At 67.2% G+C, this 57,671-nt stretch carries 41 protein-coding genes (1 of these 41 running past the window's edge); 35 read left to right on the forward strand and 6 right to left on the reverse strand.

All coding sequences use genetic code 11. The features are described from left to right. Nucleotides 1-515: 515 nt before the first annotated feature. The 28 genes from purL (at nucleotide 516) to AC07UW_RS00140 (ending at nucleotide 45,211) form a co-directional block, all read left to right on the forward strand. On the forward strand, nucleotides 516-4,400 hold the full coding sequence (gene purL / locus AC07UW_RS00005; protein WP_495211177.1) for a phosphoribosylformylglycinamidine synthase: 3,885 nt from the start codon (nucleotides 516-518) through the stop codon (nucleotides 4,398-4,400). 440 nt (nucleotides 4,401-4,840) lie between these two features. Next, a complete protein-coding gene (locus AC07UW_RS00010; protein ID WP_495211178.1) occupies nucleotides 4,841-12,952 on the forward strand; it encodes an ESPR-type extended signal peptide-containing protein in 8,112 nt (2,703 codons plus the stop codon). A gap of 161 nt (nucleotides 12,953-13,113) precedes the next feature. Then, on the forward strand, nucleotides 13,114-15,000 hold the full coding sequence (locus AC07UW_RS00015; protein ID WP_032977158.1) for a S8 family peptidase: 1,887 nt from the start codon (nucleotides 13,114-13,116) through the stop codon (nucleotides 14,998-15,000). Nucleotides 15,001-15,135: 135 nt separating this feature from the next. Further along, nucleotides 15,136-16,857, forward strand: a complete 1,722-nt coding sequence (gene gspE / locus AC07UW_RS00020) for a type II secretion system ATPase GspE (protein WP_313251553.1) — start codon at nucleotides 15,136-15,138, stop codon at nucleotides 16,855-16,857. Between the two features lie 24 nt (nucleotides 16,858-16,881). After that, the gene (gene xpsF, locus AC07UW_RS00025) at nucleotides 16,882-18,102 is read left to right on the forward strand and encodes a type II secretion system protein XpsF (RefSeq protein WP_223494196.1); all 1,221 of its coding nucleotides are present in this window, start codon (nucleotides 16,882-16,884) and stop codon (nucleotides 18,100-18,102) included. Nucleotides 18,103-18,151: 49 nt separating this feature from the next. After that, the gene (gene gspG / locus AC07UW_RS00030; protein ID WP_032951922.1) at nucleotides 18,152-18,595 is read left to right on the forward strand and encodes a type II secretion system major pseudopilin GspG; all 444 of its coding nucleotides are present in this window, start codon (nucleotides 18,152-18,154) and stop codon (nucleotides 18,593-18,595) included. Nucleotides 18,596-18,601: 6 nt separating this feature from the next. Beyond that, nucleotides 18,602-19,096 (forward strand): type II secretion system protein XpsH, encoded by a 495-nt coding sequence (xpsH, locus tag AC07UW_RS00035; RefSeq protein WP_025876706.1) that lies wholly within the window; start codon nucleotides 18,602-18,604, stop codon nucleotides 19,094-19,096. Continuing rightward, complete coding sequence (gene xpsI / locus AC07UW_RS00040) at nucleotides 19,093-19,512, forward strand: type II secretion system protein XpsI (RefSeq protein WP_336024568.1); 420 nt, start codon at nucleotides 19,093-19,095, stop codon at nucleotides 19,510-19,512. The genes xpsH and xpsI overlap by 4 nt, the downstream gene beginning before the upstream one ends. Beyond that, nucleotides 19,509-20,141, forward strand: a complete 633-nt coding sequence (locus AC07UW_RS00045) for a type II secretion system protein J (RefSeq protein WP_336024572.1) — start codon at nucleotides 19,509-19,511, stop codon at nucleotides 20,139-20,141. Before xpsI ends, AC07UW_RS00045 begins: the two co-directional genes overlap by 4 nt. After that, nucleotides 20,138-21,001, forward strand: a complete 864-nt coding sequence (locus AC07UW_RS00050) for a type II secretion system minor pseudopilin (protein WP_336024574.1) — start codon at nucleotides 20,138-20,140, stop codon at nucleotides 20,999-21,001. The genes AC07UW_RS00045 and AC07UW_RS00050 overlap by 4 nt, the downstream gene beginning before the upstream one ends. Next, complete coding sequence (locus AC07UW_RS00055; RefSeq protein WP_336024578.1) at nucleotides 20,998-22,167, forward strand: PilN domain-containing protein; 1,170 nt, start codon at nucleotides 20,998-21,000, stop codon at nucleotides 22,165-22,167. The genes AC07UW_RS00050 and AC07UW_RS00055 overlap by 4 nt, the downstream gene beginning before the upstream one ends. Beyond that, nucleotides 22,142-22,861, forward strand: coding sequence for a type II secretion system protein GspM (gene gspM, locus AC07UW_RS00060; RefSeq protein ID WP_425518182.1), 720 nt, complete (start codon nucleotides 22,142-22,144; stop codon nucleotides 22,859-22,861). Before AC07UW_RS00055 ends, gspM begins: the two co-directional genes overlap by 26 nt. After that, a complete protein-coding gene (locus AC07UW_RS00065) occupies nucleotides 22,851-23,639 on the forward strand; it encodes a type II secretion system protein, XpsN-like (protein ID WP_223494201.1) in 789 nt (262 codons plus the stop codon). The genes gspM and AC07UW_RS00065 overlap by 11 nt, the downstream gene beginning before the upstream one ends. Nucleotides 23,640-23,648: 9 nt before the next feature. Beyond that, nucleotides 23,649-25,859 (forward strand): type II secretion system secretin GspD, encoded by a 2,211-nt coding sequence (gene gspD, locus AC07UW_RS00070; protein WP_336024583.1) that lies wholly within the window; start codon nucleotides 23,649-23,651, stop codon nucleotides 25,857-25,859. Nucleotides 25,860-26,366: 507 nt separating this feature from the next. Beyond that, nucleotides 26,367-27,221, forward strand: coding sequence for a glycosyltransferase family 2 protein (locus tag AC07UW_RS00075; protein ID WP_223494203.1), 855 nt, complete (start codon nucleotides 26,367-26,369; stop codon nucleotides 27,219-27,221). Then, a complete protein-coding gene (locus tag AC07UW_RS00080; protein ID WP_495211179.1) occupies nucleotides 27,218-28,057 on the forward strand; it encodes a glycosyltransferase family 2 protein in 840 nt (279 codons plus the stop codon). The genes AC07UW_RS00075 and AC07UW_RS00080 overlap by 4 nt, the downstream gene beginning before the upstream one ends. 109 nt (nucleotides 28,058-28,166) lie before the next feature. Then, entirely contained in the window at nucleotides 28,167-29,363 is a 1,197-nt protein-coding gene (gene pncB / locus AC07UW_RS00085; protein ID WP_032978918.1) for a nicotinate phosphoribosyltransferase, read from the forward strand. 135 nt (nucleotides 29,364-29,498) lie between these two features. Then, nucleotides 29,499-30,683 carry a non-hydrolyzing UDP-N-acetylglucosamine 2-epimerase gene (wecB, locus tag AC07UW_RS00090; protein ID WP_495211180.1) on the forward strand — a complete coding sequence of 395 codons (1,185 nt, stop codon included), beginning with the start codon at nucleotides 29,499-29,501 and terminating at the stop codon, nucleotides 30,681-30,683. Beyond that, the gene (locus AC07UW_RS00095; protein WP_495211181.1) at nucleotides 30,680-32,881 is read left to right on the forward strand and encodes a hypothetical protein; all 2,202 of its coding nucleotides are present in this window, start codon (nucleotides 30,680-30,682) and stop codon (nucleotides 32,879-32,881) included. The genes wecB and AC07UW_RS00095 overlap by 4 nt, the downstream gene beginning before the upstream one ends. A 6-nt stretch (nucleotides 32,882-32,887) precedes the next feature. Beyond that, nucleotides 32,888-35,035 (forward strand): glycosyl transferase family protein, encoded by a 2,148-nt coding sequence (locus AC07UW_RS00100; RefSeq protein WP_495211182.1) that lies wholly within the window; start codon nucleotides 32,888-32,890, stop codon nucleotides 35,033-35,035. Continuing rightward, nucleotides 35,032-37,851 (forward strand): NfrA family protein, encoded by a 2,820-nt coding sequence (locus tag AC07UW_RS00105; RefSeq protein ID WP_495211183.1) that lies wholly within the window; start codon nucleotides 35,032-35,034, stop codon nucleotides 37,849-37,851. The genes AC07UW_RS00100 and AC07UW_RS00105 overlap by 4 nt, the downstream gene beginning before the upstream one ends. A gap of 21 nt (nucleotides 37,852-37,872) precedes the next feature. Beyond that, nucleotides 37,873-38,913, forward strand: coding sequence for an alginate O-acetyltransferase AlgX-related protein (locus AC07UW_RS00110; protein WP_495211184.1), 1,041 nt, complete (start codon nucleotides 37,873-37,875; stop codon nucleotides 38,911-38,913). Between the two features lie 4 nt (nucleotides 38,914-38,917). Further along, on the forward strand, nucleotides 38,918-40,042 hold the full coding sequence (locus AC07UW_RS00115; RefSeq protein ID WP_495211185.1) for an alginate O-acetyltransferase AlgX-related protein: 1,125 nt from the start codon (nucleotides 38,918-38,920) through the stop codon (nucleotides 40,040-40,042). A 13-nt stretch (nucleotides 40,043-40,055) separates the two neighbouring features. Continuing rightward, on the forward strand, nucleotides 40,056-41,636 hold the full coding sequence (locus AC07UW_RS00120; RefSeq protein WP_495211186.1) for an MBOAT family O-acyltransferase: 1,581 nt from the start codon (nucleotides 40,056-40,058) through the stop codon (nucleotides 41,634-41,636). 17 nt (nucleotides 41,637-41,653) lie between these two features. Continuing rightward, nucleotides 41,654-41,887 carry an acyl carrier protein gene (locus AC07UW_RS00125; RefSeq protein ID WP_032978935.1) on the forward strand — a complete coding sequence of 78 codons (234 nt, stop codon included), beginning with the start codon at nucleotides 41,654-41,656 and terminating at the stop codon, nucleotides 41,885-41,887. Nucleotides 41,888-41,914: 27 nt separating this feature from the next. Then, complete coding sequence (locus AC07UW_RS00130) at nucleotides 41,915-43,393, forward strand: AMP-binding protein (RefSeq protein ID WP_495211187.1); 1,479 nt, start codon at nucleotides 41,915-41,917, stop codon at nucleotides 43,391-43,393. Further along, nucleotides 43,390-44,073 (forward strand): alginate O-acetyltransferase AlgF, encoded by a 684-nt coding sequence (locus AC07UW_RS00135; protein ID WP_495211188.1) that lies wholly within the window; start codon nucleotides 43,390-43,392, stop codon nucleotides 44,071-44,073. Before AC07UW_RS00130 ends, AC07UW_RS00135 begins: the two co-directional genes overlap by 4 nt. 4 nt (nucleotides 44,074-44,077) lie before the next feature. Continuing rightward, a complete protein-coding gene (locus AC07UW_RS00140) occupies nucleotides 44,078-45,211 on the forward strand; it encodes an acyl-CoA dehydrogenase family protein (RefSeq protein WP_336024612.1) in 1,134 nt (377 codons plus the stop codon). A 25-nt stretch (nucleotides 45,212-45,236) separates the two neighbouring features. Here the strand turns inward: AC07UW_RS00140 and AC07UW_RS00145 are convergent, their stop codons facing one another. The 4 genes from AC07UW_RS00145 to ettA all read right to left on the reverse strand — a co-directional run bounded on the left by AC07UW_RS00145 (nucleotide 45,237) and on the right by ettA (nucleotide 50,287). Then, nucleotides 45,237-46,235 carry a DUF4434 domain-containing protein gene (locus tag AC07UW_RS00145; protein WP_200867516.1) on the reverse strand — a complete coding sequence of 333 codons (999 nt, stop codon included), beginning with the start codon at nucleotides 46,233-46,235 and terminating at the stop codon, nucleotides 45,237-45,239. 72 nt (nucleotides 46,236-46,307) lie between these two features. Further along, complete coding sequence (locus AC07UW_RS00150; RefSeq protein WP_025876668.1) at nucleotides 46,308-47,624, reverse strand: NCS2 family permease; 1,317 nt, start codon at nucleotides 47,622-47,624, stop codon at nucleotides 46,308-46,310. 63 nt (nucleotides 47,625-47,687) lie between these two features. Further along, nucleotides 47,688-48,377, reverse strand: coding sequence for an outer membrane protein (locus tag AC07UW_RS00155; RefSeq protein ID WP_495211189.1), 690 nt, complete (start codon nucleotides 48,375-48,377; stop codon nucleotides 47,688-47,690). 245 nt (nucleotides 48,378-48,622) lie between these two features. Further along, nucleotides 48,623-50,287, reverse strand: coding sequence for an energy-dependent translational throttle protein EttA (gene ettA, locus AC07UW_RS00160; RefSeq protein WP_025876664.1), 1,665 nt, complete (start codon nucleotides 50,285-50,287; stop codon nucleotides 48,623-48,625). Between the two features lie 252 nt (nucleotides 50,288-50,539). On the opposite strand from ettA, the gene AC07UW_RS00165 reads away from it, so the two are divergent. From AC07UW_RS00165 to ribD, 6 genes are all read left to right on the forward strand, one after another. Beyond that, nucleotides 50,540-51,016 (forward strand): RcnB family protein, encoded by a 477-nt coding sequence (locus AC07UW_RS00165; RefSeq protein ID WP_025876662.1) that lies wholly within the window; start codon nucleotides 50,540-50,542, stop codon nucleotides 51,014-51,016. 184 nt (nucleotides 51,017-51,200) lie between these two features. After that, nucleotides 51,201-52,454: a serine hydroxymethyltransferase gene (glyA, locus tag AC07UW_RS00170; RefSeq protein ID WP_313250006.1), complete on the forward strand. Its 1,254-nt coding sequence runs from the start codon at nucleotides 51,201-51,203 to the stop codon at nucleotides 52,452-52,454. Nucleotides 52,455-52,521: 67 nt separating this feature from the next. After that, the gene (locus AC07UW_RS00175; RefSeq protein WP_336024625.1) at nucleotides 52,522-52,950 is read left to right on the forward strand and encodes a hypothetical protein; all 429 of its coding nucleotides are present in this window, start codon (nucleotides 52,522-52,524) and stop codon (nucleotides 52,948-52,950) included. A 30-nt stretch (nucleotides 52,951-52,980) separates the two neighbouring features. Continuing rightward, on the forward strand, nucleotides 52,981-53,424 hold the full coding sequence (locus AC07UW_RS00180) for a hypothetical protein (protein WP_495211190.1): 444 nt from the start codon (nucleotides 52,981-52,983) through the stop codon (nucleotides 53,422-53,424). 94 nt (nucleotides 53,425-53,518) lie between these two features. Beyond that, complete coding sequence (gene nrdR, locus AC07UW_RS00185) at nucleotides 53,519-54,040, forward strand: transcriptional regulator NrdR (RefSeq protein WP_025876654.1); 522 nt, start codon at nucleotides 53,519-53,521, stop codon at nucleotides 54,038-54,040. A gap of 114 nt (nucleotides 54,041-54,154) precedes the next feature. Beyond that, on the forward strand, nucleotides 54,155-55,240 hold the full coding sequence (gene ribD, locus AC07UW_RS00190) for a bifunctional diaminohydroxyphosphoribosylaminopyrimidine deaminase/5-amino-6-(5-phosphoribosylamino)uracil reductase RibD (protein WP_495211191.1): 1,086 nt from the start codon (nucleotides 54,155-54,157) through the stop codon (nucleotides 55,238-55,240). 128 nt (nucleotides 55,241-55,368) lie between these two features. On the opposite strand, the gene AC07UW_RS00195 is transcribed toward ribD, so the two are convergent. Both AC07UW_RS00195 and AC07UW_RS00200 read right to left on the reverse strand, forming a co-directional pair. Then, nucleotides 55,369-55,908: an energy transducer TonB gene (locus AC07UW_RS00195; RefSeq protein WP_495211192.1), complete on the reverse strand. Its 540-nt coding sequence runs from the start codon at nucleotides 55,906-55,908 to the stop codon at nucleotides 55,369-55,371. Then, complete coding sequence (locus AC07UW_RS00200) at nucleotides 55,905-56,771, reverse strand: hypothetical protein (RefSeq protein WP_495211193.1); 867 nt, start codon at nucleotides 56,769-56,771, stop codon at nucleotides 55,905-55,907. The genes AC07UW_RS00195 and AC07UW_RS00200 overlap by 4 nt, the downstream gene beginning before the upstream one ends. Before the next feature lie 259 nt (nucleotides 56,772-57,030). Here AC07UW_RS00200 and AC07UW_RS00205 point away from each other — a divergent pair, with 259 nt between their 5' ends. Then, nucleotides 57,031-57,671 carry the 5' portion of a hypothetical protein gene (locus AC07UW_RS00205; RefSeq protein WP_495211194.1) on the forward strand. The gene runs 388 nt beyond the window's last position, so only the first 641 of its 1,029 coding nucleotides appear in the window; the start codon lies at nucleotides 57,031-57,033; the stop codon falls past the right edge of the window.

The following is a 57,671-nucleotide window of genomic DNA, read 5'->3' on the forward strand; positions in this document are numbered from 1 at the left end:
GGGACGCCGTGAATACGTCCCTGTAGGCTCGGGCGCGCCATCCATGGCGCTTACGCCCCTGCGCAACCCACCCGCCCGGCCCCCGACAGGTTCCTGTGGCGCCAGCCACGAAAGACAGAACAGAAAATCAAGATCAAACGCCGATCGCTTCGCTCTTCAATGCCTGATTTCTGATGTTCCCTGGTTGCCGGCCAGCGGCCGGCATTACCGCAGAGCATCCACGCATGGCGTGGATCTACCGCAGATCGCGGAAATCTGTCGAAGGCGGGGTGGGTCCGGTTGCGGGGGCGTGAGCCGCATGGATGCGGCGACCGAGCCTCCATGGACGGATTCACGGCGTCCCCCGCAACCGGACCCACCCCGCCATCCCACGGGAACCCCGCTTTTGCTTTGGCAGTTGCTGTTGCTGTTGCTGTTGCCCTGGCCTCGGCGGGTGCCGGGCGCCGCCCGGCCAAAGCCCTTCCCCCGCTTCCGGTACAATGTCGGGCCCGTTTCCCAACTACGGTTCCCCGGACATGATGGTCCTCGAGGGCGCGCCCGCCCTGTCGCCGTTCCGCCGCGAACGTCTTGAATCCCGCCTGCAGTCCATCGCTCCCTCCCTGCGCATCAGCGGTGCCTGGCACGTCTACTTCGTGCAGGCCGAGGGCACTGCCGCCCCCGACGTCGATACCCTGTGCCGCATCCTGGAAGCCCGCCCGCAGTCCGAGGCGGTCGCTGACGGTGCGGTCAGCCGCATCGTGGTGCCGCGCCTGGGCACGCTGTCGCCGTGGTCGAGCAAGGCCAGCGAACTGGTCCGCGGTGCTGGCCAGCCGGTGAGCCGGGTCGAGCGTGGCCTGCGCATCGACGTGCAGGGCTGGCCGACCGAGGCTGCCGCCCAGCAGGCGCTGGTCAAGGTGCTGCACGACCCGATGACGCAGTCGGTGCTGGAGCGCGTCGATCAGGGCCAGTCCCTGTTCTCGACCCCGGCCCGTGGCGAACTGGAGCGCGTGCCGGTGGACCAGTTGGAGGCCGCCAACCAGCGCCTCGGCCTGGCCATGGCGCAGGACGAGATCGACTACCTGCGCGAGCGCTTCACCGCGCTGGGCCGGTCGCCGTCGGACGTGGAACTGATGATGTTCGCGCAGGCCAATTCCGAGCACTGCCGGCACAAGATCTTCAATGCCAGCTGGACCATCGACGGCCAGGAGCAGGACCGCTCGCTGTTCCGGATGATCAAGAACACCCACCAGCAGACCCCGCAGCACACGCTCAGTGCGTACAGCGACAACGCGGCGGTGATCGAGGGCCATCCGGCCTCGCGCTATCGCCCGGACCCGGCCAGCGGCGAGTACCGCCGCGAACCGCAGGTGCCCAGCGCGTTCCAGATCAAGGTGGAAACGCATAACCACCCGACCGCGATCGCGCCGTTCCCGGGCGCGTCGACCGGCGCGGGTGGTGAAATCCGCGACGAAGGCGCGACCGGTCGTGGCGGCAAGCCGAAGGCCGGCCTGAGCGGATTCTCGGTCTCGCACCTGCGCATTCCCGAGCTGCCGCAGCCGTGGGAAGCGCCGCGTGCGCTGAACCCGCGCATGGCGCCGGCGCTGGAGATCATGACCGACGGCCCGCTCGGCGGCGCCGCGTTCAACAACGAGTTCGGCCGCCCGGCACTGCTCGGCTACTTCCGCAGTTTCGAACTGCCGGAAGGCGCCGACCTGGTGCGTGCCTACGACAAGCCGATCATGCTGGCCGGTGGCCTCGGCGCCATTGATCGCGTGCAGGTCGACAAGATCCTGCTGCAGGACGGCGATGCCGTGATCGTGCTCGGCGGCCCGGCGATGCTGATCGGCCTCGGCGGCGGTGCCGCCAGTTCGGTCGCCTCCGGTGAAAGCGCCGAGGACCTGGACTTCGCCAGCGTGCAGCGCGACAACCCGGAGATGGAGCGTCGCTGCCAGGAGGTCATCGACCGCTGCGTGGCGATGGGTGCCAACAACCCGATCAAGTTCTTCCATGACGTCGGTGCAGGTGGCCTGTCCAACGCCATTCCCGAACTGCTGCACGATTCCGGCGTGGGCGGCATCATCGACCTGGGCAAGGTGCCCACCGACGATCCGTCGCTGTCGCCGATGCAGCTGTGGTGCAATGAGTCGCAGGAGCGCTACGTACTCGGTGTGGCGCAGGAGCGCCTGGCTGAATTCGCCGCGCTGTGCGCGCGCGAGCGCTGCCCGTTCGCTGCGGTCGGTGTCGCCACCGCAGCCGAACACCTGGTGGTGGCCTATGGTGCCGTGCCGGGCAACATCCCGGCCGATGCGCCCATCGATTTGCCGATGGACGTGCTGTTCGGCAAGCCGCCGAAGATGCACCGTGATACCGCGCACCCGCCGGCACCACGCTGGCCGGCGCTGAAGACCGGTGGCCTGGATCTGCAGGAGGCCGGTCTGCGCGTGCTCGCGCATCCGACGGTAGCCTCCAAGAACTTCCTGGTCACCATCGGCGATCGTAGCGTGGGCGGCCTGACCGCGCGCGAGCAGATGGTTGGCCCGTGGCAGCTGCCGGTGGCCGACGTGGCGATCACCCTGGCCGATTTCGACGGCGTGGCTGGCGAGGCGATGGCACTGGGTGAACGCACGCCGCTGGCGCTGCTGGACGCTGCCGCTTCGGCCCGCATGGCCGTTGGCGAAGCATTGACCAACCTGTGCGCAGCCCCGGTCGACGCGCTCGATGAAATCAAGTTGTCGGCGAACTGGATGGCCGCTGCCGGCCATCCGGGCGAAGACGCGCTGCTGTACGACGCGGTGAAGGCGGTCGGCATGGAACTGTGCCCGCAGCTGGACATCAGCATCCCGGTGGGCAAGGACTCGCTGTCGATGCAGGCGCAGTGGCACGACCAGGGCGCGGCGCACAAGAGCGTGTCGCCGGTGTCGCTGGTCATCACCGCGTTCGCGCCTGTGGCCGATGCACGCCAGCAGCTGACCCCGCTGCTGGACCGCGATATCGACAGTGAGCTGTGGTTGATCGGCCTCGGTGCCGGCAAGCAGCGCCTGGGCGGTTCGATCCTGGCCCAGGTGCACGCCGACCACGGCGACCTGCCGGCCTTCGCCGGTGCCGCCCCGGACCTGGACGATCCGCAGCGCCTGCGTGGCTTCTTCGAGCTGATCCGCGATGCACGCCAGGCCGGCCTGCTGCGCGCGTACCACGACCGCAGCGACGGTGGTGCGTTCGCCGCGCTGTGCGAAATGGCCTTCACCTCGCGCCTGGGCCTGGACATCACCCTCGATGCCTGGGGCGATGACCCGTTCCGCAGCCTGTTCAATGAAGAGCTGGGCGCCGTTGTGCAGATCGCACGCGAAGACCGCGCCGCGTTCGCCGACCTGGTCGAGCGCCATGCGCTGACCGAGTGCGCACAGCGCATCGCCAAGCCGACCACTGCGCCGGTGGTGCGGGTGTCGCTGGGTGGTGATTCGCTGGCCGAATGGCGCTGGGAAGCGCTGTTCGATGCCTGGTGGTCGGTCACCCACGCGATGCAGAAGCGCCGCGACAATCCGGCCAACGCCGACGCCGAGCGCGAGATCGCCCGCGCCTTTACCGCGCCGGGCCTGAAGCCGAAGTTGAGCTTCGATCCCAATGAGGATGTCGCCGCACCGTTCGTGCAGACCGGGGCGCGTCCGCGCGTTGCGATCCTGCGCGAACAGGGCGTCAACGGCCAGATCGAAATGGCCAACGCCTTCGAACGTGCCGGCTTCCGCGCATTCGACGTGCACATGAGCGACCTCATCGAAGGCCGCGTGGCGCTGCAGGACTTCACCGGCCTGGTTGCCTGCGGCGGCTTCAGCTACGGCGATGTGCTCGGTGCCGGCCGCGGCTGGGCGACCTCGATCCTCGAGCGTACCGCGCTGCGCGATGCCTTCGCCGCGTTCTTCGCGCGCGAGGACAGCTTCGCCCTGGGCGTGTGCAACGGCTGCCAGATGATGAGCCAGCTGAAGGACATCATCCCCGGTGCCGAACACTGGCCGCAGTTCCGCCGCAACGCCAGCGAGCAGTTCGAAGCCCGCACCGCGCTGCTGGAAGTGGTGGAGTCGCCGTCGATCCTGCTGCGTGGCATGGCCGGGTCGCGCCTGCCGGTGGCGGTGGCGCATGGCGAAGGCCAGGCGGTGTTCGACAACGCCGTCGACCAGGCCACCGCCCGCGTCGCACTGCGCTACATCGATGGCAACGGCAACGTCGCCAGCCAGTACCCGCTGAACCCGAACGGCTCGCCCGACGGCATCACCGGCCTGACCAGCACCGACGGCCGGGTGACCATCATGATGCCGCACCCGGAGCGCACCCCGCGCGCGCTCAACCTGAGCTGGGCCCCGTCCGAGTGGCAGGGCGATTCACCGTGGATGCGCATGTTCCGCAACGCACGGGTGTGGTGCGGTTGATCGCACGCGCATTGCGCAGCTGACGATGCCATCGCGTATGGAGAACCCGCCGGGAAACCGGCGGGTTTTTCTTTGTCCATACGGAAACTCCTGAACTGGCCATCAGTTACATGCGTTTTCATAAGTGAGGATTTCCTCACGTGCGCCTAACAAAATGCGTACATAAACAAGTGAAACAGTGAACTGCTTCACGGCAATGGCTTTTGCTGCGTCAAAGTCTTGACGATTCGCAAAGATGACGTTAACACTTGACCCCCGTTTCAAATCTGTTCATCCCGCAGTAACCGCACGGCGCATGCGCTCGGTTTTCTGTCCCTGCGCGCCGTTCGGCAATACCCCGCAGTAAATCACGCGAATAACGCCCCCAGGGGACGTTGAACCACGAAGGTTCGGCGGTGGCGTTGCTTTGCCCAAAACCAGTCCAATCAGGAGCCGTACCGATGAATCGGATTTATCGCAAGGTCTGGAACAAAGCATTGGGTCAGTTGGTGGTGGCCTCGGAACTGGCCTCTTCCGGCTCATCAGGCGGGGTCGTCGACCAGCGCCGCAGTGCGACGGATGCCGCGCCGGCACGACTGGCCGCAGCGTTGGCCTTGGCAATGGGACTGGGCATGACCGGCATCGCTGCGGCGCAGTCGGTTGAGATTGGCGGTAGCGCGAACTGCGTGGTGCTCAACAGCAAGGTGCTGGACAAGTGCGTGGTCGATGGCAGTGCCAGCGCCAAGGGCAGCAACGCGGTGGCGATTGGCGCGGGTACCAGCGCCACCGGCGCCAACAGCGTGGCGCTGGGTGCCGGTTCCAAGGCAACGCGCGCCAACACCGTTTCTGTCGGTGATGCCGGCAAGGAGCGGCAGGTGACCAATGTCGCCGCCGGTACCGCCGCCACCGATGCGGTGAACAAGGCACAGCTGGATGCACAGGCGCGCGCCACGCAGGCCGCGCTTACGCAGGCGGCGGCCGAGGGCAGCCGCTATTTCAAGGCCGATGGCGCTGGTGATGACAGCGACGCGGCAAAGATCGAAGGCGAGGGCGCCATCGCGGTCGGTAGTGGCAGCCAGTCGCTGGCCAACGCCACCACCGCGGTCGGCACCCAGGCGATTGCCGCAGGACTTGGTGCCAGTGCTTTCGGCCAGAACGCGCTCGCCTTGGGTGATGCCAGCGTAGTGGTCGGGCAGAGTGCGGCCGCCTTCGGTCTTGGCGATACGGCGGTAGGCGCAAGTGCCGTGGCCGCCAGCGAGAACGGTGCAGCCACCGCGTTGGGTGCACTGTCCGAAGCCAGCGCCGATGGCGCTACCGCGGTCGGCGCGGGTGCCGTGGCGATGGGCCCCGGCAGCACCTCGCTGGGCCGTGGTGCGACTGCCGCCAACGAAGCCTCCATTGCCGTCGGTGCGTTCAGCACGGCGGTGGGCGAATACAGCACCGCGCTGGGTTCCAATTCGGCGGCCGTGGCTACCGGCAGCGTGGCGCTGGGCGCCGGCTCGCTGGCCGACCGCGTCGATACCGTGTCGGTGGGTGCGGTCGACTACGGCCTGACCCGGCAGATCACCAGCGTTGCCGCCGGTACCGAAGATACCGATGCGGTCAACGTCGCTCAGTTGAAGGACGTGGCAGCGGTAGCCGATACGACCGCCAAGCGCTTCCAGGCCACCGGCAGCAGCAACAGCGATGCCGGTGCGTTGGCCGAGGGAGATGACGCGCTCGCCGCTGGCGAGGCCGCCAATGCGATCGGCAACGGTACGACCGCGATTGGTGCAGGTTCTACCGCCGTCGCGCAGAACGCTACTGCGGTCGGCAACAATGCGCAGGCGTCGGGCCAGAACAGCGCGGCCTTCGGCAACAACGCGCAGGCAGTCGGCCCGGGCAGCGTCGCCGTCGGCGGTGCTGCGGTGGATGCCGATGGCAATCCGCTGATCACCAGTGGTGGCGTGCCGGTAGAGACCGGCGCCACCAGTGCCGGGGTCGGTGGTACCGCCGTCGGCGCCAGCGCCGATGCCGGTGGTTTCGCAGCGTCAGCGTATGGTGTCGGAGCTTACGCGGCAGGCGCACAGTCGTCGGCGTTCGGTGCTGTCTCCAATGCCATCGGCGACTACTCCACGGCCGTCGGTACGCAGAGCAACGCTACCGGCACCAGCAGCGTGGCCATCGGTGGCCCGGCCGATCTGATCCCGGGCCTGGGCTTCTTCGTGCAGACCCAGGCCAGTGGCGAAGCGGCCACCGCCGTCGGCGCCGGTGCCATCGCCAGCGGCGACCAGGCCGTGGCCAATGGCAGCCTGACCGAGGCCTCCGGTGCCGAGTCGGTCGCAGTGGGCTACTTCGCCTATGCACCGGGCGAGAACGCCAGCGCGCTGGGCGCGCAGACCTGGGCCAGTGGCACGCAGAGCACCGCCGTCGGCTACTACGCCACTGCGCGTGGTGCCAACAGCGTTGCACTGGGCGCCAATTCCGAAGCGGTGCGCGCCAACAGCGTGGCCGTTGGCAGTGCCGGCAACGAGCGGCAGATCACCAGCGTGGCTGCCGGCAGCGAAGCCACCGATGCAGTGAACAAGGCCCAGCTGGACGCCGTGGCCAGCACTGCTGACACCACCGCGCGCTTCTTCCAGGCGCAACCGGAAAGCGGCAGCGATGCTGGTGCCTACGCAGAAGGCGAGGGTGCGGTGGCGGCGGGTTCGGCCAGCAACGCCATCGGTGCCGGTGCGTTGGCACAGGGTGCAGGCGCGGCTGCAATCGGCGCCGACAGCGTGGCACTGGGTCGCAATACTTTCGCCGATGGTGATGGTGCGGTAGCTGTGGGTGGCCTCGGCCAGGCCTACGACGAATACAACCAGCCGCTGCTGGATGACCAAGGCAACCCGGTGCAGATCGGCACCACCGCCTCGACCGGTTCCACTGCCGTCGGCAATGCCGCGCAGGCCACCGGTACCAGCAGCAGCGCCTTCGGCAATGCGGCACAGGCCACCGGCGACAACAGCTTCGCGGCCGGCGGCAAGTCGCGTGCTACCGGCAGCTATGCCGTCGCCGTCGGCGACAGCGCCTTCGCCAAGGCCGATGACAGTACCGCTGTGGGTGGCTACAGCACCGCCAGCGAGGAAGGCGCCACCGCCTTCGGTGCCGGCGCGTGGGCCACTGGCCGCAATGCCTCGGCGTTTGGTCCGGCGGCATGGGCCAGCGCCAACGGCGCAACCTCCATCGGCTACAACAGCTGGGCCAACGGCACCAGTTCCACCGCCGTCGGCCGCGGCGCCTTCAGCTACGGCGACAACAGTGTTGCGCTGGGCTTCCAGGCACTGGGCAACAGCATCAACAGCATTGCCATCGGCACCAACACGGTGGCCGGCGGTGAAAGTGCGATCGCCCTGGGCGCGGGCAGCACGGCCAGTGGCAACAACGCGGTTGCACTGGGGGCCGGTTCGGTGGCCAGCCGTGACCGCAGCGTATCGGTGGGCAGTGCCGGCAACGAGCGTCAGATCACCAGTGTGGCGGCCGGTACCCAGGCCACCGACGCGGTGAACAAGTCGCAGCTCGATGCGGTTGCAGCCAGTGCGGCGACCACCAGCAAGTACTTCCAGGCCAGCGGCAGCGACGACAGCGACGCCGGTGCCTACGTGGAAGGTGACAACGCGCTGGCCGCCGGTGAATCGGCCAATGCCGTCGGCAACGGCGCCACCGCCCTTGGCAGTGGCGCCAATGCACTGGCCGGCAATGCACAGGCGATCGGCTTCAATGCGCTGGCCACTGCAGCCAATGCCAGCGCCATCGGTGCCAACGCGCAGGCGACCGGCGAATACGCCACCGCGCACGGCGCAGAAAGCGAAGCCAGCGGCGAGCAGAGCGCGGCGTTCGGTGCGGCCTCGGTGGCCAGCGGCGCCGGCAGCACCGCCACCGGCGTGCTGTCCGAAGCCAGCGGCGAAGAAGCCGTGGCGGTGGGTTACTTCAGCAACGCCAGCGGTGAGGCCGCCACGGCGGTTGGCAGTGAAAGCGTGGCCAGCGGCACCGCTTCGGCAGCATTCGGCATCGGTGCAGAAGCGACCGGTGGCTACAGCACGGCTATCGGTGGCTACGCCAACGCCTCGGCATTCAACGCCACCGCCTTCGGCAACTTCGCCAACGCCTCTGGTTCCAACAGCGTCGCGCTGGGTGGCGATTCGGAAGCATCCGGTGCCTACAGCACCGCCACCGGCCAGGGCAGCCTGGCTACCGGCACCAATGCCGTGGCTGTCGGTGGCTCGTTGTTCGGGCTGCTGGCGACCGAAGCATCCGGCGACTATTCCACTGCGGTCGGTGGCGGCGCCTATGCGCCGGGCATCAACAGCACCGCGCTGGGCAACGCGGCGGAATCGCGCGGTGCCAACAGCGTGGCGCTGGGCGCCGATTCGATTGCCGACCGTGACAACACCGTGTCGGTCGGTGGCGGCGGCAATACCCGCCAGATCACCAACGTGGCCGCCGGCACCCAGGGTACCGATGCGGTGAACAAGGACCAGCTGGACGCGGTGGCCGCCGAGGGAGCGAAGACCAGCAAGTACTTCCAGGCCAGCGGCAGCGCCGACAGCGATGCCGGTGCCTACGTGGAAGGTGACAGCGCGCTGGCCGCCGGTGAGGCCGCCAATGCGATCGGCACCGGCGCCACCGCACTTGGCAGTGGTGCAACGGCGGTAGCGGCAAACGCTACGGCGGTAGGCTTCAACAGCCTGGCCAGCGGCGGCAATGCAGCTGCGGTGGGCAACAACGCACAGGCGACGGGCGAAGACAGTGCGGCGCTCGGCAACGGCGCGGTGGCCAGCGAAATCAGCACCACCGCGACCGGTGCAGGCGCGCAGGCGACGGCGGTGTACAGCACCGCCAACGGTGCCGAGGCAGTTGCCAGTGGTGCGCAGTCGCTGGCCAGCGGCTTCCGTTCGGCAGCCTCTGCAGACGGCACCACGGCGGTGGGCGGCTACAGCGAAGCCAGCGGTCGCCTCGGCTCGGCGCTGGGCTATGGCACCGTGGCCAGTGGTGCCAACAGCACCGCTGCCGGTGTGTTCGCTGCGGCGTCGGGCGCCAGTTCGGTGGCCATGGGTGATTCCAGCGAAGCCAGCGGCGATGAGAGCGTGGCCATCGGTGGCAGCACCTTCTTCGGCCTGGTGCCGTCGCGTGCCAGTGGCTACGGCGCAGCGGCGTTCGGCGCCGGTGCCTGGGCTACCGACGACTATGCCACCGCCATCGGCTGGAACTCGTGGGCCGATGGCGCCGAGTCCACCGCGCTGGGTGCCAGCGCTACCGCCAACGGCGCCAACAGCGTGGCCCTGGGCGCAGGCTCCAAGGCTGACCGTGACAACACCGTCGCCGTCGGCAGCGCCGGCAGCGAACGCCAGGTGACCCACGTCGCCGCTGGCACCGAAGGCACCGATGCGGTCAACAAGAACCAGCTCGATGCTGTCGCCGCCACGGCGGACAAGACCAGCAAGTACTTCCAGGCCAGCGGCAGCGCCGACAGCGATGCCGGTGCCTACGTGGAAGGAGACAACGCACTGGCTGCCGGTGAAGCGGCCAATGCGATCGGCAACGGCGCCACCGCGCTCGGCAGTGGTGCCACGGCCGTGGCCGCCAACGCGACCGCCGTGGGCTTCAACACGCTGGCCACGGGCAGCAATGCGGCCGCGGTGGGCAGCAACGCACAGGCCACCGGCGCAGACAGTGCCGCACTCGGCAACGGCGCGGTAGCCAGTGGCATCAGCGCCACCGCCACCGGCACGGCTGCACAGGCCAGCGGCGTCTACAGCACCGCCAACGGTGCGGAGGCTGTCGCCAGAGGTGCGCAATCGCTGGCCAGCGGTTTCCGCAGTGCGGCCTCGGCCGATGGCACCACCGCCATCGGTGGCTACAGCGAAGCCAGCGGCCGCCTCGGCACCGCACTGGGCTACGGCTCGGCGGCGACCGGTGCCAACACCACGGCTGTCGGCTTCGGTGCAGCAGCAGCAGGCAGCGGTGCGGTCGCCGTCGGTCAATCCAGCGAAGCCAGTGGCGCGGAGAGTGTCGCCATCGGTGGCAGCACCTTCTTCGGCCTGATCCCGTCGCGTGCCAGCGGTACCGGTGCGGCGGCCTTCGGTGCCGGTGCCTGGGCCACCGACGACTACGCCACCGCGATTGGTTGGAATGCGTGGGCCGATGCGGCTGACAGCACCGCGCTGGGTGCCAGTGCTACGGCCAGCGCTGCCAACAGCGTTGCTCTTGGCGCAGGCTCGAAGGCGGACCGTGCCAACACGGTGGCCGTCGGCAGCGCAGGCAACGAACGCCAGGTCACCCATGTTGCCGCCGGCACCGGGACCACCGATGCGGTGAACAAGGGCCAGCTGGATGCAGTGGCCAGTGTCGCCGACAAGACCAGCAAGCACTTCCAGGCCAGCGGCAGTGCCGACAGCGATGCCGGGGCTTACGTCGAGGGCGACAATGCGCTGGCCGCGGGTGAAGCGGCCAATGCGATCGGCAATGGCGCCAGTGCGCTCGGCAGTGGTGCCACCGCGGTCGCGGCCAACGCCACCGCCGTCGGCTTCAATGCGCTGGCCAGTGGTGCCAATGGCGCGGCGCTGGGCAATGCGGCACAGGCCACCGGCGTGGACAGCGTAGCCCTGGGCAGTGGTGCTGCCGCCAGCGAACTCGGCTCCAGTGCCACCGGCGCCGGTGCGCAGGCCAAGGGTGCCTACAGCACCGCCAGCGGCGCGCAGTCTGCTGCCAGTGGCACGCAGTCGCAGGCCAGTGGCTTCCGTGCCACGGCAACGGCGGACGGCGCTTCGGCGCTCGGTGCCTACGCCGAGGCCAGTGGCCGTCTCGGTACCGCGGTGGGTTATGGCGCCAAGGCCGTGGGCGGTAACGGAACGGCCCTCGGTGTCAGCGCCCAGGCCAACGGGGCCAATAGCGTCGCCTTGGGTGGCGGCTCGGTCGCCGACCGTGCCTACACCGTGTCGGTGGGCAACGTCGGCTTGAACCGGCAGATCACCAACGTCGCCAACGGCACCGAGTGGGACGATGCCGTCAATCGCGGGCAGCTGGATGTGGTCGCCTTTACAGCCAACACCACCAACCGCTACTTCCGTGGTAACGGCAGTGGAACCGCGAGCGCAGTGGGGGCTGATTCGGTGGCGATGGGTTCGACTGCCACCGCCGTCGGCGCACGCAGCATCGCGTTGGGCAGCAACGCCACGGTGCCCGCCAGCGGTGCGATTGCCATGGGTGCCAACGCCGGTGCGACCGGCGTCAACTCGGTGGCTCTGGGTACAGGCGCGGCCGCCCTGGAGGCCAACGTGGTGTCGGTCGGTGGCGGCAACGGCACAAACGGCCCGGCCCGGCGCCGTATCGTCAACGTTGCCGATGGCCGCATCGCCGCCGGCAGCAGCGATGCCGTGACCGGTTCACAGCTCAACGTCACCAACCAGCGCGTGGGCGCGGTGGAAACGCGGGTCGGTGATTTCGACTCGCGCATCGCCACCGTTGAAACCAGCGCGGCCAGTTCGGTCGGCTATGACGATGCCAGCCGTGACCGCCTGACCCTCGCCGGTATCCAGGGCACCACCATCGACAACGTCGGCGCCGGTAGCATTGCGTCCGGTAGCCGCCAGGCGATCAACGGTGGGCAGCTGTTCCAGTCGCTCAGCGATGCCGCCAGCTTCCTCGGCGGCGGTGCCAGCGTCGGCATGCAGGGCGTGTTCGTTGCGCCGAACTATGTGATCCAGGGTTCCACCTACAGCAACGTCGGTGACGCGCTGGGCGCACTGGACCGCAAGGTCAGCGAGATCGATCGTCGTACCGCCAGCGGCACGCGTTCCGGCGCGGCAAGCCTGCGTTCGATGGCCGCTCCGCTGGACGCAGACGCGTCCAACGTGACCACGGCGTCGGCTGCCACCGACGCGAGCCTGGCGGATGGCGGATCGGCAACGGCCCGTGTGCAGGGCACCCCGACCGCAGCCAGCGCAGGCAATGCGCAGCCGGCACTGGTTGCAGGCGGTGGCGTCAACGCCGTCGCGATGGGCGATGGCGCTGTCGCCAGCGGTGCATCGTCCACCGCTGTCGGCCAGGGCGCGAGTGCAACGGCGGCCAATGCGGTGGCGCTGGGCCAGGGCTCGGTTGCCGATCGCGCCAACACCGTCTCGGTCGGCAGTGAGGGCAACGAACGCCAGGTCACCAACGTGGCGGCCGGCACCACCGCAACCGATGCGGTCAACAAGGGCCAGCTGGATCGCGGCATCACCACCGCCAACAGCTACACCGACAGCCGCGTGCAGGCAGTCACCGACAGCTTCGATGTGTTCAAGGGCGAAGTTGATGGACGCCTGCGCCACATGGATCGCCGCATCGACCGCCAGGGCGCGATGAGCGCAGCGATGCTCAACATGGCCACCAGTGCCGCCGGCATCCGCACCCAGAACCGGGTCGGCGTCGGCATCGGTTTCCAGGGAGGCGAGTCGGCCATGTCGCTGGGCTACCAGCGTGCGATCAGCGATCGCGCCACGGTCACCGTCGGTGGTGCCTTCAGCAGTGATGACAGCTCGGTCGGCGTGGGTGCCGGCTTCGGCTGGTAAGTGCGCAACAACGTGCCGGTGGGCAACCCATCGGCACGTCGAGCAGTGAGCGCCAAAGGGGCGTGGCATGGCAACCCTGGTGGGCCAGCCAGGGCAGTCGCAGGGAGTGATGGCCGTAGTGAGCTCCGTCCGTGCAACGGGCGGAGAAGGAAAGCTCAACCATGACCTTGAAGAGGATTTCGAACGTGACCAAGAAGCAGACCCTTCGCATCAATGTGCTGGCTGCCGCCGTGTTGTCGCTGACTGTCGGCGTCGGTGCGGCGCATGCGGCCAAGCCGGGCGTGGCCAAGGAACCGGCGCGCGTGGCCAGCACTGCCCAGCAGAGCGTGGACGGCATCATCGTGAAGTACCGCAACGGCACCGCGGCCGCCAGCGATCGTTCGACCAAGCTCTCGGTCGTGCAGTCGGCACTGTCGCGTGCCATCGTCAGCAGCGGCACCACCAGCCGTGCTGCGGCACTTTCCCCGCTGGTGGAGCGCAAGCTCGGTACCGGTGGCGACCTGATCCGCCTGAAGTCCCGGCTGGGCTCGGCCGACATGCAGAAGGTACTGGCTGAACTGAATGCCGATCCGTCGGTGCAGTACGCGGTGGCCAACGTGCGCCTGCAGCGCTCGGACCTGCGTGCCACCAATGCGCAGCCGGCACTGGTGCCCAACGATCCCAACTATGCGCAGTACCAGTGGAACTTCTTCAACGCCACCGGTGGTGTGAATGCACCGGCCGCGTGGGATCTCTCGCAGGGCGAGGGCATCGTGGTCGCCGTGCTCGATACCGGCATCCTGCCGGGCGTGCCGGATTTCGGCAGCAACCTGCTGGAAGGCTACGATTTCATCAGTGACAAGGAATCCTCGCGCCGCCCGAACGATGGCCGCGCACCGGGTGCCACCGACTACGGCGACTGGGTGGAAACGGCCAACGAGTGCTACACCGGTTCCGAACCGGAAGGCAGTTCCTGGCACGGCACGCACGTGGCCGGCACCATTGCCGAGGTGACCAACAACGGCAGTGCCCTGGCAGGCCTGGCCTACAAGGCCAAGGTGTTGCCGGTGCGCGTGCTGGGCAAGTGCGGCGGCACCCTGGCCGACATCAGCGACGCCATCACCTGGGCGTCGGGCGGCACCGTGCCGGGCATTCCGGCCAACACCAATCCGGCGGAAATCATCAACATGAGCCTGGGTGGTGGTGGCGCCTGCGATGCCGCCTACCAGGACGCGATCAACGGCGCCGTGTCGCGCGGCACCCTGGTGGTGGTCGCGGCCGGCAATGAAACCGACAACGCGTCCAAATACCGTCCGGCCAGCTGCAACAACGTGGTGGCGGTGGGTGCGACCCGTGTCACCGGTGGCATCACCTATTACTCCAACTACGGCACCGCGGTCGACCTGTCGGCCCCGGGCGGTGGCGGCAGTGTCGACGGCAACCCGAACGGCTACATCTGGCAGGTCGGTTCCAGTTCGGAAACCACCCCGGACGCCGGTGAGTGGGTGCTGATGGGCAAGGGCGGTACCTCGATGTCCTCGCCGCACGTTGCCGCGGTGGCCGCCATGGTGCAGAGCGCGCTGATCGCCAAGGGCAAGGAGCCGCTGGCCCCGGCCGCGCTGGAAACCCTGCTCAAGCAGTCGGCGCGCAAGTTCCCGGTGACCATCCCGGCGGCCACCCCGATCGGTACCGGCATCCTCGATGCCAAGGCCGCACTGGATGCCGCGCTGAAGGAGCCGTGCACCGAGAACTGCGAGCCGGAAGGCATTCCGCTGACCAACAAGGTGACCGTGGGCGGGCTGGCCGGTGCGGCCGCCAGCGAAACCGTCTATACCTTCGAAGCGGCCGCCGGCAAGACGCTGAGCGTGCTGACCTACGGCGGCAGCGGCAACGTGTCGGTATACCTGGCGCAGGGCCGCGTGCCCACCGCGACCGACAACGATGCCAAGTCGACCCGCCCGGGCAATACCGAAACCGTGCGCGTGGCCAAGCCGGTGGCCGGTACCTACTACATCAAGGTGGTGGGTGAGGCCGCTTACAGCGGGGTGAGCATTCTGGCGACCCAGTAATTACCGACGGTCGTAAATGAATAAGCGGGGCCCGTCACCTGTGTGACGGGCCTCGTCTTTTTACGAAAGAAGAACCGGAGAGGGTGGAAACCACGGCTTAACTGCTAAAGTCGGGACGATCGACAGGAGAGTCACGTGAACGCGCTCGCTGCCACCGCCATCGACGACACTGAAGGCCGCATCCTCGATGCGCTGCTGGCGCGTGGTCGGCTCAAGGAAGGAGATCTGGCGCGTGCGCGGCCGCTGCATGCCGAGTCCGGTGGCAGCCTGCTTGGCCTGCTGGTACGGCTTGGGCTGGTGTCTGAACGTGACCAGGCACAGGCCAGTGCCGATGTGCTGGGCCTGCCGTTGCTGGAAGGACGGCAGCTGCCTGAATCGCCACCGCAGGCATTGGCCGAAGGCCTGCCGCTGTCGGTGCGCTTCCTCAAGCAGTTCCACGTGTGCCCGCTGGCGCTGGATGAACACGGCGTGCAGCTGTGGCTGGCCGATGCTCACGACCCTTACCCGCAGCAGGCCGTGCAATTGGCACTGGGCGTGCCGGTCACGCCGCTGTTGGGCATGCGTGCAGAGATCGATGATCTGGTCGAGCGCTGGTTCGGCCAGGGCCGCAGTGCGATGGGCGCGATCGTGGAAACCGCCGATGGCGAGGGCGGCGCAGTGGACGATATCGAGCACCTGCGCGATCTCGCTTCCGAAGCGCCGGTGATCCGCCTGGTCAACCTGGTCATCCAGCGCGCGGTCGAACTGCGCGCATCGGACATCCACGTCGAGCCGTTCGAAAACCGGCTGAAAGTGCGCTACCGCGTCGATGGCGTACTGGTCGAAGGCGAGAGCCCGCCGGCCAACCTGACCGCCGCGGTGATCAGCCGCATCAAGATCATGGCCCGGCTCAACATCGCCGAGCGCCGTCTGCCGCAGGACGGCCGCATCATGCTGCGCGTGCAGGGCAAGGAACTGGACCTGCGTGTCAGTACGGTGCCCACCGCGCACGGCGAAAGCGTGGTGATGCGCCTGCTCGACCGCGAGACGGTGGTGTTCGACTTCCATCGGCTGGGCTTCACCGATGCCTTCCTGCCGCAGTTCCGCAAGGTGCTTGAACAGCCGCACGGCATCCTGCTGGTGACCGGTCCCACCGGGTCGGGCAAGACCACCACGCTGTACACCGCGTTGAGCCAGCTCAACACCGCCGACGTCAAGATCATCACCGTTGAAGATCCGGTCGAGTACCAGATCGAAGGCATCAACCAGATCCAGGCCAAGCCGCAGATCGGGCTGGATTTCGCCAATGCGCTGCGCAGCATCGTGCGCCAGGATCCGGACATCATCATGATCGGTGAAATGCGCGATCTGGAAACCGCGCGCATCGCGATCCAGTCAGCGTTGACCGGCCACCTGGTGCTGTCCACGCTGCACACCAACAATGCCGCAGGCGGCATCACCCGCCTGCTCGACATGGGCGTGGAAGATTATCTGCTCACCTCCACCATCAACGGCATCCTGGCCCAGCGCCTGGTGCGCCGGCTGGAACCGACCCACGCCGAGCGCTACGAAGCCTCGCCGGAAGAGATCGAACGCTTCGACCTGCGCCGCCTGCAACCGGACGGAACGATCCACCTGTATCGGCCGAAGCCTTCGGCGTTGGCGCCGACCGGCTACCTGGGGCGCACCACCATCGTGGAATTCCTGGTGATGAACGACGCGCTGCGCCGTGCGGTGATGCGTCGCGATGGCATGGGCGAGATCGAGCGCATCGCCCGCGAAGCCGGCATGCGCACCATGTACGAGGACGGCCTGAGCAAGGCCCTGAGCGGGCAGACGACCCTCGAGGAAGTCCTGCGCGTGACCGAGGAAGGCTGATGCGCGTGCAGGGACGACGCTGACATGCCGAACTACCGTTACAAGGCACTGAACCCACACGGTGAAGTGTTCGACGGACAGATGGAAGCGGCCAGCGAGGCCGAGCTGGTCGCGCGCCTGCAGGACCAGGGCCATCTGCCGATGGAAACGCAGCTGGCCGACGGGGGGGCGGTTGGCGGCAGCAGCCTGCGCGGCCTGTTCCGCCAGCGTCCGCTGCAGGGCGCGGCACTGCTGCAGTTCACCCAGCAGCTGGCCACGCTGCTCGGTGCCGGACAGCCGCTGGACCGCGCGCTGTCGATCCTGCTCAGCCTGCCCGAAGACGAGCGTTCGCGCCGCGCGATCACCGACATCCGCGACGTGGTGCGTGGTGGCGCGCCGCTGTCCACTGCGCTTGAACGCCAGCACGGCCTGTTCTCGCGTCTGTACGTGAACATGGTGCGCGCCGGTGAAGCCGGTGGCAGCCTGCACGACACGCTGCAACGCCTGGCCGATTACCTTGAACGCAGCCGTGCGCTGCAGGGCAAGGTGATCAACGCGCTGGTCTACCCGGCGATCCTGCTGGTGGTGGTGGGTGGTGCGCTGCTGTTCCTGCTGGGTTATGTGGTGCCGCAGTTCGCACAGATGTACGAAAGCCTGGACGTGGCGCTGCCGTGGTTCACCAACCTGGTGCTGCAGCTGGGCTTGTTCGTGCGTGACTGGTGGGTGCTGCTGCTGGTGGTGCCGGGCGTGCTGCTGCTGTTGTTCGAACGCAAGGCGCGGCAGCCCGCGTTCCGTCTGGCGCTGGATGGCTGGCTGCTGCAGCGCCGCGGCATCGGCCGCCTGCTGGGCGAGCTGGAAACCGCGCGGCTGGCGCGCACTCTGGGGACACTGCTGCGCAACGGCGTGCCACTGCTGGGCGCGCTGGGCATCGCCCGCAACGTCCTTGGCAACCGCGCCCTTGCGGCAGACCTGGAGACCGCCGCCGACGAGGTCAAGAACGGCACCGGCTTGTCGCTGGCGTTGTCGCGCGGTAAACGTTTTCCCCGGCTGGCGCTGCAGATGATCCAGGTCGGCGAGGAGTCCGGCGCGCTCGATACCATGCTGCTGAAAGCTGCTGATACCTTCGAACAGGACAGCGCCCGCCGCATCGACCGCCTGCTGGCGGCGATGGTGCCGGCGATCACCCTGGTGCTGGCCTCGGTGGTCGGCGCGGTGATCGTGGCCGTGCTGGTGCCGTTGTACGACCTTACCAACGCCATCGGCTGACGATGGCCTCCTTCGCAACTCCGACATCCCGTACCTGAAAGGACCGACCATGATTGCTTCCCGTCGACCGATCCGCCTTTCCTTCACCGCCGCACGTCACCAGTCGGGCATGAGCCTGCTGGAGATCATCATCGTCATCGTGCTGATCGGCGCAGTGCTGACTCTGGTCGCCAGCCGCGTGCTCGGCGGCGCCGATCGTGGCAAGGCCAACATCGCCAAGGCGCAGGTGCAGACCGTTGCCTCCAAGGTCGACAACTACCAGATCGACACCGGCAAGCTGCCCGCCTCGCTCAACGACCTGGTGACCGCACCGGCCGGCGTCGGTGGCTGGCTGGGCCCGTATGCCAAGCCTGCCGACCTCAACGACCCGTGGGGGCACGCGCTGGAGTACCGCGCACCGGGCGAGGGCCAGGCGTATGAACTGATCAGCCTGGGCAAGGACGGCAAGGCCGGCGGCAGCAGCGTCGACGCTGATATCCGCTACCAGCCGTAAGCGCGCATGCTGCTTTTCCTGCCGCGCCGGGTGTCACGCCCGCGCCTGCACGGTAGGCGCGCGGCGGGCCTGTCGCTGCTGGAAATGCTGCTGGTGATCGCGTTGATCGCGGCCATCGGCCTGATCACCGCCGCTGGCATGTCGCGCGGCTTTGCCGGCATGCAGCTGCGCAGTGCCGGCAAGGACATCGCCAACCAGCTGCGCATGGTGCGCGCGCAGGCCATTGCCCGCGGCGAGCCGCAGCGCTTCGTGATCGAACCGGCGCAGCATCGTTGGCAGGGCGCCAGCCAGCGCCACGGTGAAGTGCCGGCCAAGCTGAAGGTGCAGTTCGAAGGTGCCGCGCAGTTGGCCACCGCGCCCGGCCAGGGCGTGATCGAATTCCATCCCGACGGCGGCTCCAGTGGCGGCCGCATCCGCCTGCAGCTGGAGAGCGCCGAGTGGCGCATCGATGTGGGCTGGTTGACCGGTGAAGTCCGTTCCGGACCGTGGCGGGCGCAATGAGGTCGCGCGCCCGTGGTTTCACCCTGCTGGAAGTGATCGTTGCCTTCGCCTTGCTCGGGTTGGCGTTGACGCTGTTGCTGGGCAGCCTGTCCGGTGGCGCGCGCCAGGTGCGCGATGCCGAGCTGCGCACGCGCGCGGTGCTGCACGCGCAATCGTTGCTGGCCGCTGCCGGCGTGGAAGCGCCGCTGCAGGCCGGCAGCCAGCAGGGCGAGTGGGAGCAGGGGCGTTATCACTGGCAGCTGCAGGTGCAGCCCTGGGCCGAGCCGCGTAGTGCTCCGCTGCCCGCTGCGCAGTCGCCGGGCGCACCCTGGCTGGCGGAACTGCAGCTGCAGGTGCGCTGGGGCGACAGCGAGCGCGAGCAGTTGCGCTGGCGCAGCCTGCGTCTGTTGCCGCCCGCGCTGGAGAATGCGCGATGAGGCGCCGCGCGCGGGGCTTCACCCTGATCGAAGTGATGCTGGCCACGGTGCTGCTGGCAGGCGGCCTGGCGTTGGCGTTCGCCAGCGTGCGCTCGGCGATGGCGATCAGCCAGCGCGGTGAGCAGATTGCCGCGCAGAGCGAACGCATGCGCGCAGTGCAGGCCCTGCTGCGGCGCCAGCTCGCCAGCGCCCTGCGCAGCCCGCTGGAAGTGCCCGATCCTACCCGCGAACCGGTGTTCTTCCAGGGGGACGATCAGGGCATGCAGTTCGTTGCCGACCTGCCGGGCTATCTCGGTCGCGGCGGCCCCTACCTGCATGCGCTGCAGGTGGATGGCGCAGCCGGCCACCGCCGCTTGCTGCTGGAACTGGTGCTGCTGCAGGAAGGCGAGCGCATCGAAGAGAACCCGCCGCGCCCGCCCGAAGTGCTGGCGGAGGAGTTGAAGGACGTAAGGCTGCGCTATCGCGGTGTCGACGCCAGCAACGGGCAGTTGACCGAATGGTTGCCACGCTGGGAGGACACCCGTCGCCTGCCGTTGCTGGTGGAGGTGCAGATCGTGCCAACCCGGGGCACGCCATGGCCGCCGCTGGTGGTGGCACTGCGGGCTGGCGGCAGCGGAGGCGCGCGATGAAGCGTCCACGTGGTGCCGCGCTGGTCCTGGTGCTGTGGCTGATCGCGCTGATGACCGCACTGGTCGGCGCTTTCGCGCTCAGCGCACGGGTCGAACACCTGCAGCAGCGGGTGCTCGGTGACGATGCACGCGGCCAGGAGCGCGCCCGTGCGGGCCTGGAGTACGCGCTGCTGCGGTTGCAGCCAGACCCGCAGCGTCCACCGTGGCAGGCCGACGGCCGGGCCTATCGCTGGCAGTTCGACGACGCCCGCATCGAGATCCGGGTGCTGGACGAGAACGGCAAGATCAACCTCAACCTGGCCGATGCGGCCCTGCTGTCCGCATTCATGCAGGCACTGGGCGAGCCAGCAGAAAGCGCCAGGCAGCTGGCCGGTGCGATCATCGACTGGCGCGACGAAGACAGCCTGCTGCAGCCCGGTGGCGGTGCCGAGGCGCCGGAGTACGCCGCCGCAGGCCTGCCCTATGGCCCGCGCAACAAGCGCTTTGAAACCCTGGGCGAACTGCAGCGGGTGCTGGGGATGCGCGGGCCGCTGTATACCGCGATGCTGCCGCACCTGACGCTCTACAGCCGGCAGGCGCGACCGGATCCACGCTTCGCCAGTGGCCCGGTGTTGACCGCAATGGGCCTGGATGCGGAACAACTGCTGGCGCAACGCGCCCAGCAGGAGCGTGACGGAGATAACGCTGCGGGTGCATCGGAGCTTGCCAGCGGCAGTGGCACCTATAGTATCGAGTCCCGCGCCACTGACGGCGGCGGACGCCTGTCGGTGCTGCAGGCGGTGGTGCGCAACGGATCGGGCGGGGTGCCCGGCCGGACCTACACAGTGCTTCGCTGGGAGCAGGGAATGGCAGCAAGATGACGGCGTGGCAGGACAGTCTGCGGCAGGTGCAGGGCCAGATCGGCCCCGGTGCCGGCCGTTTCCTGCGCTGGTGGCGGCAGTCGTTGCTGGCCTGGGTGCCGATGCGTTGGCAATGGGCGCTGGGCTGGTCGCAGACCCGCCTGCTGCTGCAGTGCGAAGACGGGCAGTTGCAGGTCTGGCGCGAAACCGGTGACGGCCTCGAGCCTGTGGCCCGCCTGCCATGGCCGCTGCAACCGGCGGACCTGGACCGCGTGCTGGAGCCGCGCCTGCGCAGCCTGCCACGGGTGTGGCTGCTGCCGGCCGGGCAGGTCCTGCGGCGGAATCTGCGTCTGCCTGCCGCAGCCGCTGACCGCCTGCGTGCGGTGGTCGGCTACGAGATCGACCGGCAGACACCGTTCGAAGCCAGCCAGGTCAGCTATGACATCCGTGAGCTGGGCAGTGCCGGCGAAGGCCTGCTGCAGGTGGAGCTGGTGGCCTGGCCGCTGCGCCAGCTGGATGACTGGCGCGCGCAGATCGGCGAGTGGGCCGATGCGTTGGCCGGTGTCGATGCGATCGACGCCCAAGGCCGCGCACTGCAGGTCAACCTGCTGCCGCCCGCGCAGCGTCAGCAGCGACCGGACCCGATGCGGCGCTGGAACCTGCTGCTTGCCATGGCTGCGCTGGTGATGCTGGTGCTGGCGGCGATGCAGCTGCTGGACAACCGCCGCGCCGCCGTCGATGCGCTGCGCGAAGACGTCGAGCGCAGCGCCCGCAGTGCACGTGGCGTGGCCAGCGAACGCAGCCAGCTGCAGGCGCTGCTGGATGGAGCGGCGTTCCTGGAAACACAACGCAGCCAGCGCGCCAGTACCGTCGAAGTGTGGAGTGAGCTGACCCGACGCCTGCCCGATGGCACCTACCTGGAAAAACTGGCGATCGAGAACAACAGCCTGCAGTTGATCGGCCTCAGCAGCGAAGCATCTCAGCTGGTCCCGTTGCTGCAGGACGCGCCGCAGTGGCGCAAGGTCAATCTCACCGGCGTGCTGCAGGCTGACGGTGCCGCCAGTGGCCGCGACCGCTTCACCCTGACCGCCGAGCTGCAGCCATTGCCTTCGGCAGCACCGGCGCCGGCACCCGCCCCGACTGCAACCACGGAGGCGGCCAATGCCGATGCCAAGCGCACGCCGTGACCGCTGGCTGGCACTGGCACTGCTGTTGGCAGTGCTGGGCCTGGCCTACCTGCTGCTGGTGCACCCGTGGTTCACCCAGCCGCTGCGCGCGATCGATGCCGATGCCGCTGCCCTGCGCGAGCGCCAGCAGCGCGTGCAGGCGCAGCTGCAGCAGCAGCCGCAGATCGAACAGCGGCTGCGCGCGACCCGCGACGCCCTGCAGCAGCGCCCGGGTTTCCTGCAGGAAGCCACCGCCGAGGCCGCTGCGGCCGCGCTCGGCGCACGCCTGCAGGATGCGGTGGCGATGGCCAGCCCGGGCAACCGCAGCTGCACCATCAGCAACCGCACCCCATTGAGCGACAACCGTCGCGATGCCGCCTTCGTGCGCGTAGCCATGCAGGTGCGCCTGCGCTGTGGCGTGGCCGAACTGGCCACCGTGCTGCACAGTCTGGAGACCGGCAGCCCGCGCCTGTTCGTGGACAACCTCAACCTGATCGCGCAGCGCTTCCAGCAATCGCCGAACGAATCCGGCCTCGGCCTGGATGTGTCCTTCGAGCTGGCCGGCTACCTGTTGCCGGGTGCTGCCGCCGATTCCTCCACAGCGCCCGTGGCCACACCGCCTGCAGCGGCGCCGGTGGTGTCGCCGCCGGCACCTGTACCTGCACCAGCGGAGCAGCCTGCTGCCGATGCGCAGGAGGTGGCCGATGAAGCTTGAGCAGATCAACCTGCGCACCGGGTTGTTGCTGGCGGTGGCCGGATGGGCTGCGGCGACCTGGCTGGCCACCGGCTTCGGGCTTGGCAGCCAGCTGCCCACGGTCAGCACAGAGGGCGACGCCCAGGCCGCGCTGCCGGCGTTGCCGGTGCTGGCGCCCGAACGCATGGCCGGCGCAGACAGCTACAGCGTGATCAGCGAACGGCCCCTGTTCGCCGAAGACCGCAAGCCGCGCCCGTATCTGCTGGGGGGCAGCGAAGCGGCCGCCAGTCCCGCGCTGCGCCTGACCGGCGTGCTGATGACCCGTGATTTCAGCATGGCCACCTTCACCACCGAGCAGGGCCGGTCGCTGCGCCTGCGCCTCAATGGCGATGCAGTCGATGGCTGGCAACTGGTCGCATTGGAACCGCGCCAGGCCACGGTGATCGGCTCCAGTGGCAGCCAGGTGCTGGAACTGGCCGTGTTCAATGGCCAGGGCGGTGAAGCGCCGACCGCGCTGCGCGGGGCCAATGGCACACCGCCTGTGCCTGGCGCGGTGGTTCCGCCGCCACCGCCACAGCCAACGCCCAGCCAGACCCTGCCCAACCCCCGTGCCGCCGATGGCAATGTGGCTCCCGCCTCGCCTGCACCGGCCGCAGCCGCCGCACCCCCTGCAAATACCAACGGTCCCAGCGAAGCGCAGATGCAGGCCATCCGCGAACGCATCCAGGCCCGCCGCCGTCAGCTGCAGCAACAGCAGCAACAACCGTCGCCGCCCCCGGGCGATGGCACCAACCGATAGAGTGAATGCATGAATCTGCGTTTTCTTCCCTGGTCCCTTGCCCTGACACTGCTGGTCGGCTGCAGCACCGTGTCGGCCCCGCATGTGCAACGCAACGGCAACCTGCAGCCATCGGCAAGCGCCGGTCAGGCCGCCACCGATGCGCAGACCGAAGCGGCCGATCAAGCCCAGGGAACGCCGCAGGCGGTGATCCGTCGCGGCACCGGCACCATGATCAACCGCGAGGCCGCGCGCAAGCCGTCGCCCGCGTTGCATGCGGCCAGCTCCGGCGAAGCCACCTTCAACTTCGAGGGCGAGTCGGTGCACGCGGTGGTCAAGGCCATCCTCGGTGACATGCTCGGCCAGAACTACGTGATCGCCCCGGGGGTGCAGGGCACGGTGACGCTGGCCACGCCCAAGCCGGTGTCGCCGGCACAGGCACTGAACCTGCTGGAGATGGTGCTGGGCTGGAACAACGCCCGCATGGTCTACAGCGGTGGCCGCTACAACATCGTCGCCGCCGACCAGGCACTGGCCGGCACCGTGGCGCCGAGCACCGCGCCGGCATCCAGCGCACGCGGTTTCGAAGTGCGCGTGGTGCCGCTGCAGTTCATCTCCGCCACCGAGATGAAGAAGGTACTGGAGCCGTATGCGCGGCCCAATGCCATCGTCAACGTCGACAGCGGCCGCAACGTGATCACCCTTGGCGGCACCCGTGCCGAACTCGAGAACTACCTGCATACCGTCGAAATCTTCGATGTCGACTGGCTCTCGGGCATGTCGGTGGGCGTGTTCCCGATCCAGTCCGGCAAGGCCGAGCAGGTCGCCGCCGATCTGGAGAAGGTCTTCGGCGAAGAGAGCAAGACGCCCAGCGCGGGTATGTTCCGTTTCCTGCCGCTGGAAAACGCCAACGCGGTGCTGGTGATCACCCCGCAGGTGCGCTACCTGGACCAGATCCAGCAGTGGCTGGACCGCATCGATACTGCCGGTGGCAGCGCGCGCCTGTTCTCGCATGAGCTGCGCTACATCAAGGCGCGCGACCTGGCCGAGCGCCTCAGTGAAGCCTTTGCCAGCAGTGGCAACCGTGGCGGTTCCGGCTCGGCAGCGCTGGCGCCAGGCGCCATCCCGTCGCAGCTGGGCAGCGATGGCGACCGTGGCATGGATGCGGGCAACAGCAGCAGTTTCAACAACCAGGTCGGCGGCGGCAGCAGTGGTAGTGGTGGCAGTGCCGGCAGCCTGAACCTGCCGCAGCGCCAGTCGGGCAACGTCAGCATCAGCCTGGAAGTGGAAGGCGATCGTGTTGGCGTGTCGGCGGTGGAGGAAACCAACACGCTGCTGGTGCGTTCGACACCGCAGGCCTGGCGCTCGATCCGCGAGGTGATCGAAAAGCTGGACGTGATGCCGCTGCAGGTACACATCGAAGCGCAGGTGGCCGAAGTCGGGCTGACCGGCGACCTGAAGTACGGCGTCAACTGGTTCTTCGACAATGCCGTGGCGGGGCGCGCGCTGACCGGCGCGCTGTCCGGGTTGACCCTGCCCGCAGCGGCCGGCGGCTCCTGGAACACCTTCGCCGGTGCGGTGACCGGCACCGATGGCGCCAACTGGGCGTTCACCGGGCACAACGGTGCAGCCGTGGTCAGCGCGCTGGACAAGGTCACCGACGTGCGCCTGCTGCAGACGCCCTCGGTGTTCGTGCGCAACAACGCCGAAGCCACCCTCAACGTGGGCGACAAGGTGCCGATCAACACCACCACGGTCAACACCGGCATCGGCACCAGCAGCTACAGCTCGGTGCAGTACATCGACACCGGCGTGATCCTCAAGGTGCGCCCGCGCGTAACCCGTGACGGTACGGTGTTCCTGGATATCGTGCAGGAGATCAGCAGCGCATCGGACGTGCCGGAGAACTGCAATCCGCAGGAGCGCAACTGCAATCCGCGCATCTCCACCAAGAAGCTGGCCACCGAGGCGGCGGTGCAGAGCGGGGACACCATCATGCTGGCCGGCCTGATCACCGATTCGGCCACCGATGGCAGCAGCGGCATTCCCGGCCTCAGCCGGATTCCGGTGCTGGGTGCACTGTTCGGCCAGAAGAGCCGCACCAGCCGTCGTTCGGAAGTGATCGTGCTGCTGACCCCGACCATCGTCCGCAACGGCCAGGAAGCCCGCACCCTGACTGACGAGTACAGCCAACGCTTCCGCGCGATGGAGCCGCTGAACCAGCCGCGCGCAAAGAAGTAAGGGGGGGAGGGCAGGGCTGCGCCCGGGTAACACGCCATCGCATGCGCGCTGTCGCTCCCACGCTTCGCTGCGCGAACCGTGGGCCCCGCTTACCAGCTTCCAGACCCCCGCCGCTTTGCGGCCGCCCCCTGACTCAGGGGGCTCTGCCCCAGACGCGACGTCGTGACCGGTAGATCCACGCCATGCGTGGATGCTCCTCGTCTCAATGTCGAAATACTCGATTTCGATGAAGATTCATCCACGCATGGCGTGGATCTACTGACCACCGGGGAACTGTCGAAGGCGGGGTGGGTCCGGTGGCGGGGGTGTCCGCGGCATGGATGCCGCGGCCAAGCCTCCAGGGATGGATTCACGGCGTCCCCTGCCACCGGACCCACCCCGCCATTCCCAGGAAGCCAGCTTTTGCTGTTGCCGTTGCCGTTGCTGCGGCCTCTGCGGGTGCCGGGTGCAACCCGGCCGACACCCACCCGATGCTACGCTGTGGCCACCGACAACCACGGAGGCGGGATGGGGGCGATCGTGTTGTTGCCGCTGGGCGTGGACGACGCGGTACTTGACCGCTGCCTGGCCGCGCTTGATGCCGGTACCGCAGCGGGAACATCGATCTGGCTGGCCGATGACGCGCAGGCCGGGCCACGCGCACAGGCGGTGGTCGAACACTGGCTGGCGCACACCCCGCTGCAGGCCGAATACACCCGCCGCGCCAGGCCACTCGGCGAGGTTGCCCACCTGGACGAAATGCTGCGTGCCTGCGATGGCCTGGACGTCGCGGTGCTGGCCCCGGACAGCGTGCCTGCACCGGGATGGCTGCAGCAGCTGCAGGCCACGTTTGCACGCGACGCGGCCATTGCCACGGCCACGCCGTGGTGCAACGTGGGCGAAACTGCGGCGTGGCCGCGCTTGGGTGAGCTCAACCCCGAACCGGACGACCCAGCGCTGTTGGCCCATGTCTGCGCCGCGCTGCCGACTCTGCATCCTGAACTCCCTTCGGCGGTCACCCACGCCGTACTGGTGCGCGCCAATGCACGGCGGCGCGCCGGTGGCCTGGATGCAGAAAGCTACCTGGGCTGGAACGCGGCGCTGGTCGATCTGAGCCTGCGCATGGCCGGTCTCGGTTGGCGCAACGTGTTGTGCGAAAACGCCTTCGTCAGCCGTGCCAGTGAAGCGCCCAGCCGCGACGGCGATCTGGAAGCACTGGCCGCGCGCTGGCCAGGCTGGGTACCGCGGCTGGCTGACTTCCTGATGCACGACCCGCTGCACGCGCTGCGCCAGGACCTGCAGCACGGCCTGCAGCAGGCGATAATGCCGCGCGGGCAGGGCGACCTGTTCGTCCCGCCATCACCGTTGGAGCCGCCTGTTTGAATTCCGCCATTGCCGCCATCGTCGTCACCTACCAGAGCGGCAGTACCATCGATGCCTGCCTGTCGCGGCTGCGCCAGGCGCAGGACGTGGCCGAGATCCGGGTGGTCGACAATGGATCGCTGGATGACACCCTGGAAGTCGTGCAGCGCCACGCCAGCCATGATCCGCGTGTACGTTTCATCGCCAACCCGGATAACCCCGGTTTTGCCGCAGCCAACAACCAAGGCGTTGCCGATTCACGCAGCCCGTGGCTGGCCTTCATCAATCCGGACCTGATGGTCGAAGTCGATACGCTGGCAGCCCTGCGTGACCGCGCCAATGCGGTGGGCGACAGTCTGCTGGGCGTGGAGCAGGTGGACGAGCAGGGCCAGGCCGATGACGCGGTACGGCGCCGTGATCCGGACTTCCTTGCCATGCTGCGCTCGCCCGGTCGTGGCGCGCGGTTGGCCATTGCCCGCGACCTGGCGCAGCCGTTGCAGCAGGTGCCTGCGTTGTCCGGTGCGCTGCTGCTGATGCCCCGCGCCCTGTTTGATCGCATCGGCGGCTGGGATGCCGGCTACCGGCTGCACGCCGAAGACCTCGACCTGTGCCGCCGCGTGCGTGAGGCCGGTGGCGTGGTCGCCATCGCCAACGACCTGAAGGTGACCCACGTGCGCGGGGTGTCCAGCCGTTCGCGCCCGTTCTTCGTGGAATGGCACAAGCATCGCGGGCTATGGCGCTATTTCAGCAAGTTCGAAGCGCCGCAGCGGTCGTTGCCGGTGCGGGTGGCGGTGTGGGGGGCGATCTGGGCCCATGCAGTGGTGCAGGTGCCGAGGTTGCTGCGCAGGTCGCTGTAACGCGCTGCCACAGGATCATCCACACATGGCGTGGATCGACTGCAGAGCGCGTGAGGGCGCCACCTCCACCACGGACCCCGGTTCACCCATACGGGCGCATAATTCCCCCATGCCTATCATCCAGTCCCTGCTCGACACCGACCTGTACAAGTTCACCATGATGCAGGCGGTGCTGCACCAGCACCCCGGCGCGCAGGTTCAGTACCGTTTCAAATGCCGCACCCCCGGTATCGAACTGGCCCGCTACATCGACCAGATCGATGAGGAGATCGACCACCTGTGCAGCCTGCGCTTCAGCAATGAAGAGCTGGATTACATGCGTGGCCTGCGCTTCGTGAAGCCCGATTTCGCCGACTTCCTCGGCCTGTTCCACCTGGACCGCAAATACATCCAGCTGCGCGCGTCGAAGACGGTGCCTGGCGAGATCGAACTGGACATCACCGGTCCGTGGCTGCACACCATCCTGTTCGAAGTGCCGCTGCTGGCGATCATCAACGAAGTCTGGTTCCGCAACACCACCACGGCGGATTTCGCCGAAGGCGAACGCCGCCTGCAGGCCAAGGCCGCGCTGCTGCGCGATACCCCTGGCTTCGAACAGTGCCGCATCGCCGACTACGGCAGCCGCCGCCGCTACTCGCGCGACTGGCATGCGCGCCTGCTGCCGCTGCTGCGCGATGCGCTGGGCCCGCAGCTGGTCGGTACCAGCAACGTGCACTTCGCGCGCCTGTACGGCATGACCCCGCACGGCACCATGGCCCATGAATACCTGCAGGCGTTCCAGGCGCTGGGCCCGCGCCTGCGCGATTCGCAGGTAGCGGCGCTGGAATCGTGGGCGCGCGAGTACCGCGGCGACCTTGGCATCGCCCTGTCCGACGTTGTCGGGCTGGATGCGTTCCTGCGCGACTTCGACATGTATTTCTGCAAGCTGTTCGACGGCGTGCGCCATGATTCCGGCGACCCGTTCGACTGGGGCGACCGAATGCTGGCCCACTTCCAGCTGCGCCGGGTCGACCCGCGCAGCAAAGTACTGGTGTTCAGCGATGGGCTCGACATCACCAAGGTGATGCGCCTGTACGACTACTTCCGTGGCCGCTGCCAGGTGGCGTTCGGCGTGGGCACCCACCTGACCAACGATCTGGGGCCGACCCCGCTGAACATCGTCATCAAGATGGTCCGCTGCAACGGCCAGCCGGTGGCCAAGCTCAGCGACTCGCCGGGCAAGAGCATGTGCGACGACCCGGGCTACCTGTCCTACCTGCGGCAGGTGTTCGAATTGCCTCCTGAAACGGGCCCCAGCGTCACATAGTGACGCTTTGCGTCAGTTGCTTCATCCGGCTTGCTGCGCGTCTTTGTGATGCGTATCACATTTACGTGGCCGAACTTCACGAGATCGCTTACGATCCGCGTACAGGATGTTTGCAGGTCTTGAGGGAGTTCTGCGGTGAAGGTTCTTTCTGTTTTCGGTACCCGTCCTGAAGCAATCAAGATGGGGCCGCTGGTAAAGGCGCTGGGTGAGGCGCCGGATATCGAATCCATCGTCTGCACCACAGGCCAGCATCGGGCGATGCTGGACCAGGTGATGTCGCTGTTCGAGATCACCGCCGATCACGATCTTGATGTGATGGTTCCCAACCAGACCCTCAACGGCCTGTGCGCCAAGCTGTTCGAGCGCCTGGATGCGTTGTATGCGCAGGTGCGGCCCGATCGCGTGCTGGTCCACGGTGATACCAGCACGGCGATGACCGCTGCAGTCGCTGCCTTCCATCACCGCATTCCGGTGGGACACGTCGAAGCTGGCCTGCGTACCGGCGACATCACCCGGCCGTGGCCGGAAGAGATGAATCGCCGCGTCATCGATGTCGTCTCTGATTTCCTGTTTGCCCCCACACCAAGTTCCCGCGCCAACCTGGAACGCGAACACCTCGGCGGCAGGATCCTGGTGACCGGAAACACCGTCATCGACGCCCTGCAGCAGACCGTACAGCAGCTCGATCGCGACCCGGCACTGCGCGCCCGCGCCGATGCGCCCTTCCAGATGCTTGATCCCGAGCGTCGCCTGCTGCTGGTCACCGGCCATCGCCGCGAGAGCTTCGGCCAGGGCTTCCTGGACATCTGCCGCGCACTGGCCGAGCTGGCCCAGCGCGAAGACCTGCAGGTGCTCTATCCGGTGCACCTCAACCCCAACGTGCAGGGCCCGGTGAATGCCGAGCTGGGCCATCTGGGCAACGTGCACCTCGTGCCGCCGCAGGATTACCTGAGCTTCGTGCGCCTGATGCAACGCGCCGACGTGATCCTTACCGATTCCGGCGGCGTGCAGGAAGAAGCGCCCGCTCTGGGCAAACCGGTGCTGGTGATGCGCGATGTCACCGAGCGTCCGGAGGCGGTCGATGCCGGGGTGGTGAAGCTGGTCGGCACGACGCCGACGCGGATCGTCGATGCCGTCAACGCCGCGTTGCAACAACCATCACATGCAACCCGTTTCGACCCCGACGCCAGTCCTTACGGTGATGGCCGAGCCAGTGCGCGCATCGTCGCGGCCCTGCGCGGAGATCCACTGCCCGAATTTGCTACCGGCCACCGCAGTGCCGGCCCTGTTCCCACCCCTCTACAAGAAGTGACGCCATGACCCAGACCGGCCGACGTAGCTTCCTCGTTGTTTCCTCCGTGCTGGCCCTGGCGAGCTCCGCTGCCGCTGGCGCTGCCGACAGCGCTGCCGGCCAGTTCACCGAATGGACTGGGGACAGCACGGTAAGCCGGCAGATGACGCTGCGCCAGCTCGGCTTCCGCCAGCCGCTGGTGCTCAGCGGGCAGGAGAGCCAGCGCGAGGTCTACCTGCCCGTACCCGTGGGCGTGCCGACCCGCGATGCGCAGCTGCAGCTGGATGGCCGCTATGTGCGTGGCCATACCGGGCGCACGTCGGGGCTGTGGTCGGTCGATGGCGATCCGATGGCGGCACGTTCGATCACCGACGCGCAGGGCGACGCCAGCCAGCTGCTGGCCATTGACGGCGAGCCCCGCGAGAACGGCTTCGTCCGCGTCGGCGTGGGCTGGTGGTCGATCGTTTCCGACTACCGCTGCGCGGACCAGAGCGCGCCAGCCAACGTGCTGCGGCTGTCGCCGGATTCGCGCTTCAGCTATCGCTTCGATGGACGTGCGGTGGACACCGTGGCCAAGGCCTGGGGCGCACTGCCGCCGCGCGTGCGCCTGCTGGTGGAGGGCAAGGCGCTGCAGGCATCGACCTACGATGCGGCGTGGCGCATCGGTGCAGCATTGCAGACCGGAGGCAAGCAGGTTGATGTGGTCGCACTGCCCAAGGTCGGCGACAGCGTGGACCTGACCGGCATCATCATTCCCGCCAGTCTGCAGGGCGTGCCTGCCTACGCGGCGCTGGCAGCCGGTGAGCGCGCGCACGCAATCAAGGATCTGGCCGAAGTCGGTGCGCTGTTGTCGCTGCGTGACAGCGGCCCACTCGCAGCCGATGTGATGATCGGCAGCGATGCGCTGCGCAACGGCGTGCGAGCGGCACTGGATGCGCTGGCCGTGCAGGTCGGTGCCAGCGGCGCAGATGCCGCCAGTGCATTCAGCACCTGGCGGGCGGCCGACATGGCGGCATTGGAAAAGCCGGTGGCCAATGCCTCGGTGAGCGTGACCACTGTTGCCGGACGGCCGACCCTGGTGGTCGACCCCGCGGCCGGGGGCAAGGTGGCAGGCTTGCTGTCCGAGCAGTGGCGCAACTATGCACTGGGGCGTTCACTGCAGGTCACGCAGGCGGTCGCACCCGCGATGGAAGGGGATCGCGTACTGCTGAGCCGGCTGGGCAACATCGCCGGTACGCAGGACATCGTCACTCGTGGCGATCGCAGCGCCACCTTTGAACTGGGCGCATTGTCGGCCGATGGCCGGTTGCCGGAAGAGGTGGTGCTGGATGTATCGGCTGCACCCAATGCGGCCGGGCAGGGCGCGGTTGCAACGATCTACTTCAACGACTACCTGCTGGGGGCCAAGGTGCTGTCCACCGATGGCAAGCCGCAGCGGCTGGTTGCCAAGGTGCCCACCTACGCGTTGTCGGCCCGCAATGAAGTACGGGTCAGCTTCCTGCGGCAGCCGGCGCGGCCTTACTGCCACGATCCCGCTACCGCGTTCCCGGTGTCGATCCTGCCCAGCAGCCACCTGAAACTGGCCAAGCGCACGCTCGGCGCAGACTTCATCGGCGCGGCCAGCCAGCTGGCGCATGCCAATGAAGTGTTCGTGCCGGCTACCTGGCTGCAGGATGCGCCGACCTCGTTGGCCAAGGTCATTGCCATTGCCAGCGCTGTGGGCGCATCGCCGGAAGCGGCCAGCCTCAAGGTAGTGGATGCGGGCGCCGCGATCAGTCCGACCAGGCCTTACCTGGCCTTCGCGCTGGCACCGTCCGGTGTCTCGCTGGCGGGCCTGAAGGATGGCCAGCTGGTGATTGCCGGCAAGCCGCAGCCGCTCCTGGACCTCCGCGGCCTGCAGCAGGCCGCGGCAGTGCAGGTGGCTTCGGCAGGTGGTCAGATCGGCGTGCTGTACAGCGACCTCGGCACAGAGGGGCCGACACTGGCTGCGCCGTTCCGGCTGCTGCGGGGTGACCTGGCCGTGATCGATGGCAGCGACGTCGTCCGCGATTTCGACAGCCAGGATCCCTACGGTTCGCGTATCGCCCAGGAGGGCAATCCGCAGTCGAAATGGGAACAGCACATGGTATGGCTGCTGTTGCTGGTGGGCATCGTGGTGTTCGCCCTGGCGGCCGCCCGCATCACCCAGATCCGTCGCCGCCGCAAGTCCGCCAGCACCGGGCACTGATCGACCGTGGACGGTCTGTTCTGGAACATCCAGCTGGCCAACTACTACGCTGCTCTGGAAACAGTGGCAGCGGCGGTGGCCGTGCTGATCCTGATTTCCAGCCTCGATGACCTGTTCATCGACGTCTGGTACTGGGTGCGCGAAAGCTGGCGCACGCTGACGGTGAAGAAGCGTCGCGAGTACAAGCCGCTGACCCAGCAGGACCTGCTGCAGCGGCCGGAGCAGCCGCTGGCGATCATGGTGCCGGCGTGGATGGAATACGACGTCATCGCGCAGATGGTCGAGAACATGATCGACGTGCTCGACTACCGCGAGTACGTGGTGTTCGTCGGCACCTATCCGAACGATCAGCAGACCATAGACGAAGTCGAACGCATGCGCCGCCGCTACAAGCGCCTGCGCCGCGTGGAAGTGCCGCATGACGGCCCGACCAGCAAGGCCGATTGCCTGAACTGGCTGATCCTGTCAATCTTCGACTACGAGAAGCGCCACGACATCGAGTTCGCCGGGGTCATCCTGCACGACAGCGAAGACGTGCTGCACCCGATGGAACTGCGCTTCTTCAACTACCTGCTGCCGCGCAAGGACATGATCCAGCTGCCGGTCACCTCGCTGGACCGCGAGTGGTACGAACTGGTGGCCGGCGTGTACATGGACGAGTTCGCCGAATGGCATGCCAAGGACCTGGTGGTGCGCGAAAGCGTGTCCGGCATGGTGCCGTCGGCGGGCGTGGGCACCTGTTTCTCGCGACGTGCGCTGCTGGCGCTGAGCGAGGCCACCGGCAACCAGCCGTTCAATACAGACAGCCTGACCGAAGACTATGACGTCGGCGCACGGTTGGCGGCGATGGGAATGCACTCGATCTTCGCCCGCTTCCCGGTGCAGTTCCTGGTGCGGCGACCGTCCTGGTTCGGCTGGGGGCCGGTGCGTGAGCGCACCCAGCAGATGGCGCTGTGCGTACGCGAGTATTTTCCCGACAACTTCCGTGCGTCCTACCGGCAGAAGGCGCGCTGGGTACTGGGTATCGGCCTGCAGAGCTGGGAAACGCTGGGCTGGCGCGGCTCGCTGGCGACCAAGTATCTGCTGGCGCGCGATCGCAAGGGCATCATCACCTCCTTTGTCAGCATCATCGCCTACCTGATTTTCCTGCAGCTGCTGCTGTTCTGGCTGCTGAAGATGACCGGTGTGTGGAACCTGCAGTACCCCAGCGTGTTCCAGGCGGGCAGCTGGCAGATGAACGTCGCGCTGCTGACCACCGCTGCCTTGGCCACGCGCGTGGTGCAGCGCTTCTACTTCGTCAACCGGCTGTATGGATGGGAACACGCGTTGATGTCGATCCCACGCATGGTGGTCGGCAACATGGTCAACTTCATGGCCACCGCACGCGCGTGGCGGATGTTCCTGGCCTATCTGTTCTTCGGCAAGCGCATGGTCTGGGACAAGACCATGCATGATTTCCCCGACGCCGCGGCATTGGTGCAGACCCGCAAGCGCCTGGGCGAACTGCTGACCACCTGGCAGGCGGTCGAGCCCGAGCGCCTGGAACAGGCGCTGCAGCAACAGCAAGGCGGACGCCAGCAACCGCTTGGCCGCATCCTGCTGTCACAGGGCTGGCTGGATGATGAAACGCTGGCCGAGGCGATTGCCTTCCAGGGCGACCTGCAGCGTGCGGTGATCGACGTCGATTATCTGGGCCGGGGCGGGTTCCCGGTCAGCGTCGACGCCTGCGTGCAGTGGCGCATGCTGCCGTTGCCTCCCTTGCAGGAAGGTACCCTGCGGCTGGCCGTTGCCAATCCGTTGTCGGAGGCCGCGCTGGATCTGTTGAAGCAGGAAACCGGCAACGCCCAGGTCGAGCAGAGCATCGCCCGCGAAAGCGAGATCAACGCCGGCCTGCGCATGATCAGTGGCGCCGAGCTTTGGCGCATCGATACCGTGCCGTTGCTGGGCGACCTGCTGGTGGAAATGCGCCTGATCGACCACGCGCATTTCGAGATCGCACTGGATGAGTACAAGCCCCAGCGTGATGGACGCATCGGCGATTACCTGGTCAAGCGGGGCATCGCCACCGAAGACGCCATCGCCCAGGCGATGGAAGAACAACGCCGCCGCGCGGCGATGCTGCAGTCGCCGCCTCCCGGAGTTGCAACGGTATGAAGACCTCGCTGCTGTCCACCGTCATCGCCGTTGCCCTGGCGGCCGCTGCCCCGGCATACGCGCAGGCCGACGTGCCATTGCCGCTGTCCGGGCCCGCCTACCGCATGGCCGAGCAGGCGTTCGCCGCCTACGAGCGTGGCGATTACAGCACGGCCCTGCGACAGGCCGGCGAAGCATCGCGGCTGCGCCCGGATGTGGTGCGCCTGCGGTTGCTGCAGATCTATTCGCTGCAGAAGCTCGGTCGCAGTGACGAGGCACGCCAGCAGGCGCGGCGTGCGCTGGATGCGGGGCTGAAGGATCCGGCATTGCCGGGGCTGGCCACCGCGCCGGCGGCCGCTGCTGCCATCGGCGGTGGTACCCGCGCCGTGCCGGCGGCACGACAGACGCCGGCTGAGCGCGCTTACCAGCAGGCATTCGCCATCGCGACCGAAGCCTATACCGCCTACAACAACGACCAGATGGCGGTGGCCGCCAGCAAGGCCGAACAGGCCTTCCGCCAGCAGCCGCAGCAGGGTGCATGGGCGATGCTGTGGGTCGCCTCGCTGGAAGCGCAGCAGCAGTTGGAGCAGGCCGACGCTGCGGCGGCTACCGCACTGCAGCTGGGCGCACCGAATGTGGCAGATCTACGCGCCAAGCGCGTGGCATTGGGCCGTCAGCGTGCAGTGAAACCGGCACAGGAAGGCTACCAGGCGCTGATATCGCAGGATTTCCGGGCCGCCGTCGGGTTCGCCCGCGAAGCGGTGGCACGTGCGCCCGACGTCGCCTCGCACCGCCTGCTGCTGATGACCACGCAGTTGCTCGATGGGCAGCTGGCAGAAGCAGAGCGCACCGCAGACCAGGCCTTGGACAACGATGCCGACGATACCGTCGCCCTGGTGATGCGGGCCTATCTGCGCCAGCGCCAGGGCAACACTGCCCAGGCCAACGCCGATTTCGACGCGGCCCTGCAGCAGGACTGGCTCGATGACCAGCAGCGCCGAAACGTGCGCCTGCTGGCGGTGGACGCCGCAGTGGCTGCCGGTGATCGCAACCGTGCCACCGCGCTGCTGGCGCCGCTGCAGGCCGATCCCCTGGACGACGTAGACGCGTCCTCACGGCAGGGCATCCGCGAGGCGGTGACCCAGCGCGAAAAGGCGATCCGTGGCGCACGCGCCGGCCAGACCCTGACGTTGCAGTCCTATCCGGCGCCGTTCCAGCAGTGCCGCGATACGCCTTACGGTACCCAGTGCGAACTGATGCCCGCCGATCTGCAGGGCGAAGGCGGCCCGGCACAGCGCGCCTATGCGGCCTATGGCCGGCAGGATTACCAGCAGGCCATCAGCGAAGCGCGCCAGGCCGTGCAGGAAACTCCGGACAGTGCGACCTTGCAAGGGCTGCTGACCACGGCCCTGGCCGCCGGCAACCGCAGCCAGCAGGGCGAGGCGCGCCAGCGCCTGGACAGCGCGCTGGCCACCCACCCCGATGATGCGGGCCTGCTGATGCAGCGTGGCTACCTCAATCAGGCGGCGCGCGAACCGGCGCTGGCGCTGGCTGACTTCCGAGCCGCCGAGGCCACCGGCAAGGCGCCCAAGACGGTGATGATGGACCAGGCCTATGCCAGTGCCGCCAGCGGCGATCACCGCCAGGCCGTGACCCTGCTGCGCGGCGCGATCGACGCTGCCGACGCCGGCCAGCTGCCACTGGACAAGGCGCAGCGCTACAACACGCGCAGTGCCATCGCCGGCTACTCGCGCGACTGGGGCGTGACCGCCTCGGCCGGCTACCGCGGGTCGCGCCAGGCGGCCACCAACCTGGGCGGGGCATCGATCAGCACGCCCGGCGCTTCGGTGTTCAGCACCCTGGAAGCCTTCTGGCGGCCGCAGGCCACCAACAACCAGCACGGCACGCTGGAAGCCTACGCGCGCATCGCCAATACCTTGTACGACGAAGGCGGTACGTTCGAATCGTTGCTGTTCACCGACCCCTGCACCGGGCAGGCGACGCCGGACAACCGTGAACGCGCCGAGCGCCTCAGCCGTTCGCGTTCGATCGCCGGCTGGCCGTCCACCGTCGGTTCGTTCGGCGTGCGCTATGCCTTCGGCCAGACCGGCCTCAGCGTCGGCCTGGAACGCCGCCAGTTCCTCGGCAGCGCGACCCGGCGCGGCGGCATCTATGCCGACTCCGCCGCCATGCGCTGCCAGATCCAGATCGAATCCGAACGCCCGCTGCAGGCCAACCTGCTGGCCCGTTACCGGCTCAACGACAGCGCCGGTGGCTGGATGACCTACGCCACCTACGGGTTCTACAACGGCACCGGCGTGCGCACCGACGTCACCCAGTGGTGGACGATCAGCGGCTACGCCCAGGCCGGCCTGAGCTGGGATGACAACCGTGCCCACTTCACCGTCGATGCACTCGACGCCAACGGCGCGCCGTCCCAGCGCGTAAGTGAATCCAATGGCCGCCTGCGCCGCCAGCAGGCCTTCGCCGCGGCAGAACTGCGGGCCGGGCGCAATTACCGCTTCGGTGCCGACCAGACCCGCTGGCTGCTGACCCCTTACCTGGTGCTGGGCGCGGACTGGCAGGACCAGCGCTCGCGGGTGCGCGGCATCGACTATCCCGGCATCGGGCCGCAGTCGTTCAACCTGTCCGACACCCAGCGCAGCTGGTCGCTCGGGGCCGGTCCTGGCGTCGGCGTCCGTTACTGGTTCCGCGAAGACCACTACAACGCGGCGCGCTCCTACCTGGACCTGTCGGTGTCCTACCGCTTCGCCATAGGCGGCGGCGATACCCAGCGGGCCAAGGGACTGTTCGCCACTGCCACCCTTTACTACTGATGCTGCATGAAGGATCTGCCGATGAAATCAGTTTTCTCTGCAACGCTCCGCGTACCGTCCGCACGTAGACCGCGCTTGCTGCTGCTGGCCGCCGTGTGCGCGCTGGCCGCCGCCGGTCCCCTGCTGGCGCAGGCACCTGCCGCGCCCGTTGCCGCGGCCAACCAGGACTCGTCCATCGTGCTGACTGGCAAGGATGGCTGGCTGTTCCCGGCCTGGGGCAGCCTGACCGAAGTCGATAGTGCCGCCGTCGCCCGCAACACGGCGCTGATCGCCGAGGCGCAGCGCACGCTGGCCGCCGCCGGGGTCAAGTTGCAGGTGCTGGTGCTGCCGGACAAGGCCCTGTTCTATGAAGACAAGCTGCCCGATGGCAAGCGCCTGGGCGATGCGGTGCGTGGTCGCTATGCGTTGGAACTGGAGGGATTGGTCAATGCCCACGTGCCGGCTGTCGATGCGTTGCAGGCGATGCGGCAGGTCAAGCAGGGCGGCCAGGAGGTGTTCTATCGCAGCGATCAGCACTGGACCCAGCCGGCCGCCGACGCAGTGGCCGCTGCCGTCGCCGCGAAGGTGAAAGAGCAGGTGCCGACCCTGGCCGGGCAGGCCGGCAGCGGCATGCCGCTGGGCAGCGAGATCAAGGAACGCCGCTTCGGCGATCTGGCCGAGCTGTTCCTGACCGATGAACAGCGCAAGGCGATCGGCCGCGATACCTTCACCGTGCGCCGCCAGGCCGAACAGCAGTCGCTGCTGGATGATGCACCGGCGCCGGTGCACGTGACCGGCCACAGCATGGTGCAGCCGTATTTCGGTTTCCCGCAGAAGCTGTCCAACCTGATCGACCGCCCGGTATCGGTGAACTGGAAGCCCGGCAACGTCGGCCACTGGGTGATGCTGCTGGAGTACCTGGAATCACCCGCGTTCAAGCAGAACAAGCCGCAGGTGCTGGTCTGGCAGATGTTCGAACCGTCCTACCCGCAGGGCCCGGATGCACGCGGCCAGTGGGACAACGCCTCGATCATGACCCCCGAACAATGGAAGGCACGCCTGCACAAGGCGCTGGGGCAGTGATCCGATGAATGCCCGTCCCGGGGCGCCCGCGCCCCTGCCACCTGCTGTCCCACCGCGTGCCCATCGGCTGACCGCCGTGGTGGTATCGGCATTGCTGCTGATCGGCGTCTGCGCCGGTGCCTGGATGCTGGCCAACGCCAAGCTGCCGGCCGAGAAACTGCTGCCCTCGCGCTGGGCAGATGGCGAAGCCGGGCAGGCGATCAACCAGGCCCTGCGGCTGCCGATCCAGGCCCAGGGCGACCTGCTGGGGGCCGCCGTGCGCTATCGCCTGCTGGGCGATCTTGGCGAGCAGGTGGCGCTGGGGTGCCCGGACTGGCTGTTCTATCGCGATGGCCTGCGTCCGCAGCCGGGTGCCGGTGCCAAGGTATTCAACGATCGCGTGCGCCTGATGCAGCACTGGTCGCAGCAGTTGCAGGCCACCGGTGCGAAGCTGGTGGTGGTGGTGGTGCCGGACAAGTCGCGCATCGAGCAGGCGCACACCTGTGGCCTGCGCTATTCCGAACCGATGCGTGCGCGCTACGGGCAGTGGCAGCAGGCCTTGTCCGCTGCCAACGTGGCCAGCGTGGACCTGCTGCCGGTGCTGGCCGGGCAGGACGCGCCGGTGTTCTTCCGTACCGACGTGCATATGAACCGCATTGGCGCGCAGCGCGCGGCCGACGCGGTGAGCGCGGTGGCATTGCCGCTGCTGGGCGGGCAGGGCAGCCAGGCCTTCGAGGTTGGGCCACTGGGAACACCGAAGCCGCGCATGGGCGACCTGATCGTGCTGGCGGGCCTGGAACACGCACCGCCATCATGGCGGCCGCCGCTGGACCTGGAGCCGGAGCAGGTCATCGCGCCGCTGCGCAGTGGCGGCCTGCTGGACGAAACCCCGCCGGTGGAGGTGCTGCTGCTGGGCAGCTCCAACGGCCGCCGCAGCCTGTTTGCCGAACGCCTGGGCCATGGCCTGGGGCGCGAAGTGTGGAACCAGAGCATGGACGGCGGCCAGTTTTCCGGCGCACTGCTGGCGGCACTGCCGCAGCAGGCGACGTGGCCGCCCACCGTGAAACTGGTGATCTGGGAATTTTCCGAAATGGCCCTGTCCCTGCCGCTGACCGAAGGCGAGCAGAAGGCATTGGCCGGTATCGACTGAGCGCCGACCGACCATGCTGTTCAACTCTTTCCTGTTCCTGCTGATATTCCTGCCGATCGCGCTGGGCGTGCACTACCTGCTGGGCGCGCTGCGGCCACGGCTGGCCGCGCTGTGGCTGTGCGTGGCCTCGATCGTGTTCTACGGCTGGTGGAATCCGCAGTTCGTGATCCTGCTGGCCGGCTCGATCATCTTCAACTACCTGGTCAGCCTGGTGATCCTGTCGCTGGCCAAGCGTCCCCGGTTGCAGCTGCTGGCCACCGCGCTGGGCGTGGCCGCCGACATCCTGCTGCTGGTGCATTACAAGTACTTCGCGGCAATGGTGAACTTCGTCCACGACATCGGCTTCAACGTCGGCCCGATGGACACGCTGATCCTGCCGCTGGGCATTTCCTTCTTCACCTTCACCCAGATCGGCTACCTGCTGGACTGCCGTGCCGGCGTGGTCAACGACCGCAGCCCGCTCAGCTATGTCCTGTTCGTGACCTTCTTCCCGCACCTGATTGCCGGCCCGATCCTGCACCACAAGGAGATGATGCCGCAGTTCAGCAAGCGCGAGACCTATCGCTTCCAGGCCGAGAACCTGTCCATCGGCGGCATGCTGTTCGTCATCGGCCTGGCCAAGAAGGTACTGCTCGCCGACAGCATCGCGCCGTATGCCGATGCCGGCTTCGCCTCCACCGGCGATGTGCAGTTCTGGGGCGCGTGGGCCACCGCGCTCAGCTATGCGTTGCAGCTGTACTTCGATTTCTCCGGCTATTCGGACATGGCGCTGGGCCTGGCCCGCATGTTCGGAATCCGCTTCCCGCTGAACTTCAATTCGCCGTACAAGGCCACCAGCATCATCGACTTCTGGGCGCGCTGGCACATGACGCTCACCCGTTACATCACCGCCTACCTGTACTACCCGGTCGCGATGGCCGTGACCCGCTGGCGCACCCGCCATGGCCGTGCCACCGGCCCCACCGCAGTGGCATCGGCCGGCGGCTTCTTCTCGATGATCGTGTTGCCCACGGTGTGGGCGATGGGCCTGGCCGGCATCTGGCATGGCGCCGGCATGCAGTTCCTGATCTTCGGCCTGCTGCATGCCACCTACCTGGTCATCAACCATGCGTGGCGGGTCTTTGTCGGCGGTCGCAAGCCGGCCGCGATGCGCAAGCTCAATCCGTTCCAGCACGCGGGCTACCTGCTGCTGACCTTCGGCGCGGTGCTGGTGGCGCAAGCGTTCTTCCGCGCCGATGGCGTGCACGATGCGTGGCAGCTGGTGCAGGGCATGTTCGGCGTGCGCGGCTGGGAAAGCATGGAGAACCTTGGCCATGTCGCAGGCATGGGCCTGGCCGATGGCGTGCGTCTGCTGCTGGGCCATCACCTGCAGCTGCTGTACATCCTGGTGGCACTGGCCATTGTCTGGCTGGCACCGAACGCGCACCAGATCATGGGTGTGTATTCTCCCTCGCTGGCAAAACCCAGCCCGGCACCCCGCGCGTGGATGCGCTGGCAGCCCAACTGGGCCTGGCTGCTGGTGATGCTGGTGCTGCTGTCGCTGTGCCTGCTGAACCTGCACAAAGAAACCCGTTTCCTTTATTTCCAGTTCTGAAAAAGGTGGATTCCAACATGGACAAGCAGACAATCCAGAACCAGCTCATCGATATCGTCGAGGCGGTGATTGGTACCCGCGTGCAGCCGGACGAATACATGGAATCGTTCTTCGATTCGATGTCCAAGGTGCAGCTGATGGTCGAGGTCAAGGACCGTCTTGGCGTCACCCTGCCGGTGGATGAAATCGACGCCCTGGTTGATTCGGTGCAGGTGCTGGCCGACTACGTGGCCGAGCACCGCCCCAGCTGATCGCCCGCGGGTACTGGAGGTAGCGCGATGTACTTCGATTTCGACCAATGCCGTTTCGCCGACCTGGATGTCGCCACGCAGGCACCCGCCCTGCATGCGGCCGATGGCGTACTTGATTGGGCCGGGCTGCATCGCGCCACCCAGCAGTGGATCGATCGTGCGCGTGCTGCTGGCCTGGGGCAGGGCGATGCGTTGGTGATCTCCGGGCACAAGGAATCCGCCTTCGTGGTGGCCATGCTCGGCTGCCTCTGCCTGGGCGTGACCTACGTACCGGTGGACACCATCAACCCGCCAGCCCGCCTGCAGCGCATCACCACGCTGGTGCACGCACGTGGGGTCTACGATGCTGCCGCCGACGCGTTCCTGCCCGGTGCCGACGCGCCGCGAGCGCTGGCGGTGCCGGATCTGGCCTACATCATGTTCACCTCCGGCAGCACCGGCGACCCAAAGGGCGTGCAGATCGGCCGCGACAGCGTTGCGCTGTTCACCGGCTGGATCCGCGACTGCCTGACGCTGGGCCCGGCGCCGGCGTTCATGAACCAGATGCTCTTCAGTTTCGACTTCTCGCTGTTCGACCTGTGTGGCGCGCTGGGCCTGGGTGGCTGCTGCGTGCTGTGCCCACGCGAGGTGATCGCCAGCAGCGAACAGTTCGTCGACCATCTGCGCGATTCGCACGTGGCCGTATGGGCATCCACGCCCTCGTTCGTGCGCCAGCAGATGCTCAATCCGCGTTTCGATGCCACGCACCTGCCCGACCTGCAGGTGTTCGTGTTCGGTGCCGAATCACTCACGCCGCGCGTGGCTGAAGAGTTGTGGGCGCGCTTCCCGCAGGTGCGCATCATCAATTCCTATGGGCCGACCGAAGCCACCTGTTCCACCACGTGGGTGGAAATCGATCCGGCATTGCGTGCGGCTGCACCCAACCCGTTCCCGATCGGCATCGGCAAACCCTATGCCGAGGTATTCCTCGATGACGGCGAAATCTGCATGGCTGGCGACCATGTGATGCGTGGCTACCTGGAGCGCCCGGACCTGGATGCTGGCGTGTTGTTCGAACACAACGGCAAGCGTGCGTACCGCAGCGGTGATCTGGGTGATGTCGATGCGCAGGGCCGGTTCTACTTCCGTGGCCGCCGCGACGACCAGATCAAGCTCAATGGCTACCGCATTGAACTGGCCGAGGTCGATGTCGGCCTGGCCCGCCTGCCTGGCGTGGTCGCAGGAGCCGCCGTGGTACTACGGCGGCCCGATGGCAGCCTGGTGCGGATGATCGGCTTTGTTGAAACCACGCAGCCACAGACCGGCCCACTGCAGCGTCCGCCAGCGGACCTGGCGGATTGGAAGGGCCAGCTCGAACGTTACATGCCGCCTTATATGATTCCTTCCGAGCTGTTCGCCGTGGATGCCCTGCCGCAGACGATCAGCAACAAGGTGGATCGCAAGCAACTGGAGCAGCGCTACCAGATCCTGGCGCGCACGCTCCGCACGACGGAGAAACCCGCATGAATGCTGTCCTGAAATCGCTGGTCGCCACCGCGCTGCTGCTGTCGCCGTGTGCAGGCTTCGCCCAAGGTGCACCGGAAGGGCGCCTGGCCCAGTTGTATGCCGCGCGCCCGCCCGCTGGCTCTGCCTTCGTGCGCGTGCTCAACCCGGGCAGCACGGTGCTCAAGGCCGGTATCGCCAATGGTGCCGACCAGAACGTCGGGCCGGCAGCACGCGCCACCCGTTATGCGATCGTTGAAGGCGGCAAGCCGTTCAGCGTGCGCGTGGCCGGCAAGACCCGCACGCAGCCAGCCGTGGCCGCCGGCAGTTTCACCACCCTGGTGCTGGATCCCGGCGCAGCGGCCAAGCCCTTCAACGTGCTCGAAGACGGCGGTGGCAGCAGCGACGCGCTCAAGGCCGAAATCCGTTTCTACAACCTCGCTGGCAACTGCGCACAAGGCAAGCTGGCAATGGCCGACAAGGGCGCAGTGGTGTTCCCGGCGGTCGCCGCTGGCCGTAGTGCCGCGCGTGGCATCAATCCGGTCAAGGCACGGCTGGTGGCCGGTTGCGGCGGCAAGGACAGTGCTGCAGTCGAACTGCCTGCGCTGCAGCCCGGCGATCACTACAGCCTGTTCCTGACCGGTAGCGCCAACGCACCGGTGCTGCAGGGCCAGCTCAGTGGCACCGACGCGGTGGGCCGCTGATCCGATGGCAGACCGGCCGGTATTCCGCGAGGACCACGCACTGTTCCGCGACCAGGTCCGTCGCTTCATCGACGCCCAGATCGCGCCCGGGTACGCGCAGTGGGAGCGCGATGGCATCACACCCCGTGCGCTGTGGCGCGCGGCGGGCGAGGCTGGGCTGCTCAACTGCCAGTTGCCCGAGCCGTACGGCATGGGGGGCGACTACGGCCACGCCGCCTGCGTGATCGAGGAACTGGCACGCGCCAACTATCTGGGCATCGGCTTCTCGATCCACTCGGACATGGTCGCGCCGTATCTGATGCAGTACGCCACGCCAGCCGTGCGCGATGCCTGGTTGCCGAAGATGGCACGGGGTCAAGCGATCGGCGCGATTGCGATGACCGAGCCCAATGCCGGCAGTGACCTGAAGACGGTTCGCACCCGTGCCGACGCGGTGGATGGCGGATATCGACTGAACGGGCAGAAGACCTGGATCACCAACGGCAGCAATGCCGACGTCGCCGTGGTGGTGGCCACCGTCGCCCCGGAACTCGGTGCCGGCGGCCTGACGTTGTTCTGCGTGGACCTGGCCGCTGCGGGTGTCAGCCGCGGTGCCCCGATGGCCAAGATCGGCCAGCATGCGCAGGACACCACCGAACTGTTCTTCGAAGACGTGTTCCTGCCGGCCGATCACCTGCTGGGTGAGGAACGGCGCGGATTCGGTTATCTGGAAGAACACCTGGCGGCCGAGCGCCTGGCCATCGCATTGCGCGCGGCCGCCTCGGCCGAAGGCATGCTGGCTGAGACGGTGGCCTACGTGCGGCAGCGCAAGGCCTTCGGCCGGCTGCTGATCGACCACCAGAACACGCGCTTCGTGCTGGCCTCGGCCACGGCACAGCTGGCGATGCTGCGCAGCTTCCTCGACCAGTGCCTGGGCGAGCAGATCAGCGGCCGACTGGATCCCACCCGCGCGGCGATGGCCAAGCTCAACGCCACCGAAGTCCAAGGGAAGGTGCTGGACGACCTGCTGCAGCTGCACGGCGGCTACGGATACAGCAGCGAATATGGAATAGGGCGTGCCTGGGCCGACGCGCGTGCACTGCGGATTTTCGGTGGCACCAGCGAGATCCTGCGCGACATCATCGGCCGCACGCTGTAACGCTTCTTGCGCGTCGGTACCGGGGTCAGATCCCCCAGCGCTTGCGCAATGCGGCCGCTTCCGGCGTGTCCTGCGACAGCCAAGGGTCCAGCGCGTACACCAGCACGTGCTCGGCGCCGCTGTCGCGCGCCCAGGCCAGCTGTCGCTCGATACGGGCGGCATCAGCGGTTTCGCCCTTGAACTGGGTGCCGTCGTTGTTCTCGCCGGGCAGCTCGCGGAACAGTTCGACGATGGCATCGAAGGCCACGCCACGCGTGCGCAGATGCTGCAGCAGCGGCTGCAGCTGCTGTACGTTGCCGGCGCCGGCAACACCCACGCCATCCTGCACCATGGGTCTGACCGATGCCTGCGCGAGAACGGCATCCCACAGGGTTACCAGGTCGCCCTGGGTCTGCAGGCGGCTGAAATAGCAGGAGATCGCGCAGTCGCCACCACGCTCGACCGCCGCCTGGGAGATGCCGTGCAGCCACTGCGCCAACCATTGCTGACGGGCGGGATCGGCCCAGTGGTACTGCTCGAGTTCGTAGGGGATGTACCAGCCATTGAATGCCTGCAGGCGAGACCAGGGCGCCTGTGCCAGCCAGGCCCGCGCCTGCGTCAGGCTGTCGGCGAAGAAGGCCTGCAGTGCGGCGTCGTCTCCGCCGATGGCCTGCCACCAGCGTTGCTGGAACGGCAGGCCGACGCGAACCGCGATACCGGCTTCCGAGGCTGCGGTGAACAGCATGCGCACACTGGTATCGGGTAGCTGCCAATCACCCTCGGCGCCACCGACGATGCCGCTCCATTGCAGCACCAGCTGCCTGCAGCCGAGTCGGCGTGCCAGCTGCAGCGAGCGTTGCCAATCGGCCATGCGCCACTGCAGGTGGCTGCGCCATGGCTGCAGGAAGGTGCCGTCCACCTGTTCCGGCAGCGAACAGCCGGGCAGGGTGGTCAATGCCGCCGCAACGGGCGCCAGCAGGGCGGCGCGCAGCAGGCGCCGGCGCAGTGGCGAAGATGGATCGGGAGGCAGCAGGGGCGTGGACATGCAGTCATCATCCCAGAGCACCGTTCGCAACGGGTGAACCGGGCCACGCATGATGAACATGCGCCCGCCGGATCACTCCAGCGCGTAACGCAGCACGAACAACACCGCCACCAGCCACACCGCCGGGTGCACCTCGCGCCAGCGACCAGTGCCGGCCTTCAGCGCGGCGTAGGCAATGAAGCCGAAGGCCAGGCCGTTGGCGATGGAATAGGTGAACGGCATCGCCAGCGCGCACAACGCCGCCGGCACCGACTCGGTCAGGTCGCTCCAGTCCACTTCCACCAGTTCGCGCAGCATCAGTCCGGCCACGAACAGCAGCGCCGGCGCGGTGGCATAGCCGGGCACCATTGCCGCCAGCGGCGAGAACAACAGCGCGGCCAGGAACAAGGCAGCCACCACCAGTGCGGTCAAACCGGTACGTCCGCCCACCTGCACGCCCGAGGCGCTTTCGGCGAAGGCGGTGGTACTGCTGGTGCCCAGCAGCGAGCCGGCGACAATCGCCGTGCTGTCGGCCAGCAGCGCGCGGCCGAACCGCTTCTGCGCGCCCGGCAGTTTCAGCAGGCCGGCACGGCCGACCACGCCATACAACGTGCCGGTGGCATCGAACACTTCCACCAGCACGAACACCAGCACCACCTGCAGCAGCACGGCGATCGGCGCGCCGCCGTTGTGGTGCAGCAGGCCAGGCAGGTCCAGCTGCAGGAAGGTCGGCGCCAGGCTTGGCGGCAACGACACCAGCCCGTGGTACTGCAGATCGCCCAACGCCCAGCCGGCCGCGGTCACCGCCAGGATGCCGATCAGGATCGCACCGCGCACACGCCGCGCCTCCAGGATCGCGATCAGCAGGAAGCCGCCCAGTGCCAGCAGCGGCGGCGCGGTATTGAGCGGGCCCAGCGCGACCAGCGTGTCCTCGTTGCCGATGATCACGCCGGATTTCTGCAGCGCGATGATGGCCAAGAACAGGCCGATGCCGGCCACGATCGCCGACCGCAGCGACGCCGGAATGCCCGATACCAGCCACGCGCGCACGCCGGTCAGCGACAGCACCAGGAACACCAGGCCCGAAATGAACACCGCCGCCAGCGCCTGCTGCCAGGGCAGGCCGGCAGCGCCGACCACGGTGAAGGCGAAGAACGCATTCAAGCCCATGCCCGGCGCCATGCCCACCGGGAAGTTGGCCGCCAGCGCCATCACCACCGAGCCCAGGGCCGCGGCCAGGCAGGTGGCCACGAACACCGCGCCGGCATCCATGCCCGTGGTGCCCAGGATCTCGGGATTGACGAAGACGATGTAGGACATCGTCAGGAAAGTGGTGACACCGGCCAGCAGCTCGGTGCGCACGGTGGTGCCGTGCTGCTGCAGCTGGAACAGGCGTTCGAACAGGGACATCGCAGATCTCTCGTACCTGCACGCCCTGCCGCCCGAAGGACCGGCGGGTGCGTCGCCAGGCGGTTAGAAGTGGTAGTTCAACTTCAGCGTAACGCTGCTGTAGTTGGTATGGAAGCTGCGTCGCGCCGCAGCCGGGTAGTTGGGATCTTCCAGGTAAACCGGGCTGGAGCCCAGATGGGTGTAACGGTACTCCGCACCCGCCGAAAGCTGGTCGCTGAAGCGGTACAGCACGCCTGCGCCGACGTTCGCGCCGGTGGATACATGGGATGCGCGGGTTTCGAATTCGGCCACGCGGCAGCCGTTGGTGGCCTCCACCAGCGACTTGTCGCAGCCCAGCGAAAACTCCTGGCGGGCCACGCTCACGCCGGCGCTGACGTACGGCAGCCACTGGCCCGCCGCGTAACCCAGCGTCAGGTTGACTGCGCCCGAACGGGTCACCGCATCCTTGCCGTAGTAAGAGCTGTACTGGTGGTTGTCGCGGTCCTTCCACTCCTGGTTGACGTTGCCGAAGGAAAGGGTGCCTTCGATCCCGGCAACCACATTGTTGTCGAACTGCCAGTTGCGGCCGGCCTGCAGCCCGCCAGCAAAGCCGCGGATGCTCTTTTCAGAGGCATTGACGTTGCTGCGGTCCTGGCTGTGGCCTTCGCCATGGCTGGCATGGGCACCCAGGTAGATGCCTTCCCAGTTCGCCGGCGCGGCCGCGGCAGTGCCCGACAGCAGCAGCGCTGCCGTGGTGGAGATCAGTGCTTTCATGGTGTTTTCCTACGAGGGGGATGAATCGGGTGCGTAGGAAAACCGAAGCGTTGGGCCGGGAACATACAACGAGTTGCAAAGTACGGAGGATGCCGTGTGCGACAAGGAATCAACACTGCTTTACACGTGCAGCCTTCAGCCGGGTGGCGTTGAAGCGCGTCGCGAAAGGGTCAAAAGCGTCAATAAAAATCGATTGCAGCCCATGAAAGGCGAAAGGCCGCGCGAGCGCGGCCTTTCGTTCTTGCTTACTTCAGCGCCTTGAAGCGCAGGCGCTTCGGCGCAGCGTCGTCGCCCATGCGGCGGCGCTTGTCTTCTTCGTACTCGCGGTAGTTGCCCTGGAAGAACTCCACGTGCGAATCGCCTTCGAACGCCAGGATGTGGGTCGCGATGCGATCCAGGAACCAGCGGTCATGCGAAATGACGAAGGTGTTGCCCGGGAACTCCAGCAGCGCATCTTCCAGCGCACGCAGGGTTTCGATGTCCAGATCGTTGGACGGTTCGTCGAGCAGCAGCACGTTGCCACCCTGCAGCAGGGTCTTGGCCATGTGCAGGCGGCCACGCTCACCACCGGACAGCGAACCGACCATCTTCTGCTGGTCCTGGCCCTTGAAGTTGAAGCGGCCGATGTAGGCGCGCGACTGGATCTCGATGCCGTTGATGTTGAGGATGTCCAGGCCGCCCGCGATTTCCTGGAACACGCTGTGGTTGCCTTCCAGCGCGTCGCGGCTCTGGTCCACGTAGGACAGCTGCACGGTCGGGCCGACCACGATCTCGCCGGTGTCCGGCTTTTCCTGGCCGGTGATCATCTTGAACAGGGTCGACTTACCGGCACCGTTGGGGCCGATGATGCCGACGATGGCGCCCGAGGGCACCAGGAAGTTCAGGTTGTCGAACAGCAGGCGGTCGCCGAACTTCTTGGAGACGTTCTTGAATTCCATCACCGCCTGGCCCAGGCGCTCGCCCGGCGGGATGAAGATTTCATTGGTCTCGTTGCGCTTCTGGTAATCGACCGACTGCAGCTCTTCCAGGCGGGCCAGACGGGCCTTGCCCTTGGTGCGGCCGCCCTTGGCGTTCTGGCGCGACCACTCCAGTTCCTTCTGGATCGCCTTCTGGCGAGCCTTTTCCTGGTTGTCTTCCTGCTTCAGGCGCTCATCCTTCTGGGTCAGCCAGTCGGTGTAGTTGCCCTTCCACGGAATGCCGCGGCCACGGTCCAGTTCCAGGATCCACTCGGCGGCGTTGTCCAGGAAGTAGCGATCATGGGTGACCGCCACGACGGTGCCGGTGTAGCGCGCCAGGAACTGTTCCAGCCATTCCACCGACTCGGCGTCGAGGTGGTTGGTCGGTTCGTCGAGCAGCAGCATGTCCGGCTTCTGCAGCAGCAGGCGGCACAGCGCCACACGGCGCTTTTCACCACCGGACAGCTTGCCGACGATGGCATCCCACGGCGGCAGGCGCAGCGCATCGGCGGCCACGTCCAGCTGGTTTTCCAGCGTGTGCGCATCGCCGGCGGCGAGGATCGCCTCCAGGCGTTCCTGTTCCTTGGCCAGTGCGTCGAAATCGGCGCCTTCTTCGGCATAGGCCGCGTAGACCGCGTCCAGCGCAGCCTGTGCCTGCAGCACTTCGCCCACGCCTTCTTCAACCGCTTCACGCACGGTCTTGGTCGGGTCCAGCTCCGGTTCCTGCGCCAGGTAGCCAACCTTGATGCCGGCCTGCGGACGGGCTTCGCCCTCGAAATCGGTGTCCACGCCGGCCATGATCTTCAGCACGGTGGACTTGCCGGCGCCGTTCAGGCCCAGCAGGCCGATCTTCGCGCCCGGGAAGAAGGACAGCGAGATGTCCTTGATGATCTGCCGCTTGGGCGGGACCACCTTGGACACGCGGTTCATGGTGTAGATGTATTGCGAGGACATGAGGTCTCCGTAGGCGCGACCCTGCGCCCGGTCCGTCACGGGGAACTTCCCGTTGCGGCAGCGGGCACAGACTGAATGGAATACCCCCAATTATAGCCGGAACCGCTTACGCCCCGCGCCGTCCGCAGCCCCCGGGGCTGGCCGAGGACTGAATGGGCCGTCACAGTCCCGCAGCGGGAAGCGTTTCCAGCCGGAAACGGTTCAGATCGAATGCGCAATATGGGCTCACCACCCACCCAGCAGAGGTCTCCCATGCACATCCATCGACTCATGGCCGGCGCCGTGGCCTCTGTACTGGCGCTGGGCGCCATCGCCCCGGCCTTCGCCGACAACGACCACCGTGGTCGCGACCACGACCGCCGTGAATGGCGCGAAGATCGCCGCGAGTGGCGCCACGACCGTCGCGACTGGGAACGCGACCGCCGCGAGGCGCGCCGTGACTACCGCCACGACCGCCGTTACGACCATGGCTACTACCGCCCGGCACCGCCGCCGCCGCGCGTGGTCTACAGCCCGGGCTACCGGCCCGGCTATGGCTATGGCTGGCAGCGCGGCCACCGCTATCGTGATTACTACCGCGGCCCGATCTACGTGGTGAACGACTACCCGCGCTACCACCTGCGCCGCCCGCCGTCCGGCCACCACTGGATCCGCGATGACCGCGGCAACATGCTGCTGGTGGCCGTGGCAACCGGCATCATCGCCGACTACATCATCAACAACCGTTGATGCAGCGCCGGGGTCGGATCCCTTTCCGCAGGGAAGGGCTCTGACCCCACAACGCCATTCGAAACCATACGGGGCCGGATTCGTTCGTCGAATCCGGCCCCGGTCGTTTCGGCCCCAGCAGGCCGGGGCGGGGCTACAATCAAGGGCTGAGTCGTACCCCTTTCCCCGCCTGCTGGAGTACCCGATGTTCCCGCGTGACGTCCGCATCGAAACCTACGATCCCGAACTGGCCAAGGCCATCGCCGCTGAGACCCAGCGCCAGGAAGACCACGTCGAGCTGATCGCCAGCGAGAACTACACCAGCCCGGCGGTGATGGAAGCCCAGGGCAGCCAGCTGACCAACAAGTACGCCGAAGGCTACCCGGGCAAGCGCTACTACGGTGGCTGCGAATACGTGGACATCGCCGAACAGCTGGCGATCGACCGCCTCAAGCAGCTGTTCGACGCGGACTATGCCAACGTGCAGCCGCACAGCGGCTCGCAGGCCAACCAGGCCGTGTACTTCGCGCTGCTGCAGCCGGGTGACACCATCCTCGGCATGAGCCTGGCCCACGGCGGCCACCTCACCCACGGTGCCAAGGTCAACGCCTCGGGCAAGCTGTTCAACGCCGTGCAGTACGGCGTCAACGACCAGGGCCTGATCGATTACGACGAAGTCGAGCGCCTGGCCCTGGAGCACAAGCCGAAGATGGTCGTTGCCGGTTTCTCGGCCTACTCGCAGGTGATCGACTGGGCGCGCTTCCGCGCCATCGCCGACAAGGTCGGTGCCTACCTGTTCGTCGACATGGCCCACGTCGCCGGCCTGGTTGCTGCTGGCGTCTACCCGAGCCCGCTGGAACACGCGCACGTGGTCACCTCGACCACCCACAAGACCCTGCGCGGCCCGCGCGGCGGCATCATCGTCGCCAAGGGCGCCGACGAAGACCTGGTCAAGAAGCTGCAGTCGATCGTGTTCCCGGGTATCCAGGGTGGTCCGCTGATGCACGTCATCGCCGGCAAGGCCGTGGCCTTCAAGGAAGCGCTGGAGCCGGGCTTCAAGGCCTACCAGCAGCAGGTGGTGAAGAACGCGCAGGCGATGGCCAACACGCTCATCGCGCGCGGCTACAAGATCGTCTCCGGCGGCACCCAGAACCACCTGATGCTGGTCGACATGATCGGCAAGGACGTGTCCGGCAAGGACGCGGAAGCTGCGCTGGGCAAGGCCCATATCACCGTCAACAAGAACTCGGTGCCGAACGACCCGCGTTCGCCGTTCGTGACCTCGGGCCTGCGCCTGGGCACCCCGGCCGTGACCACCCGTGGCTACACCGAGCAGGACTGCGTGGACCTGGCCAACTGGATCGCCGACGTGCTCGACGCCCCGGCCGATGAAGCCGTCATTGCCCGCGTGCGCGACGCGGTCAGCGCGCAGTGCCGCAAGTACCCGGTCTACGGTTGATCGGGCATTGGGGTCGGATCCCTTCCCTGCGGGAAGGGCTCTGACCCCGGCACCGGAGTACCCGCGCATGGATGAGCGCCGCCTCAAGTATCTCTATGCAGCCTTGGCTCTGCCGTTGGGCGCACCCAGCGTGCTGTTCGGTGGCGCGATGGCGGTGGTGGGCATGGCGGGAAGCGTGCTTTCACTCGCCGACGGCACCGTCAACCTGCCCGGGCAGGCATTGATGCTGGTGTGGGGCCTGGTTGGCCTCGCCGGCTGCCTCGCCTGGCTTGATCTCAGCTGTGGATACTTGTTCGGAGGACGCAGCGCACTACGCACCCGCAGCCGGGTGCAGTGGGGCGCGCTGCTGCTTGGCATGCTGGCTGCGCTGCCGCTGTTGGGTATAGGGCTGTGGCTGGGCATCACCCATGGCAGCGAAGGCTTCGGTCTGCTGCTGATGGGGCCTTCGCTGCTGGTCCCGGCTGGCATGCTGTTGTGGCTGCGACCGCGCGCTTGAAGCGAGCGACCTGCAAGGAGATTCGAACGCATGGATGAGCGCCTGCACAAGCGCCTGTACATCGCCCAATGCCTGCTGCTGGGGTTGCCTGCACTGGTGGCCGGTGGCGGCGTCGCCGGCTTCGGCATCTACACCTTCCTGACCCGCCACGGCCTGATGCGCGGCGACGAAGGCGCAGTGTTGTTGCTGTGGGCGCTGGCGGGGGTGATCGGCTTGCTGGCCTGGTTGTGGCTCAGCATCCGCTACCTGCGGCGGGGGCGCGATGGCCTGCGGCACACCGCCCCTATTCCCTGGATCGGCTTGGCGCTGGGCGCGATGGCGGCGCTGGCCGTGATCGGCGTGGTGCTTTTCAGCTTGTTTGCCGGCAGCCCCTGGCAGGTACTGGGCTATCTGGTACTGGGCGTGCCGCTGCTGGTGCCGGCTGCGCATCTGGTGTGGTTGCGTCGCGCTCCGGGCCTTGCCGGACAAGGCTGATTGCCGCCTGCATTTGCTGCAAAACCCCTTCTCAGGTACCTTTGCGACGCTACCACGACCGTGGCAGCAGGTATTTCCCTGAGCCAGGCGTTCAATGCATTGCCCCTTCTGCCAGCATGCCGATACACGGGTCATCGACTCGCGCGTCTCCGAAGACGGCGCGACGATTCGCCGTCGGCGTGAGTGCGAGGCGTGCAACGAACGCTTCAGTACGCTGGAAACCGTTGAACTGAAGCTGCCGGCCATCGTCAAGAGCGATGGCACCCGTGAAGCCTTCGATGCCCGCAAGGTCCGCGCCGGCTTTGACCGCGCGCTGCAGAAGCGTGCGGTGCCGGAAGAGAAGATCGAGGCGGCGGTGCGCGCAGTGGTGCATCAGCTGCGCATCAGCGGCGAACGCGAAGTGCCCTCGATCAAAGTTGGCGAGTTCGTGATGAATGAACTGCGCAAGCTTGACCATGTCGGTTATGTGCGTTTCGCTTCGGTCTACCGCAGCTTCGAGGACGTGGCCGATTTCCGCGAGGAAATCGAGAAGCTCGAACGCGACCTGCCTTCCAGCACCGAGCAACTGCAACTGCTGGGCGATGTGATTGCCCTGACCAAGAAGAAGAAGGGCTGACGGCCTTTGCCCTGGTAGCTGCCAACCTTGGTTGGCGCCGTGCCGCCCATCCACGCATGGCGTGGATCTACTGGGCCTTGGCTGGCATCGTGCTGACGGCGGTACCATGGCGGCATGAGCCTATCGTTCACCGTCCTTGACCACCTGCACATGGCCGCCGCATTGCGGCTTGCCGAACGCGGTGCCTATACCACCCGTCCCAATCCGATGGTCGGCTGTGTGATCGCCCATGGCGAGCGCGTGGTCGGGCAGGGCTGGCACCAGCGCGCTGGCGGTCCGCACGCCGAAGTGTTCGCCCTGCGCGAAGCCGGCACCGAAGCGCGTGGTGCTACCGCCTACGTTACCCTGGAACCGTGCGCGCATTACGGACGCACGCCACCCTGCGCATTGGCACTGATCGATGCCGGCGTGTCGCGCGTTGTTGCTGCGATGCGCGACCCGTTCCCGAAAGTCGATGGCGGTGGTTTCGACCTGCTGCGCGACGCCGGCATCGAGGTCGCCGAGGGCTTGATGGCGGCACAGGCGCGGGAACTCAACAAGGGCTTCCTGTCGCGCGTGGAACGCGGTCGTCCGTGGCTGCGGGTGAAGCTGGCCGCCAGCCTCGATGGCCGTACCGCGATGGCCGACGGCAGCTCGAAGTGGATCACCGGCCCCGCCGCTCGCGAAGATGTGCAGCACTGGCGCGCGCGCGCTGGCGCGATCCTCACCGGCGCCGACACCGTCATCGCCGACGACCCGATGCTGACCGTGCGCCTGGCCGACACTGAAGTCATGCCGCCCCTGCGCGTCGTCCTCGATTCCCGCCTGCGCTCGCTGGAATGCAGCCGTGTGCGCGAGGGTGGGGCGCCCACGCTGTACCTGCACGATGCAATGATCAGCCCACCCGACGCCGCCGACGCGGCCTTTGCCAGCGTAGCCATCCGCCACGGCCGCCTTGATCTGGGCGCGGTACTGGCACTCCTCGCCGAGCGCGGCATCAACGAAGTGCACACCGAAGCCGGCGCAACGCTGGCCGGCGCGCTGGTGCGTGGTGGCTGGGTGGACGAGTTGCTGATGTACCAGGCGCCCATCCTGCTGGGCGATAGTGGCCGTCCGCTGTTGGCCGGGCTCGGCATCCAGACGATGGACCAGCAGCAGCGCCTGCGCGTGTTCGACCAGCGTCAGGTGGGGGATGATCTGAGGTTGCTGTTGCGGGTGTAAGGCGCCCGCCGGGCATGGCCCGGCGCTACCGGTTCGGTGCTGTTTCTCGTAGCGCCGGGCCATGCCCAGCAGGAAGCACAGGTGTCTCATCGGCGCTGCCAATCGACCGCTCGTTGCTCCTGCCGCCATCAGTGCGTCTGCTTGGATGATTCGTTGTCACGTTTGGCTCCGCGGATCACGTTGAAGCGAAACACCGCCTCAACGGCACCGCCCTCATCGCGGCCGTTACGGTGTGCGGGCAGGTAACACCACTCCTGTGCGGCGTCCATCGCGGCAGCTTCCAGCAGGGCATTGCCACTGGACTGCACCACACGAACATCCAGAAGGCGGCCACCCGTATCTACTTGCATCTGCAGGCGCACCACGCCGCTTTCGCGAGCCCTAACGGGAAAAAAAACCTGGCGCGCAGCGCGGGTGGTGGGCTCGATCGAGACGCTGTCGCCGCGCTCGGTGAACACGCTGCAGTCGGCGCGTGCGGTGAAGGTCCGGGTCGGCGTTGAGGCAAAGCGCTGCAGGCAAGTCACAACGTCGTCATCGTCCCTGCAACCTGGCTTCTCGGTCTGCAGGCGACTCTGGGTCTGCTCGGGCCCGACTCCGCCGGCGGGTGGCGGTGCGCATGCGCCCAGTCCGGCCAGCGCAGACAGAAGAACCGTGCTGCGCAGATTCACTCGGTCACCGGCCCCGCAGGCGGCTCACTGCGATAGCCTTCCCACAGCGCACGGTTCCGTTCATGGGTTCCGCGGCAATAGGCAGCGGCCAGCTCCGGCCCCAGCGTTCTCACCTTTTCTTCCACGGCATCCTGCAGGGTGGTGCCACGCTGCAGTGGGCTATCCGGATCATAGCGTTCGGCGAACTTCAGTTGAGCATCCAACATCAGGTCGCATACGGGAATGCCAGAGTACGCGGTGACCGCTTCCGCCTCGATCCGCTCGTCCCATGCCTGGAAGGGCATCAGCTGTTTCAAGAGCTTCAGCCCAAGAAGGCCCATGTCGATACTGGCCCATGGTCCGTTGTCGCCAACGCGGGAGAATTCCGCTCGCGCCTCGTACCTGGTGTCAGGCGCATCGCGCAGAATGGCTGCATACGTTTGCAGGAATGCCTTGGCCCCCTCCAAGCTCTGCTTTCCTGAGCGATGTCGTGCCTTGGCGTCACGGTAGGCCCCAAACGCAGCGGAAACATCGGGAAGCGTGCAGTGGTAGTCCACGATACCGCGTTCGGACGAGTTGCTCTTTTCGATTCTGTCGGCGAGGCAGTGGACGGTCTTGCGACGTGCGCTGATGATGCTGGCTGCAGGCTCCTCGAAACCAGCCGCCAGATTTTCGAAAGCGTACAGCTCGTCGACGATGTCGGCGATGTCGCTTGCATCTGCCGTGCGAAGGCTGTTGCGCAGAGCGGCTTTGGCCTTCTCATCATTCTGGGTAATGACGCGCGCATGCGCATCGAAGGAATCTTCCAGCGAAAGTGCGGCGGGCGCCGCGGTAGCAGCCGCGAGGGGAGTGCCCAGCAGCAGGGCAAGAATCGGCTTCAACATGTCAGCACTTGGTTGATCGGAACGATGCCCGAGGATCTCGGGGAGCAGTTCCTGCGTCCATGCAATTAGTCTGAAAAACTGGACCCGTGCTTCCGAAGCACGCCGCCGAGAAGATTTGAAAACTTTCCTATTCTTCTACGCGGAGCCGGCGGGCACAGTGGTGGGCCCTTTTTTGCAGGCCAGTGCATTGTCGGGTTCATATCGAGTCCTCGCGTTGTCTGTGCTTCTTCCTCTGGCCCTTCTGGTTCCAGCGACATCCTTGGCCAATGACGACCGTGAAGAACCCCTTGATGAACTGACCGTTGAGCAGGCCCTGCATGATCTGGTAGCCGTCATCGAGTGCCGTGCGCCGGCTGCGGTCAAGAAGCCTGTGCGTCGCAACCTGTGGCGGGTCGCACTGGGCGGAGAACCTCCGCAAGCGGCCTTTCGCGACTGGGAAGTAGTCAAGCAGGCCAACCCTTCATTGCACGAAGTGGAACTGCCGGCCCCCATTACTGCTTTCGGCCATTCGATCCGCCGCATCGCCGTCCTCTCTGGCGCCACGATGGCCATCATCGATGGCATGCCGTTGGACGAAATATCGCGGCAGTTGGAGCTGCACCCGCTAAGCGTCAGTATGGCCCCGCATATTCGCCAGAGGACTCTGTCGCTACGTAATAGCGGTGATGGCGGATTGCATACGCGCTTGTTGGTGGCATCGCGAGTATCCACGCATCCGGACGCCATCCTGGTTGGGTGCGAGGAGGGCTTCGACACGCGCGCTGAGCAGTTGCGCAGGCGTGGCAAGGAGCCAGATGTGGTGTTCGCCCCGGGCATGGACATCGCCACCGAGCTGGACGATGTGCTGACCTGCAAGGCCGATGCGCTGCGCAACTACACTGCCGGTTGGGCGGTGGGCAT

It is taken from the genome of Stenotrophomonas sp. GW821-FHT02D01, assembly GCF_059421765.1.

Coding starts and splice junctions, on each gene's coding strand:
- purL (WP_495211177.1), top strand. CDS start 516: ATGATGGTCCTCGAGGGCGCGCCCGCCCTGTCGCCGTTCCGCCGCGAA.
- AC07UW_RS00010 (WP_495211178.1), top strand. CDS start 4,841: ATGAATCGGATTTATCGCAAGGTCTGGAACAAAGCATTGGGTCAGTTG.
- AC07UW_RS00015 (WP_032977158.1), top strand. CDS start 13,114: ATGACCTTGAAGAGGATTTCGAACGTGACCAAGAAGCAGACCCTTCGC.
- xpsF (WP_223494196.1), top strand. CDS start 16,882: ATGCCGAACTACCGTTACAAGGCACTGAACCCACACGGTGAAGTGTTC.
- gspG (WP_032951922.1), top strand. CDS start 18,152: ATGATTGCTTCCCGTCGACCGATCCGCCTTTCCTTCACCGCCGCACGT.
- xpsH (WP_025876706.1), top strand. CDS start 18,602: ATGCTGCTTTTCCTGCCGCGCCGGGTGTCACGCCCGCGCCTGCACGGT.
- xpsI (WP_336024568.1), top strand. CDS start 19,093: ATGAGGTCGCGCGCCCGTGGTTTCACCCTGCTGGAAGTGATCGTTGCC.
- AC07UW_RS00045 (WP_336024572.1), top strand. CDS start 19,509: ATGAGGCGCCGCGCGCGGGGCTTCACCCTGATCGAAGTGATGCTGGCC.
- AC07UW_RS00050 (WP_336024574.1), top strand. CDS start 20,138: ATGAAGCGTCCACGTGGTGCCGCGCTGGTCCTGGTGCTGTGGCTGATC.
- AC07UW_RS00055 (WP_336024578.1), top strand. CDS start 20,998: ATGACGGCGTGGCAGGACAGTCTGCGGCAGGTGCAGGGCCAGATCGGC.
- gspM (WP_425518182.1), top strand. CDS start 22,142: ATGCCGATGCCAAGCGCACGCCGTGACCGCTGGCTGGCACTGGCACTG.
- AC07UW_RS00065 (WP_223494201.1), top strand. CDS start 22,851: ATGAAGCTTGAGCAGATCAACCTGCGCACCGGGTTGTTGCTGGCGGTG.
- gspD (WP_336024583.1), top strand. CDS start 23,649: ATGAATCTGCGTTTTCTTCCCTGGTCCCTTGCCCTGACACTGCTGGTC.
- AC07UW_RS00075 (WP_223494203.1), top strand. CDS start 26,367: ATGGGGGCGATCGTGTTGTTGCCGCTGGGCGTGGACGACGCGGTACTT.
- pncB (WP_032978918.1), top strand. CDS start 28,167: ATGCCTATCATCCAGTCCCTGCTCGACACCGACCTGTACAAGTTCACC.
- AC07UW_RS00095 (WP_495211181.1), top strand. CDS start 30,680: ATGACCCAGACCGGCCGACGTAGCTTCCTCGTTGTTTCCTCCGTGCTG.
- AC07UW_RS00105 (WP_495211183.1), top strand. CDS start 35,032: ATGAAGACCTCGCTGCTGTCCACCGTCATCGCCGTTGCCCTGGCGGCC.
- AC07UW_RS00110 (WP_495211184.1), top strand. CDS start 37,873: ATGAAATCAGTTTTCTCTGCAACGCTCCGCGTACCGTCCGCACGTAGA.
- AC07UW_RS00115 (WP_495211185.1), top strand. CDS start 38,918: ATGAATGCCCGTCCCGGGGCGCCCGCGCCCCTGCCACCTGCTGTCCCA.
- AC07UW_RS00120 (WP_495211186.1), top strand. CDS start 40,056: ATGCTGTTCAACTCTTTCCTGTTCCTGCTGATATTCCTGCCGATCGCG.
- AC07UW_RS00125 (WP_032978935.1), top strand. CDS start 41,654: ATGGACAAGCAGACAATCCAGAACCAGCTCATCGATATCGTCGAGGCG.
- AC07UW_RS00130 (WP_495211187.1), top strand. CDS start 41,915: ATGTACTTCGATTTCGACCAATGCCGTTTCGCCGACCTGGATGTCGCC.
- AC07UW_RS00135 (WP_495211188.1), top strand. CDS start 43,390: ATGAATGCTGTCCTGAAATCGCTGGTCGCCACCGCGCTGCTGCTGTCG.
- AC07UW_RS00140 (WP_336024612.1), top strand. CDS start 44,078: ATGGCAGACCGGCCGGTATTCCGCGAGGACCACGCACTGTTCCGCGAC.
- AC07UW_RS00145 (WP_200867516.1), bottom strand. CDS start 46,235: ATGTCCACGCCCCTGCTGCCTCCCGATCCATCTTCGCCACTGCGCCGG.
- AC07UW_RS00150 (WP_025876668.1), bottom strand. CDS start 47,624: ATGTCCCTGTTCGAACGCCTGTTCCAGCTGCAGCAGCACGGCACCACC.
- AC07UW_RS00155 (WP_495211189.1), bottom strand. CDS start 48,377: ATGAAAGCACTGATCTCCACCACGGCAGCGCTGCTGCTGTCGGGCACT.
- ettA (WP_025876664.1), bottom strand. CDS start 50,287: ATGTCCTCGCAATACATCTACACCATGAACCGCGTGTCCAAGGTGGTC.
- AC07UW_RS00165 (WP_025876662.1), top strand. CDS start 50,540: ATGCACATCCATCGACTCATGGCCGGCGCCGTGGCCTCTGTACTGGCG.
- glyA (WP_313250006.1), top strand. CDS start 51,201: ATGTTCCCGCGTGACGTCCGCATCGAAACCTACGATCCCGAACTGGCC.
- AC07UW_RS00175 (WP_336024625.1), top strand. CDS start 52,522: ATGGATGAGCGCCGCCTCAAGTATCTCTATGCAGCCTTGGCTCTGCCG.
- AC07UW_RS00180 (WP_495211190.1), top strand. CDS start 52,981: ATGGATGAGCGCCTGCACAAGCGCCTGTACATCGCCCAATGCCTGCTG.
- nrdR (WP_025876654.1), top strand. CDS start 53,519: ATGCATTGCCCCTTCTGCCAGCATGCCGATACACGGGTCATCGACTCG.
- ribD (WP_495211191.1), top strand. CDS start 54,155: ATGAGCCTATCGTTCACCGTCCTTGACCACCTGCACATGGCCGCCGCA.
- AC07UW_RS00200 (WP_495211193.1), bottom strand. CDS start 56,771: ATGTTGAAGCCGATTCTTGCCCTGCTGCTGGGCACTCCCCTCGCGGCT.